This window comes from Curtobacterium sp. MCBD17_021 (assembly GCF_003234525.1).
Taxonomy (GTDB): Bacteria; Actinomycetota; Actinomycetes; order Actinomycetales; family Microbacteriaceae; genus Curtobacterium.
Genome location: NZ_QKTS01000009.1, coordinates 1 through 56543, shown reverse-complemented (window position 1 = coordinate 56543; position 56543 = coordinate 1). Strand labels below are relative to the sequence as shown.

Below are 56543 nucleotides of genomic sequence, written 5' to 3'. Positions count from 1 at the left end.
CGCCCGGTAGACGAAGAGCAGGGCGGCCGCGACGAGCGCGAGCACGATGACGCCGTTCGAGTAGATGAGCCGGTCGCCGCGGGTGGACAGCGCCTTCGGGGCGTAGGAGTCGCGCGCCAGGATCGAGCCGAGCAGCGGGAACCCGTTGAACGCCGTGTTCGCCGCGAGGAGCAGCACCGCCGCCGTGGTCGCCTGGATGACGAAGAACAGGACCGAGTTGTTGCCGAACGTGGCCGCCGCGATCTGGGCGATGAGGGAGCGCTGCGGTGTCGCGGCGCAGTCCGCGAAGCCCTGCAGGTCGCACGCGTTCTCGGCGTAGTGCACGCGGGAGACGAGGGCGAGCGTGATGAGGCCGACGAACAGCACGATCGCGATCCCGCCCATGAGCACGAGGGTCTGCTGCGCGTTCTTGATCTTCGGGCGGCGGAAGGCCGGGATGCCGTTCGCGATGGCCTCGACACCGGTGAGCGCCGAACAGCCGGACGCGAAGGCCCGGAGGAGCAGCAGGATGAAGGCCGCCTGCGTCGTGTGCTCGATGTTCTCGACGGTGTAGCCGGCGGACTCGGCCACGGGCGCGTCCCCGGCGGCGATCCGGACGAGGCCGGTCACGACCATCAGGAAGACGCTCGCCACGAACAGGTAGGTCGGGACGGCGAAGGCCTTGCTCGACTCGCGCACACCGCGGAGGTTCGCGGCCGCCAGCAGCACGACGAACAGGATCGCCAACTCCACGCGGAACGGGTTGAGCATCGGCAGCGCCGAGATGATGTTGTCGACGCCGGAGGCCACCGACACGGCCACCGTCATCACGTAGTCGACGAGCAGGGCGCTCGCGACGACGAGCCCGGCCTTCTCGCCGAGGTTCCGGTGCGCCACCTCGTAGTCGCCGCCGCCGGACGGGTACGCCTTGATGAGCTGTCGGTACGACGCGACGACCACGACGAGCAGCAGCACGACGAGGGCGGCCACCCAGGGTGCGAACGTCAGGAACGCCATCCCGCCGAGCAGCAGGATCATGAGCAGCTCCTGCGGCGCGTACGCCACGGAGGAGAGCGGGTCGCTGGCGAAGATGGGGAGCGCCAGGTGCTTCGGCAGGAGCTGCCCCTCGAGTTTCTCGGAGGGGAGCGGGTCGCCGATCAGTCGGGCTTTCAACGACCGGGTCTCGTTGGTCACGAGCGACGAACTTACTCAATCGGGGGGCGAACGCAACACCGGGAGGCCGAACGGTATTCCGCCGTGACCGAACGGATGGCGGCGACCCTTCCCGATCCGCTTGTCCGTGCGGATCGGGAGGGGTTGTCCGCCGGTTCCTGAAGGAACGGACAGGGTGGCGGATCAAGCCGGCCGGCGCGACGGGAGGCCCGGATCGCGTCCACCCCGTCGGCGCCGGCCATGCGGTCTCCCGCAGTCCTCAGAGGGACTTGCGCAGGGCCTCCAGACCGTCGCGGAGTCGCTGGACCGACGCGTCGTCGAGCGTCCCGCGGGCTGCGCGGCGCCGGAGGTCGGCGCGGAGCTGCTGCCGGAACACGGCGACGGCCATCTCGGCGTCGCGGAGTGTCCGGCCACCGGAACCCGGGACGGACGTCGGTTCGGCTCCCGCTGCGCCGGCGGGCCCGGCCGGGCCGCTGTGCTGCGCGGCGGCGAGGTCGGCGCGGAGTGACTCCATCGCGGCGCCCACCGAGGCGCGCACCCCGTCGGCCAGGGACTTCACGCTGTCCGCGACGCCGTCCTCGAGCTGGGCGACCTCGTCCGCACGGGCGTCGAGCTCGGCGCGACCGGCGTCGGTGATGGCGTAGACGGTCTTGCGGCCGTCCGAGGTCTTCGTGACCAGGCCGTCCTCCTCGAGCTTCGCGAGCCGGGGGTAGACGGTGCCGGCGCTCGGGACGTACGTGCCGCCGAAGCGGTCACCGAGTGCGGTGATGACCTCGTAGCCGTGCATCGGGTGGTCGGCGAGCAGGACGAGCAGGTAGAGGCGCAGGTGTCCGTGCGCGAAGACCGGGCTCATGCGGCGCCGCCCTGCTCGGCGGAGCGCTGCGCGGCGGAGTCGGAGCCGGGGTCCGTGCCCGGGGCCCCGCCCGTCGTCGCCGGCGGTCCGTGCACGATCGCGACGTCGCCGGAGACCGAGTTCACCCGGATGTCGACGTACGAGCCGGAGAGTTCCCCGTCGGTCCGCGTGTACGTCCCGCGGGTGCCGCGGATCTCGGCGTCGTCGAACAGCAGGCGGCCGGTGGCGGTGGCGATCGTGCTGGAGTAGGGCGTGCCGTGCTCGAGCCGGACGTCCACCGAGCCGGACACCGTGTTGACCTTCACGTGGTCGGGCGAGCCGTGCAGGTCGACCACGACGGCCGACGAGACGGCGTCCGCCGAGAAGCGACGGATCTCGCCGGTCGCGACGACGTCGCCCGAGACGGTGCGGAGCGTCACGGTGCCGACCTGGTCGCGGATGGTCGTGGTGCCGGACACCGCGTGCACGGCGACGTCGCCGATCACACCGTCGACGACGACGTCACCGGAGACGCTGTTGAGGACCGCGCCGCGCTCGGTGCCGGAGAGCAGGACGCCGGCGGAGACGACCCCGAGGTTCACCGTCACGTCGCGCGGGACGAGGATGCTGACGTCGGCTCGGGCGCCGCCGCCACGGAACGACTTCAGGAACCCGAGCGGGTCGTCCCAGCGCATCTGGGGGTGGTCGACCGTGAGGGTGTCGCCCTCGATCTCGACCTTGATCGGCTTGCCGGAGACCTGGTGGATCTCCACGCGGGCGGTCGGCTCGTCGTGGGTGACGACGTCCACCTGCCCGCCGACCAGGCCGACGCGCAGTGCGCGGACGATCCCGGTGTCGATGACCTTCGGCTCGTCGACGAGCCACTTCTCCTGTGCCATGCCGTCTCCTCGGTACGCGGGACGAGACACGATGTATCGCGTCTCGGAGCTCACGCTACATCGCGTTCCGTGGGTCCGCCAGGGTCAGGCGGAGACGTCCGGCGCTCCCTCAGCAGCCGGCGAGGCGGGAGCGGGAGCGGGAGCGGCCTGGGTGGCGGGACCGGCCGGGGCGGCAGGGCTCCAGGGGAACCGGCGGAAGAGCGGCATGAGCGGTTGGACCAGCGGCCCGATCGCGAACGCGGCGACCACCGTGCCGACACCGACGTCCCCGCCGAGCAGCCAGCCCGCGGCCACGACCGTGACCTCGACGACCGTCCGCGCCGCCCACACCGGCCAGCCGAACCGCTCGTGCAACCCGACCATGAGACCGTCCCGCGCACCCGTGCCGAGACCGGCACCGATGTAGCACGCCGTGGCGACTGCGAGCAGGGCGAGGCTCGCGACGAAGAGCAGGACCCGACCGACCAGGTCACCCGGCTCGGGCACCAGCCACAGGACCAGGTCGGAAGCCGGACCGATCGCCAGCGCGTTGAGGAGCGTCCCGATCCCGGGGCGCTGTCGCAGCGGGACCCAGAACAGCAGGATCACCAGGCTCGACACGACCGTGATGACGCCGAACGACCACGGCAGCACGTGCTCCAGACCCTGGGTGAGGACCGTCCACGACGAGACACCGACGACGGCCCGGACCTGGAGTGCGACGGAGGCTCCGTAGAGGAAGAGGCCGACGAGCAGTTGCACGAACCGGAGGGGGACGGCTGTGGAGCGGGGCATGTCTCGATGCTCGCCTCGATTGGCCTGCTGGTCGAGAGCCAATCCGACTACCGTGGACCCATGACGCCCGTCCTGCTCAGCGCCCGCTCCGCCGCCGTGCTCCTGACGCACTGGCGCGCCGGGTCCGCCGCCCCCGCCTACGAGGCCCTCGCCGACGCCGTCCGGGTCCTCGTCATCGACGGGCGCATCCCGCACGGCTCACGCCTGCCGGCCGAGCGCGGGCTCGCGAGCGCGCTCGGCGTCTCCCGCACCACCGTGGCGAACGCGTACGCACGGCTCCGGGACGACGGCTACCTCACCTCCCTGCGCGGCTCCGGCAGCGTCGTCCGCCTGCCGCTCGAGGGACGACCGGACCCGGAACAGCTCGGCGGCGTCGTGCCGGCGGACGTGCTCGACCTGCGGAAGGCCGCCCTCCGGAGCGCCCCCGTCGTGGCGGAGGCCGTCGAACGCGCGATGCGGCACCTGCCGGCGGCGCTCGCCGGGATCGGGTTCGACACCGTCGGCGACCCGGGTCTCCGTGCGGCGATCGCGGAGCGGTACACGGCGCGGGGGCTGGCGACCTCGCCGGCCGAGGTGATCGTCACCGTCGGTGCCCAACACGCGATCGCGCTGCTGGCGCGGGTGCTCGTCGGCCGCGGCGACCCGGTGCTCGTCGAGTCGCCGACCTACCCGCACGCGCACGAGGCCCTCCGCGCTGCCGGTGGCCGGCTGGTGTCGGTCCCCGTCGACCCGAGGGGCGGGTGGGACGAGGGCGTGCTCGACGCTGCGATCCGCCGGTCGGCACCGACGATGGCGTACGTCATGCCCGAGCTGCACAACCCGACCGGGGCGACCATGCCCGCGTCCACCCGGACCGTCCTGCTCGAGGCCGCCGCAGCCGTCGGCACCGTGGTCGTCGCCGACGAGACGATGGGGGAGCTCCGCATCGACGGCCCGTCCGCACCGCCGCTCGCCGCCGGGGCACCTGGCGAGGTCGTGATGGTCGGTTCGGCGGACAAGGTGTTCTGGGGCGGCCTGCGGATCGGCTGGATCCGGGCCGCGCCGGAGCTGCTGCACCGTCTGCTGCTCGCCCGACCGACCGGGGACCTCGGCACGCCGACCCTCGACCAACTCGTCGCGCGCGAACTGGTGCCGCAGACGGCGGCCGTCCTGGAGGCCCGGCGTCCGGCCCTGCGCGAGGGTCGCGACGGGCTCGTGGCCGCGCTGCGCACGCGGCTGCCGGAGTGGGACGTCCCCTCACCGGCCGGCGGTTTGACGACGTGGGTGGGGCTCGGACGACCGGTGTCGACCGCGCTGGTCCTCGCCGCGCGGTCGGAGGGCGTCGTCCTGGCGTCCGGGGGCGTCTTCGGGCCGGACGGCGGGTTCGAACGGTCCCTGCGCGTGCCGTTCACCGTCACCGGAGCGGAACGGGAACGGGTGGTGGAGGCACTCGCGCGGTCCTGGGCGCGGGTGGGCGGCGCGACCGTGGGCGCACGAGGGTCGTCCGCGGCGGTGGTGTGACGGCGGACGTGTCACTCCTCCGGTGGATGCCGATGCCCCTCCCGGGGGATGCGGTGACGGTCCCGCGCGCGCCAGCATCGAGACCATGAACAGCACCCTGTCCTCCGCCGGCGTGACCCGGAGCGCGTCGGCGACCCCCGACCACCTGTCCGCCAGCACGGTGCCGCCGCTGGCCCGGGTCACGATGGCGCTGACCGCGGCCGTGCTGGCCGGGGTCGCGACGAGCTTCGGGCAGGCGGTGCCCGGGCTCGCGTCGATGTCGAACGCGGCCGGTCCGTGGTTCGTCGTCGCCGTGCTGCTCGTGCTCGCAGCAGGGGTCGCCCGCGGCGGTGACCGGCCCCGGGTACGGACCGCGTCCGCGATGGTGCTCGGCGTCGTCCTGCTCGAACTCATGCACATCGGGTACTGGGCGGCGACGAACCTGCGCGGGTTCGTCGACACGCTGTCGATCACGAACTTCTGGGTCGTGATGGGCGTGCCCGCGGGGCTGCTCGCCGGCGCCGTCGTCGTGGCGCTCCGGTCGACGGATGGCCGCTGGCGTGGTGCGGCCGCCGGTGTGACCGCCGCCGTCCTCATCGGTGAGGGGAGCCGCGCACTGCTGCAGGTCGCAGCCACCACCGGGACGACCACCTGGGTCGTGCAGATCGTGGTCGGGGTGGCCGTCCTGGTGGCGGGCATCGCGTTCGCCCGGTCGCCGATCGGCCGCGCGGTCGCGCTCGGGACCGGCGTCGTCGGCTCGGTCGGCGTCTTCGTCGTGTACTCCGCGTTCGGCGCCGCCTGACCCGAGCCCCCCGAGCGGGTCCGCGCAACTGCACGTTCATCCACAGGATGCATGTCCGGTGGAAGTACGGACGACGCGGCTGCGAGGATCAGCTCGTGCACCTCCTCTCCGTCTTCAGTCTCCGGAACCGCGCCCTCATCGCCCTCGTGACGATCGTGGTCGCCGTCTTCGGTGGCGTCGCCCTGTCGAGCCTGAAGCAGGAACTCATCCCGAGTGTCGAGTTCCCGCAGGTCGCCATCGTCAGCGCCTACCCCGGCGCCACGCCGGAAGTCGTGTCCAACGACGTCTCGACGAAGATCGAGCAGGCGATCCAGGTCGTGCCCGACCTCGAGTCGACGAGCGCGACCTCGTCCACCGGGCAGAGCGTCGTCTCCGCCTCGTTCGACTACGGCTCGAACCTGGCCAGCGCCGAGGACAAGATCCAGACGGCGGTCAACGCCCTGTCGCTGCCGGACTCCGTGCAGACGCAGATCGTCACCGGGTCCTTCGACGACCTGCCGGTGCTCCAGGTCGCGATCTCGGCCTCCGGCAACCAGGAGGAGCTGGTCGACCGGCTGCAGGCCACGGCGATCCCCGACCTCGAGAAGCTCGACGGCGTCCGACAGGCCGACGTCTTCGGCAACCCCGGTCGTCGCGTCGTCATCACGCCGAACGAGGACGAGCTCGCGGCACGCGGCCTCAGCCAGACGGCGATCTCCGACGCACTCGACGACAACGGCACGCTCATCCCCGGTGGCACGATCACCGAGGACGGTTCGACCCTGTCGGTGCAGACCGGTGAGCGCATCGCATCGCTCGACGACATCCGCGACCTGCCGCTGACCAGCTCGTCGGGGTCCGGCGGTTCGGGTTCGGGCGACAGCGTCTCGGGCGGCGCGGCGACCGACGGCTCGGCTGCGGGTGCACCCGCTGCCGGCGCACCCGCTGCCGGCGGAACGACGACCGGTGGGGCGACCACGGGCGGGACGACGACCGGTGACACGACCGGCGCTGCACCGACCGACGGCGCGGCGACGCCCGCCGCGACCCCGACTGACACCACGCTCGGCGACGTCGCGACCGTGGCGATCGAGGAGTCCCCGCGCACGTCGATCAGCCGCGTCGACGGCGAGCAGGCCCTGACGATCTCGATCACGAAGACGCAGGAGGCCAACACCGTCGACGTGTCGACCACCGTGCGTGACGCGCTGCCGGAGATCGAACAGAAGATCGAGGGCGACCCGCGGTTCACCGTGGTGTTCGACCAGGCGCCGTACATCCAGCAGTCGATCGACTCCCTCGCCGAAGAAGGCCTGCTCGGCCTCGCCTTCGCCGTCATCGTGATCCTGGTGTTCCTGCTCTCGGTGCGGTCCACCCTCGTCACGGCGGTGTCGATCCCGACGTCGGTGCTCCTCGCGGCGATCGGCATGCAGGCGGCGGGCTACTCGCTCAACATCATCACGCTCGCCGCGTTGACGATCGCGATCGGCCGCGTGGTCGACGACTCGATCGTCGTCATCGAGAACATCAAGCGGCACATGCGCCCGGGCGTCGACCGTGGGCAGGCGGTCCTCGACGCCGTGCGCGAGGTCGCCGGCGCCGTCACTGCCTCCACGCTCACGACGGTCGCGGTGTTCCTGCCGGTGGCCTTCGTGGCGGAACTCGTCGGCGAACTCTTCCGACCGTTCGCCGTGACCGTCACCCTGGCGCTCGTGGCCTCGCTGCTCGTGTCGCTCACGATCGTCCCGGTGCTGGCGTACTGGTGGCTCCGCCCGCGGAAGCCGAAGCGGACCGAGGCCGCGGAGGGCGGAACCGCCGCCGACACCGCGCAGCCCGCCCACGCCGCGCAGGCCGCCGACACCCCGCCGAGCGCCCACGCCGGTCGTCGTGTCGAGGAACCGGCCGCCGTCGGCGCGACCCCCGAACGGTCACTCGCGTCCGCGGCGGACCTCCACGACGCCGACACCTCGGACCGTCTGCGGCGGGTGTACCTGCCGGTGCTGCGATGGGCCGTCCGGGCCCCGGTCGTCGTCGTCCTGTTGGCCGTCGTCGTCCTCGGCGGCACGGTCGCCGCGCTGCCGCTCGTCACGACGAACTACCTCGGCGACTCCGGGCAGAACACCTTCACGGTGACGCAGGACCTGGAGGCCGGGTCGAGCCTCGAGGTCCAGTCCGAGTCCGCGCGACAGGTCGAGCGCGAGCTGCAGGACGTCCCCGGCGTCGAGACCGTGCAGACCACCATCGGCACGAGCGGCCAGTCCATCCAGGCGGCCTTCGGCGGTGGTGGCTCCGCATCGGTGCAGTACGCGGTGACGACCGACGCCGAGGCCGACCAGCCGACCATCCAGGCCGATGCCCGCGAGCGTCTCGGGGCGATCGACGGCGTCGGGGAGATCACCATCGCCTCGTCCGGGGGCGGGTTCGGTGGCAGCAGCGACATCGAGGTGGACGTCACCGCCCCGACGCAGGCGCAGCTCGAGACCGCCTCGCGCCAGGTGCTCGAGACCATGCGCTCGGTCGAGGGCACCGCCGGGGCGACGAGCAACCTGTCGGCGGCGGAGCCGTTCCTCGCCGTCCGCGTCGACCGGGCGAAGGCCGCCGACCTCGGGCTCACCGAGACCCAGGTGGGCGGGCTCGTGGCCGCCGCGGTCTCGCCGCGCGACACCGGCAGCATCGAGATCGACGACGCGACACTCGACGTCTACATCGCGGCCGCGGAACCGCCGACCACGGTCGCTGCCCTGCGCGCCCTGGAGGTGCCGACGAGCACCGGGACGGTCCCGCTGACGGACGTCGCGACGGTGGAGCAGTCCGAGGGTCCGACCACCGTCACGACGACGAACGCCGCCCGCACGGCCACGATCACCGTGACGCCGGACGCGACGAACCTCGGTGCCGCCGTGCAGTCCGTCACGACGGCGGTCGACGAGTTGGACCTTCCGCGGGGTGCGAGCGCGTCCATCGGGGGTGTCGCCGCGAGCCAGTCGTCCGCGTTCTCCCAACTCGGACTCGCCGTCCTCGTCGCCGTCCTGATCGTCTACGTGATCATGGTCGCCACGTTCCGGAGCCTGCTCCAGCCGCTGATGCTCCTGGTCTCGGTGCCGTTCGCCGCGACCGGTGCGATCCTGCTGCAGATCGTCTCCGGCGTCCCGATCGGTGTCGCGTCGCTCATCGGTCTGCTCATGCTCGTCGGCATCGTGGTGACGAACGCGATCGTCCTCATCGACCTGGTGAACCAGTACCGGCGACGAGGCCTGCCGGTGCGGGAGGCACTGCTCGAAGGCGCCACCCGTCGTCTCCGGCCGATCCTCATGACGGCGATGGCGACGATCTTCGCGCTGCTGCCCATGGCGATCGGGCTCACCGGCAAGTCGGGCTTCATCTCGCAGCCGTTGGCGCTCGTCGTGATCGGCGGCCTGGTGTCGTCGACGCTGTTGACGCTCATCGTGCTGCCCGCGCTGTACGCCCTGGTCGAGGGGGCGCGCGAGCGGCGGGCGGAGCGGAAGGCGGCGGGCTTGCCGCCGGAGAGACGGTTCCGGTCGATGATCCGTCGAGTGTTCCGACGCAACCGGTCGCGGGCGCAGTCCTAGCGGCCGCGCGGGGGCTCAGCAGTCGCTGGGCTCCCCGTCCGCCGTGCGGAACCACGACACGAGCGCGCACGTCAGGGTGACCAGGAAGACGACGGCCCCGACCTGCGCCACGACCGACATCTGCCCGGTCGCGGCCCCGTACCCGGCGGACGACACCGTCACCAGGAACGACAGCCCGAGCAACAGTTCCACGGCTGTCCGGACACCCGTCAACGGAGCGGCGGGGGCGTACAGGGTGCGAGTCGACGGCGTCTGGGTCACCACGGAAGTCTGACGACGGGCTCGTCCGGACGGCAGTCCCGCTCCGGGTGGCACCCGCGCGGGGTACGGCGTCGCGACCGCACCACCGCGTCAGGCCGGGTCGGGACGGGTCAGGACGCGTCAGGCCCGGTCAGGACGGGTCGACGCAGGCTGCCGGGGCACGCGTCAGCGCAGGCCGTCGCGCAGGAACGCCGTCACACGTCGGCTCATCGCCCGGTCGAGCTGGGCGATCGAGTGCGCCGATCCCTGCACCGCCACGAACGTCACCGGCACACCGTGTGAGCGCAGGGTCGACGTGAAGCGCTGCGACTCCCAGAGCGGGATGAACTCGTCGGTCGAGTGCCCGATGAAGAACGGGGCCGTCTCCTGCGTCACCTGGTACTCCGGCGATGCCCGCTCGGCGGCTGGGCACGATCGGTACGAGGTGCATCCGAGGTAGAGCAGCTGCTTCCGCTGGAACGAAGCCGAGACCCCGTCGGCGCCGGTCGACCGGGCGGTCAGGTCGGTCGGGCCGCTGAGGTCGACGACGGCCCGGATGCGGAAGCCGTCGGCGTAGGCGCTCGACTCGTGGTCCTCGACGGCCAGCAGCGCGGCGAGGTTGCCGCCGGCGCTGCCGCCGAACACACCGACCCGGTCCGGGTCGACGTCGTACGTCTGCAGGGTCGTCGGTCGGAAGACGAAGTCGAGCGCACGCCGGACGTCGTCGAACCCGGCGGGGAACGGGTCCGTCGGGGCGAGCCGGTAGTCGACGTTGAACGTCACGAATCCCTCGGACGCCAGGAACTGGCACACCGATCGGTACGCCGCCGTGGCCTTGTCACCGTGCGACCAGCTGCCGCCGTGGACCATCATCACGGCCGGGCGCGAGCCGACCTCGACGCGGTCCGGTGCGGCGGAGGCCGGCGCCGTCGGCACCGTGGTCGGCGTCGCGGTGCTCTCGGCCGGACTGTCGGCGGGCAGGCACACGTCGAGTTGCTGCAGGGGGTCCTGCCCGTACGGCACGTCCTGGACGACGTCGATGCCGTGGTACTCCAGCGACAGCGGGTAGATGACCGGGTCGGCGGTGACGGTGGTGTTCCGGTCACCGGTCCCGTCGACGCTGCACGACGCCGCCACGCCGACGACCGCGACCGCGGCGACGAGCGCGAGCAGGGTGCGGCGGCCGGACTTCATCGCCAGCCACGGTACATGGGCAGCCGGGGGTGCCAGGATGGGCGCGAGACCCGCAGGAGGACCCGTGAGCCGTCAGAAGTCCTGGAACGCCGATCCCGAACCGCTCCTCCGAGTCGGTCCCGGGTTCCGGCTCGACACGGTCGACCCCGACTCGACACCGGGGTTCCCCGGTCGCAAGATCGACGGGCTCGAGGCGCTCGCCGCCGGTGCCTCCCGCCTGGCTGCGCTGCAGGAACGGCTCTGGGCAGCGGCGACGGCGGGGGACCAGCGCCGCGTGCTGCTCGTCCTGCAGGCGATGGACACCGCGGGCAAGGGCGGCATCGTCTCGCACGTGGTCGGCGCGGTCGACCCGAACGGCGTCCGCTACGCGGGCTTCAAGGCGCCCACCGCCGAGGAGCGCGAGCACGACTTCCTCTGGCGCGTCGAACGGCAGCTGCCGGACGCGGGCCAACTCGGTGTCTTCGACCGGTCCCACTACGAGGACGTCCTGGTCCAGCGCGTGCGCGGGTTCGCCGAGCCGTCCGAGATCGAGCGGCGGTACGGGGCGATCGTCGACTTCGAGCACCGCCTCGCCGAGCAGGGCACGACGGTCGTCAAGGTGATGCTGCACATCTCGAAGGACGAGCAGCGTGAACGGCTCGGCGAGCGTCTCGACCGGCCGGACAAGCACTGGAAGTTCAACCCGGGCGACATCGACGACCGCCTGCTGTGGGACGACTACCAGGACGCGTACCAGATCGTCTTCGACCGCACCTCGACGCCGCGGGCCCCGTGGTACGTCGTGCCGGCGAACCGCAAGTGGTACGCCCGTCTCGCCGTGCAGCAGCTCCTGCTGCGCGCCCTCGAGGACATGCACCTCTCCTGGCCCGCCGCGGACTTCGACGTGGCCGAACAGCGGCAGCGGCTCGCCGCGTCCTGACCGAGCCGCCGGCCGCCGGGAGGGCCGCCCGCCTCCGCCTCCGACCCCGCCAGGCCACAGGGCTGGTCTCATCGCGCCCGGTCGCGTATGCTCGATCGGTCGGCCTTCGACACCGCGGCCGCGAGCCGCGGACGTGTTTGGGTGTTGTGTAGTTCGAGGGCTGGAATCGCGTCGATCGACGTTGCGATGAACCCCCTCTCCACGAACCGCCCCCGCCGATGTCGCTGCCGGGCTGCGTGGTACGTCTGCACCCCGGAAAGAACACATGGCCCCGTACGACAAGGGCGCGAACTCCCGCGCCGACCGCTCCGACCGCACGCGCCACCCGAACGGCACCCCTGCCGCTCGCAGCGCCAAGCACCGCGGCTTCCGTGCCGCCGACCCGTCCGCTCCGCGCCAGAAGCAGCGCTGGGACGCCGACGAACGTCGCTCCCGTCCGTCCTCGGGCGAGCGCCCGAACTGGGAGCCGCGCGACAGCCGCGGCAGCCGTCCCGCGTGGGAGCCGCGCGGTGCGGGCCGTCCGGCCCGCGGTTCGGACCGCGACGAGCGTGCGCCGCGTCGTGACGCCGACGAGCGCGCGCCGCGTCGCTTCGACCGCGACGACCGAGCCCCGCGTCGAGACAGCGACGAGCGTGCCCCGCGTCGCTTCGATCGTGATGACCGTGCTCCGCGTCGCTTCGATCGTGATGACCGTGCTCCGCGTCGCTTCGATCGTGATGACCGCGCTCCGCGTCGTGACAGCGACGAGCGTGGGCCGCGTCGCTTCGATCGTGATGACCGCGCTCCGCGTCGTGACAGCGACGAGCGTGGGCCGCGTCGCTTCGACCGTGATGACCGTGCCCCGCGCTCGTTCAACCGCGATGACCGCGGGCCGCGTCGTGACGGCGATGACCGTGCCCCGCGTCGCTTCGACCGTGATGACCGTGCCCCGCGCTCGTTCAACCGTGACGATCGTGCTCCGCGTCGTGACGCCGACGAGCGTGGGCCGCGTCGCTTCGACCGTGATGACCGTGCCCCGCGCAAGTCCGATCGCAACGACCGGGCACCCCGCTCGTTCGACCGCGACGAGCGTGCCCCGCGTCGCGACGACGCTCCCCGCGGACACTTCGTCCCGGCGGACGACGTCAAGCTCGAGAAGCTCCAGGCTGAGTCCACCGTCGCGGCCGACGTCGAGGGCGTGACCTTCGGCGACCTCGGCATCGGTGGCAACATCTCCCGTGCCCTGGCCGAGCTCGGCGCGAGCAGCCCGTTCCCGATCCAGGCCGCGACGATCCCCGACGTGCTCGCCGGCAAGGACGTCCTCGGCCGTGGCCGCACGGGCTCCGGCAAGACGATCGCGTTCGGCGCCCCGCTCGTCGAGAAGCTCATGGAGCACGGCGGCGGCACGAAGCGCAAGATGGGCCGCGCCCCGCGTGCGCTCATCCTCGCCCCGACCCGCGAGCTCGCCCTGCAGATCGACCGCACGGTGCAGCCGATCGCCCGGTCGGTGGGCCTCTTCACGACCCAGATCTACGGCGGTGTGCCCTACGGCCGCCAGGAGGGTGCCCTCCAGCGGGGCGTCGACATCATCGTCGGCACCCCCGGTCGCGTGCAGGACCTCATGAACAAGGGGACGCTCGACCTCAGCGAGGTCGTCATCTCCGTCCTCGACGAGGCCGACCACATGTGCGACCTCGGGTTCCTCGAGCCGGTGCAGGAGATCCTCTCCGCGACGGCCGACGTCACCCCGCAGGGCAACCGGGCGCAGAAGCTCCTGTTCAGCGCGACGCTCGACACCCAGGTGGCGGCGCTCGTCGACGAGTTCCTGCACGAGCCGAGCGTGCACGAGGTCGCGGGTGAGGACCAGGCGTCCTCGACCATCGACCACCGCGTGCTCGTGGTCGAGCAGCGCGACAAGGACCGCGTCCTCGAGGAGCTCGTCGCCGGCGAGGGCAAGACCATCGTCTTCGCCCGCACGCGTGCCTACGCCGAGCGTCTGGCCGACCAGTTCGAGGACGCCGGCATCCGTGCGACCTCGCTGCACGGTGACCTGAACCAGTCGCGACGGACCCGCAACCTGCAGCTGCTCACGAGCGGCCGGGTGAACGTGCTCGTCGCCACCGACGTCGCTGCGCGTGGCATCCACGTCGACGACGTCTCGCTCGTCGTGCAGGCCGATGCGCCCGACGACTACAAGGCGTACATGCACCGCTCCGGCCGCACGGGTCGTGCCGGCAAGGAGGGCACCGTCGTCACGATCGTCCCGCGTGGCCGTCGCCGCAAGATCGAGGGCATCCTCGAGCACGCCGAGATCGAGGCGGACCTCGTCGAGAGCGGTCCCGGCGACCGCATCATCGCTGAGCTCGCCGCGCGCTGACCTCGGCATCTGACCGACATCGAAGGCTCGGTCCGCGCTGGCGCGTCGCTCTGAGCGGCGCGCGTACGGGAGGCCCGGTACCAGACGGTACCGGGCCTCCCGGCACCGCCGCCACACCGCTGGCGCGTCGTGTGCGGCCCGGCTGGTGGGGTCCAGCTCCCGTCCGTCGTCCACCCGCGGGACGAACAGGTGCGCGCACGCGCGACGCGATGCCGTTGCGCCCGTCGCCGGGGTTGCGTGTCGCGGAGGTGTCAGCGGTTGAAGAACAGCACCCCGCGCGCGTAGCCGGCCTGGCCGGCATGCTGGACGCAGTCGTCGAGGATGCTGACGAGGCGCACGCCGACGGTGACCGGCGGGTCGTAGTCCTCGTCGATGACGGTCTCGAGGTCCTCGGCCGACAGCGTCCCGAGGTACGACACGGTGCGTTCGTGCACGGCGGCGAGGTACCCGGTCAGGAGGTCGGCCGACGCGCGGACCCGGCCGACGTCGTCACGCGACATGCCGTAGCCGAGCGCCTCGGCGGGGAACGGCAGACCGAAGCGTCCGACCCAGCCGTCCGCGGTCCACACCTGTTCCGTGCCGGCGAGGGCGGCGATCTGGGAGTCCTGGCCGCGCGCGATGTGCCAGGCGAGCCATGCGAGGGTGTTCGCCCCGGCGGCCGGTCGGGATGCGAGCTGGTCCTCGGACAGGCCGTCGACGGCACGTCCGACCGTCTCGGGCACGCGGGAGAACGCTTCGACGAGGAGTTCGGCGGGAGTGGTCATGCGACCGACGGTACGCCGCTGTCCTCCACCGTCGTCCGGTGGCAGCCGGGCCTCCACGGGTCCCGCGTGGGCGCCCGGGATGTCCGCGGCGGCCGTTACCGTGGCTCGCATGCGGATCCTGCACACCGGCGACTGGCACCTCGGGCGCACCCTCCTGGGCGCGGACCTGCTCGAGCACCAGGCGGCGTTCCTCGACCACCTCGTGCAGGTCGTCCGTGACAGGTCGGTCGACCTCGTGGTCGTCGCGGGGGACGTCTACGACCGGGCGATCCCACCGGTCGAGGCGGTCCGCATGCTCTCGCACGTGCTCGAACGCCTGGCCGAGACGGCGACGGTCGTCGTGACTCCCGGCAACCACGACTCGGCGGTCCGACTCGGGTTCGGCGCCGGCGTGATGAGCGACCGCGTGCGGATCCTCGCCGAACCGTCGCGGCTGTCGGAACCGGTGCTGGTCCACACGTCCGACGGTGGCGGCCCGGTCGCGGTGTACGGGGTGCCGTACCTGCAGCCCGACATGGTGCGGTACGCCCTCGCGTCGGTGCCCGACGAACCGCTCGCACGCTCCCACCAGGCCGTCGTCGGTGCGGCGATGGACCGCGTGCGGAGCGACCTCGCCACCCGTACCGGGACCCGCTCGGTGGTCGTGGCGCACGCCTTCGTCGGTGGTGCGCTGCCGAGCGACAGCGAGCAGGACATCCGCGTCGGGGGTGTCGACCGGGTGGCCGAGTCCACCTTCGACGGCGTCGACTACGTCGCGCTCGGCCACCTGCACGGGCCGCAGCGCGTCGGAGCGGGGGAGCGCATCCGCTACGCCGGGTCACCGCTGGCCTTCTCGTTCGGCGAGCGGAACCACACGAAGTCGGTGACCCTGGTCGACCTCGGCATCGACGGGGCCGTGTCCGTCGAACTCCTCCCGACACCCGTGCCCCGGCGGCTCGTGGACGTGCGCGGCAGCATCGAGCAGATCGAGTCCGGGGCGTTCGCCGAGCACACCGACGCCTGGGTACGGGTCGCCGTGACGGACACCGTGCACCCCGAGCGCCTGTACGCCCGCGTGAAGGACCGGTTCCCGCACGCCCTCGCGATCACGCACGAGCCCGCCGACGCCCCCGACCGGTCGCCAGCGCGTGCCGTCAGCGCCACGTCCGACCCGGTGGAGGTCGCAGCGGACTTCGTCACCTACGCCACCGGTGGCGGCCCGGACGACGTGGAGCTCGCGATCCTCCGCGACGCCTACGAGTCCGCTGCCGCCGCGCTCGCCGAGCAGGGAGCACGCTGATGTACCTGCACCGCCTGGAGCTGCGTGCCGTCGGCCCGTACCCGGAACTCGTGTCGATCGACTTCGCGTCCCTCGCCGCGTCCGGGGTGTTCCTGCTCGAAGGGCCGACCGGGTCCGGCAAGTCCACGATCATCGACGCGGTCGTCTACGCGCTCTACGGCGGGCTCGCCGGCAGCGACGCCAGCACGGACCGACTGCACAGCCAGCACGCTGACCCGGGCGTGGAGCCCTTCGTCGACCTCGTCTTCGAGACGAGCGCCGGCGTGTACCGGGTCCGCCGCACCCCGCCGTACGACCGACCGAAGCAGCGGGGGAGCGGCACGATCCGTCAGCAGGCCTCGGCGCAGCTCTGGCGCCTCGCCGATCCGGCGGACCTGGTGGGCGAGCCGCTGTCCCACCGCGCGCCGGAGATCGGTGCCGAGGTCGCCCGGGGCGTCGGACTCAACCGCGACCAGTTCCTGCAGACCGTCGTCCTGCCCCAGGGCGAGTTCGCCCGCTTCCTCCGGTCCCCGGGGGAAGACCGGCGCAGGCTCCTGCAGTCCTTGTTCGGCACGGCGGTCTACGACCGGACCGCCGACGAGCTCGCGGCACGTCGCCGGACCGCCCTCGCGGACGTCGAGGCAGCGGACGCCCGGGTGCGGGACGCACTCGGCAGGTTCCGTCAGGCGTCCGGGGACGACGACGCCGACGAGTCGACCGCGCCCGACGTGGTGGTCGCGCTCCAGCGGGATGCCGCCGGACGGGAGCGTGCTCGTGCCGAGGCCGCGGTCGCTGCCGAGCAGGCCGTCTCCCACCTGCACGACGTGACTGCGCGCTCGGCAGCCGTCGACCGGCGCCGCGACCTGCTCCGCCGTCGGGACGCCGCTGCCGACGGAGCGCAGGTCGTCGCCGAGCACCGCACCGCCCTCGCACTGGCGGAGCACGCCGCCGTGGTCGTCGCGGTCGCCGACGGTGCGGCGTCGGCCGAGGACCGCCTGACGGCACTGGTCGGAGAGCGCTCGACGGTCCGCGACCGACACGACCTCACCGACCCGGCACCCCGTGCGACCCACGACCGACTCGTCGGGGTCCTCGCCGACGTGCGGCACCTCGTCGAGCTCGAGCGGACCCTCGCCGAGCGGGCGACCGCTGTCGAGACCGCCACCGCCGACCTCGAACGGACGCAGGCGCGGCTGACCGAGGCGGTCGCCGCACTCGCCGACCGACCGGACGAGCGCGCGGAGATCGTCGCCACCGCCGCCCGCGCGGCCGAGACCGCGGCCGACGCCGGAGCCGCCGAACGAGCGGTCGAGACGGCACAGGAGCTCGCTCGGCTGCTCGCCGCTCGTGACGCCGCCGCCGACCGCGCCGCGGCCGCCGCCACCGCCGTCGCGGAGTCGGCGACCGCCGCTTCCGCTGCCCTCGCAGCCGAGAACGACCTCCGTGCCCGTCGGATCGCCGGGCTCGCGGGCGAACTCGGCGCGGCGCTCACGCCCGGCGACCCCTGCCCGGTCTGCGGCGCGGTCGAGCACCCGGCGGTGGCCCAGCCGCAGGACGACCACCCGAGTGCCGAGCAGATCGATCGGGCTGCGGCGGCTCGTGCCGATGCCGAACGCGGTCTCGCCGCCGCGACGGCGGACCACGCCGTCGCGCGGGCGGAACTCGCCCGTCTGACCGAGGCCGTCGGTGACCACGACGACGAGTCCGTCGCACGGCAGCGCGATGATGCCGACGCCCGACTCACCGCGGCCCGTGTGGCGGCCACCGCCGTCGCCGAGCACGAGCGCCGACTGCAGGCCCACGACCGCGCGACCCGGGCGCTCGAGGTGGACCACAACGACCTCGTCACCCGGAGTCGGGTCCTCGCCGACCGGATCGAGAGGGACCGTGTCCGTCTCGACGAGGACGGCCAGCGCGTGCGTTCCGCCCGACACGTCGTGCTGGCGGCCGCGGGCGACGCAGCGGCCGGCGGGGCGGGGGCGGAAGCGCGGCGGGCAGCCGGTGCTGACGGTGACGGGGACGGGGACGGGGACGACAGCCTGGCCGCAGTGGTCGAGCGGGTGGACGCCGTGACGACGGTCCTCCGTGCCCTGGCCGACCTCGACGACCGGGTCACCGCGACCGAGCGCGACGTCGCCGACCGCAAGGCCGAGGTCGACGCCGCCGTGCAGGCGCAGGGGTTCACCGACGTCACGTCCGCACGGGCCGCCGCGCTCAGCCCAGCCGATGCGGGACGACTCCGTGCACTCGTCGTGGCGGCGGACCGGGAGCACGCCGTGGTGGAGGCCGGACTGGCCGACCCTGCCGTGGTCGCTGCCGCCGAGGACCTCGCAGCACTCGACGCCGCTGCGCCTGGCGTCGCCGTGCTCGACCTCGACGCTGCCCGGACCACTCGGGACGCCGCCGCCGACGCCCTCGACGACGCCACCCGGGCCGCGGCCGCCGGGTCCGAACGTGCCGCCGCTGCTGAGCGGTGCGCCGCAGACCTGGAGCGGGCCGTCCGGGCGCGGGACACGACGAGCGCCGAGAGCCGGGCGGTGGTCCGTCTCGCCGACATCGCCTCCGCCGCGCCGAACGCCAACCCGACGGGCATCACCCTCGGCACCTACGTGCTCATGCGCCGGTTCGAGGACGTCGTGGCCGCCGCGAACGACCGACTGCGGGCGATGCTCGCGGGACGGTTCACCCTCGAGACCTCCGACGAGCGGGAGTCCGGCACCCGAGCACGTCGGACCGGACTCGCACTGGCGGTCCGCGACCACCTCACCGACAGCACTCGGGACCCACGGAGCCTGTCCGGCGGCGAGACCTTCACGTTCTCGCTCTGCCTGGCGCTCGGGCTCGCCGACGTCGTGCAGGCCGAGGCCGGCGGGGTGTCACTCGGGACGCTGTTCGTCGACGAGGGCTTCGGCACCCTCGACCCCGAGACCCTCGACGACGTCATCGGGCAGCTGTCACGGCTGACGGCGGGCGGGCGCCAGGTCGGCATCGTCAGTCACGTCGAGGAACTCAAGCAACGGATCCCGGAGCGCATCGCGGTACGACGCACGCCCGAGGGCGGTTCGCGCGTCACCACCACCGTCTGACCGGGACGCGCCAGCGCCCGAGCAGCCGACGCTCAGGCCGTGCTCGCCCGGACCGGTGCATGCCCGGACCGGTGCGCGTCCGGCCCGGTGCATGCCCGGACCCGTGCGCGCCCGGTCCGGTGACATGAGCATCAGCGCACGTCGGGCCCGTGTCCGGCTGCGGTCAGGGCGAGTGCGGAGCGTCGACGGTGCCGTCGGGCGGCGGCAGGATGTCGGCGGCGATCCACGGGAACACCCACGTGAACAGCGCGAAGACGACGGCGGCCAGGAGCACGAGCAGCTCGAGCACCTTGAGGGCGGTGGGTCCGGGCAGGAGGCGCCAGACGAGGGGGAAGATCACTTGGCCGTCTCCGAGAGTTCCTTCGGCGTACCGTCCGACGCCTGCATCCAGTAGTCCATCTTCGCGTGCACGATGTACCGCTCGGCAGCCGACCACATGGGGTGGCAGGCGGTGAGCGTCAGCCAGCGGTCGTCGGCCGTCGGCTCGACCCCGGGCTGGTTCGGGACGGGGGCGATGGTCTCGATCTTGTCCGGCGTGACGATCTGGCTGTCGGTCACCTTGTAGACGTACCAGACGTCGAAGTCCTGCTCCGCGTCGGTCACGCGCACGACGATGGAGTCGCCGTCCTGCATCTCGGCGATCTGGTTCAGCGGCTTGCCGTAGGTCACGCGGTGGCCGGCGACGGCGAAGTTGCCCTCTGCTCCGGGCATCGCGGTGTCCTGGTAGTGCCCGAGCCCGATCGTGTTGAGGACCTGTTCACGATCAGTGCCCTCACCGATCGGTCGGGTGTAGTCCGCGCCGAAGCGGGGGATCTGCATCGTGCCGAACACGGTCGACATCCCCGGCGGCTCGGAGAGCACGGGGGCTTCGTCGCGGTGCTCGGTGCCGACGGCCTGCTTCGTCTCGGGCTGTTCGAGCGTCTTGACCAACTCGTTCTGCTCGTTCACGGCGACGACGTCGGTCCACCATGCGGTCCACACCACGTAGAGCCCGGTGCCCGCTCCGGCGATGATGAGGAGCTCCGCGAGGAGGGCCACGAGAGCCCCGAAGACGGTCTGGCGGGGACGCCGCCGCCGAGGCCGCTCGGCCTCGGTCGCGTCGCGGGCGTCGCGCCGCGACGGCAGCGTGTCGTGAGAGGTCACTGGGGCTCCGGTTCGTGTGGACGGCGCAGTAGGTCTATCAGACCACGGCGACGGCTGCCTGCGGGCATCATCCACAGGTCGTCCAGGCGTTACCGTGGGCCGGATGGAGTACGTCATCCGCCCGTTCCGTCCCGCCGACACCGACGCGGTCGTCGCGCTCTGGGAGTCCTGCGGGCTCGTCCGACCGTGGAACGACCCCCGCCGCGACATCGCCCGGAAGCTGACCGTGCAGCCGGAACTGTTCCTGGTGGCGACCGACCGGGAGGCCGTGGTCGCCGCCGGCATGGCCGGGTTCGACGGGCACCGTGGCTGGGTCAACTACCTCGCGGTGCGCCCGGAGGAGCAGGGCGGCGGGCTCGGTCGAGCGATGATGAGCGAGTTCGAGCGGCTGCTCACGGCGATGGGCTGTCCGAAGCTCAACCTGCAGGTGCGCGCCGGCAACGAGCAGGTCATGGCGTTCTACGAGTCGCTCGGGTACGCCCCGGACCACGCGGTCTCGCTCGGCAAGCGCCTGATCCCGGACGACGGCGGTCCTGCCCGTGACGCGAGTGTCGACGACACCGTCACCGTCAATGATCGCTGAGCGATCCTCGCTGGATCTTCAGGACAGTGCGAGTCCGACGGACGCTCCGAACGCGAGCACGATGCCCGTCGTCTGCAGTGCCGTGAGCCGTTCCCGGAGCACGACCCCGGCGAGCACGACCGTCCCGATCGGGTAGAGCGCGTTGAGGACGCTCATCACCGGCAGCGTCGACGGGTCGTCGCTCGAGTGCAGGCCCGCCTGGATGAAGACGTTCGCCAGGGCGTCGAGGACCCCGCACCCCACCACCGCCAGCACGAGCGCTCGGCCCGGCCGCGACCGCACGGCACCGACCGGGGCCCCGCCACCGGCCGCACCCACGGAACCGACCCCGCCACCGGCCGTGCCCACGGAACCGACCGCGCCACCACCGGCCGCTCCTGCGTCGTGTGCGGCGCCTCCCGGCCGGAGCCGTGCGACCACGACCGCCGCCGTGCCGAGCAGCACCACCTGCACGACCCGCGCCACCACGAGGGTCGCGACGCCGGCGTCGGGCGGCGACGCGTCGTACGCCAGGACGATCCCACCCAGGCCGCAACCCGCGGCGGCGGCCGTCACCACACCACGGGCGGTGAGGCGGGCACCGCCGCGGTCCGGCACCGCCGCGACGAGCACGACGGCCACCACCGCCACGACGAGCGCGACGATGCCGAGCGCGGACAGCACGGTGCCGCGGAGCAGTGCGACCGCGACCGGCACCACCGCGGTGAAGACCGCGGTGAGCGGCGAGAGGACGCTCATCGGCCCGGTCGCGAGCGCCGCGTAGAGGAGGAGCACCCCGGCCCCGCCCGACACCCCCGCGACCGCGCCCCACAGGGCCGCCTCGGAGCCGAATCGGCCGCCGAGCAGGGCGAGTCCGACCAGGAGCGGGGCGACGCCGACGGCCGCGGCGACGGCGGTCACGGACACCGGCCGTGCCCGGCGGGACGCGAGCCCGCCGAGGAAGTCGGCGGCGCCGTAGACGACGGCGCCGGCGAGGCCGAGCAGCACGGTGATCACGGGTCCCATCCTGCCCGGACCGGTACCCTGCACGGCGTGAGTGTTCCCTACCACCGGTTGCCCCGTGTCGACGCGAACTGGCGGTGGTGGCGCCCGCTCGTGGCGCTGGCGGTGTTCCTCGGCTTCTACATGCTGTCGCAGATCGTCATCGGGATCGCCTACCTCGTGCCGATCGCGACGCAGCGCGGCCCGGAGGGGCTGGACGACCTGCTGACGAAGCTGTCCGAGGGGGCGCTCGACCCGACGGACCCGCTCGTGTTGTCGATGTCGCTCGTGTCCCTCGTGGTGCTCCTGCCGGCGATCATGCTGTCGACGAGGATCGCGCGGCTCGGTCCGTACGGGTTGCTGTCCTCGATCCGGCTGCGGGTCCGGTGGGGCTGGCTCGGCTGGTGCCTGCTGCCGCTGCTGGTGCTCGGGATCGTCATGTTCCTGCTCCAGTCGTGGGGCATGTTCGCGTTCGACGGCGGTCTGCACTGGAACACCGCCGCGATCGGTCAGTCCACCGTGTCGGTGCAGACGCTGACCGTGACGATCCTGCTGGTCGTCCTGCTCGTGCCGTTCCAGGCAGCGGCCGAGGAGTACGTCTTCCGCGGGTTCCTCATGCAGACCATCGGCTCGTGGATCCCGGTGCGGGTGGTCAGCACGGTCGTGGCGGTCGGGGTGTCGACCGTGCTGTTCGCCGTCCTGCACGTGCCGAACGGCTACAACATCTGGGGCATCCTCGACGTCGGCTCGTTCGGGCTCGTCGCGGCGGTCATCGTGCTCCGGACCGGCGGGCTCGAGGCGACGGTGCTCCAGCACGCGCTCAACAACATCATGATCTTCGTGCTGCAGGCACCGGGATGGTCGGAGATCGACCTGACCGGAGAGGGCTCGCAGGGGACCCCTGCCGGGTTCCTCGTCACCCTCGCGACCTCGCTCGGCTACTGGGGACTCATCGAGCTGATGGCGCACTGGCGCCGCCTGGACCGTCGGTTCCCGGGGCAGGAAGCCCCGCGGTTCCACGGACCGGCACCGCGCTGGGCCGGCGGGCGGCAGTGGCTCCGGCCGGGAGGCCCTGGCTGGTCGGGTGCGCCGGCGCTCGGCGACGGGTCGGTCACCTCCGGCGACCCGGCGCTGGTCGGTGTCGGTGTCGGTGTCGGTGCCGGTGCCGGTGTCGGTTCCGGCGCCGGTACGGGCGCCGGTGCTCGGTCGTCCGTGTCCGCGCCCGCACCCGCCTCCGGTTCTGAGGAGGGGGCCGGGGCTGGAGCTGAGGCTGTCCCTGTGGAGAAGTCCGGTGGTGTCGGACCGCGGCCGTAGGCTCGTCGCATGAGCACCACCGCGCCCGCGCCCGAGTCGGCGGGCACCCGTTCCGCCGCCCTCGACGTGCTGCACCGGGTGTGGGGGTACGACGCCTTCCGTGGTGAACAGGCCGCCATCATCGAGCGCGTCGTCGCCGGCGGGGACGCGCTCGTGCTCATGCCGACCGGCGGCGGCAAGTCGCTCTGCTACCAGGTGCCCTCGCTCGTCCGCGACGGCATCGGGGTGGTCGTCTCGCCGCTCATCGCCCTCATGCAGGACCAGGTCGACGCGCTGGCCGCGAACGGTGTCCGGGCCGCGTTCCTCAACTCGACGCAGGGGCCGGACGAGCGTGCGCGGGTGGAGCGGGACGTCGTCACCGGGCAGGTCGACATGCTCTACCTGGCACCCGAGCGGCTGAAGATCGAGTCGACCCGCGCGTTGCTCGACCGGGCCCGGATCGCGCTCTTCGCCATCGACGAAGCGCACTGCGTGGCGCAGTGGGGGCACGACTTCCGACCGGACTACCTCGAGCTGAGCGTCCTGCACGAGCGCTGGCCGACCGTGCCCCGGATCGCGCTGACCGCCACCGCGACGCCGCAGACCCACCGCGAGATCTCCGCCCGCCTCGGACTCGACGACGCCGCGCACTTCGTCGCGGACTTCGACCGGCCGAACATCCAGTACCGGATCGAACCGAAGACCGGCGCCCTGCAGCAGCTCCTCACGTTCATCCGGACCGAGCACAGCGGGGACGCCGGCATCGTGTACTGCCTGTCACGCAACTCGGTCGAGCGCACCGCAGCGGCCCTGGTCGAGCAGGGCATCGCCGCCCTGCCGTACCACGCTGGTCTCGATGCCCGGGTGCGGGAGCGCAACCAGGCGCAGTTCCTCCGCGAGGACGGCATCGTCATGGTGGCCACGATCGCGTTCGGCATGGGCATCGACAAGCCCGACGTCCGCTTCGTCGCGCACCTCGACCTGCCGAAGTCGGTCGAGGGCTACTACCAGGAGACCGGTCGTGCCGGGCGCGACGGTCTGCCCTCGACCGCCTGGCTGGCGTACGGCCTCAACGACGTCGTGCAGCAGCGCCGCATGATCGACCAGTCCGAAGGCGATGCGGCGCACCGACGGCAGCTCAGCGCCCACCTCGACGCCATGCTCGCCCTCTGCGAGACGGTCGAGTGCCGCCGCGTCCGCCTGCTCGCGTACTTCGGGCAGGAGTCCACCGCCTGCGGCAACTGCGACACGTGCCTGGCCCCGCCGGAGTCGTGGGACGGGACCGTCCCGGCGCAGAAGCTGCTGTCGACGATCGTGCGGCTCGACCGCGAACGCGGGCAGCGGTACGGCGTGGCACACCTCGTCGACATCCTGACGGGCAAGCAGTCGCCGCGGGTGCAGGAGCTCCGGCACGACACCCTCGCCACGTTCGGCATCGGGCAGGAACTGTCCGACGCCGACTGGAAGACGGTCGCCCGGCAACTCCTCGCTCAGGGGTACGTGGCGGTGTCGGGCGACGGGTACGGCACCCTCGTCCTCAGCCCGACGAGCGCCGACGTCCTCGCCGGCCGGGTCGACGTCCGGATGCGTCGCGACCCGGTGAAGGCCCCGCGCGCCGGTCGGTCCCGACGCAGCGCCGTCGTGTCCGACATGCCGCAGGAAGCCATGCCGCTCTTCGAGTCGTTGCGGCAGTGGCGAGCCGGTCAGGCGCGTGAGCAAGGAGTCCCCGCCTACGTGGTGTTCAACGACGCCACCCTGCGGGGGATCGCTGCCGTCAGACCGTCCGATCTCGACGAACTGTCCGAGATCTCCGGCGTCGGGGCGGCGAAGCTCGAGTCCTACGGGCGGGCCGTCCTCGACGTCGTGGCTGCCGCCGTCTGATCCATGCCGCTCGGGGCATGCTGCTCCGGAACCCGTCACTACACTCGGTACCTCCCGTCTGACAGGAGGCCGTGTGACCGGTTCGTCGAAGTCCGCCACCGTGCTCGGTCGTGCCGTGGTGGCGCCGCTCGCACGACTGCTCTGGCGGCCACAGGTCGTCGGCCGGAAGAACGTCCCGAAGCGCGGCGCGGTCATCCTCGCGAGCAACCACCGCTCCTTCATCGACTCCCCGACGATCACGCTGCTCGCACCCCGCAAGGTGTCGTTCCTCGCGAAGCAGGAGTACTTCACCGGCACGGGCGTCCGCGGTGCCATGTCCCGCGCGTTCTTCTCCGGTATCGGCGCGATCGGCGTCGAGCGCGGTGCGGGTGCTGCGGCTCAGCACGCCCTCGACCTCGGCCTCGCGCGGCTCGAGGCGGGGGAGGCCTTCGCGATCTACCCCGAGGGCACCCGGTCCCTCGACGGCCGCCTGTACAAGGGGAGGACCGGCGTCGCCTGGTTGGCGTTGACGAGCGGGGCCCCCGTGGTGCCCGTCGCCCTGACCGGCACCGAGGACGTCCAGCCCGTCGGCTCGCGGATGCCGCGGCTGGCCCGGGTCCGCATCGAGTTCGGGGAGCCACTCGACCTGTCGTCGTTCGGCGCCGCGAGTTCGGGACGGGCTCGACGGCAGGCGACCGATGCGGTGACGGCGGCGATCCAGGCGCTGAGCGGACAGGCACTGGCAGGTGCCTACAACGAACCGCCGGCGACGATCGTCGAGCGGGTCAAGCGCATGCTCCACCACGATGACCGCGGTGGCGAGGTCGAGCCGGACTGAAGCCGGGCCTCCCGTGCCGAAGTGGGTCGGCCGGCACATGGGCGAGCGGATCGGCGCCGTCGGCAGCACCCAGGGCACCCGGTGCTGCATCGCCGCCCCGGTGAGCCGGGTACCGTCGACCCCGTCGTGGCGCGGACGTCACGCGGTGAGGAGACCACGGTGCGGGTGTCGGTGTTGGGGACCGGAGCGATGGGGGCGGGTGTCGCGCAGTCGTTGCTCCGCGCGGGGCACGACGTCACGGTGTGGAACCGCACGGTGGGGCGTGCCCGACCGCTCGGGGAACACGGCGCGACCGTCGTCGACGACGTCGCCGACGCTGTCTCCGACGCCCAGGTCGTCCTGTTGACCCTGTTCGACACCGATGCCGTGGTCGACGTCCTCGAGCAGGCGGCCGGTGACGCCCCGCAGGACGCCGTGTGGGTGCAGGCGTCCACGATCGGCGTCGCCGGTACCGAGACCGTGGTGCAGCTCGCCGGGAAGTACGGGATCACCCTGGTGGAGGCCATGATGCTCGGCACGAAGGCCCCCGCGGAGCAGGGGAAGCTGACGATGCTCGTGGCCGGAGCCGATGCGCCGGTGTCCGTCGTCGAGCCCGTGCTCGACGCGGTGAGCGCGAAGGTCGTCCGCGCGGGAGACCGCGTCGGCGAAGGGACGGCGCTCAAGCTCGCTGCGAACGCGTGGATCGCGTCCATCACCGCCGCCACGGGACAGTCGCTGGCGATCGCCGCGGCGCTCGGGCTCGACCCGCAGCTCTTCCTCCAGGCGATCGAGGGCTCGGCGAGCGACTCCGCCTACGCCCACACGAAGGGGGCGGCCATGATCGCCCGTGACTTCCCGGCGCAGTTCGCGCTCGACGGGCTGCGGAAGGACATCGGCCTCATCACGGACGCGGCCCGAGGTGCGGGCGTCGACACGACCCTGCTCGACGCCCTCGGTCGGGTGTACGCCGAGGCGAGCGCTGCCGGGCACGGCGGCGACGACATCGCGGCGGTCGGCACAGCGTTCTGACGGCGCTCAGGGCCGACGGAACAACGCCCGGAGTCGGCGACCGAGACGCCCGACGGACTCGTCGTTCAGCGTGTTCGCGAGCATGAAGGCCTCACGCGCCGGATCAGCTCCGTCGCGGATCCGTCGCAGCGCCGCGTCGGCCCTGGCGCGGGCGTCGAGCTCGGCCGCGGGCATGTCGTCCTCGGGCTCGCGCATCTGCTCAGCGTACGCCGGGGTCGGTGTCGGCCCGGACGTCAGTCCTCGTCGTCGATCGCCGCGTTGTCGTCGACCGCGCCGGCCATCTCGCGCAGGAACGCGACGACGACAGCCATGTCCTCGGGCGGCAGGTGCTGCGCGACCTCGACGGCCCGGGAGTCCAGGTCACCGATGACGGCGAGGGCGCGACGCATCGACCGGCCCGTCGCGGTGAGGATGACCCCCCGGCGGTCGGCCGGGTCGGCGTGACGTTCGACGTGCCCGGAGCGGACCAGGCGGTCGACCAGCGCAGAGGTGGACGCAGCGGTGATCCCGAGTCGCTCGGCGAGCTCCTTCGAGTTGACGGTGCGGCCCGAGGTCTCGGCGTCGACGAGCACCCGCAGGGCCATCAACGCGTTCTCACCGATCCCGAGTTCCTCACGCACGCGACGCTGGGCGGAACTCTCGGCAGTGCGGTACCGACGCAGGGCGTTCAAGACGTCCACCGCGTCGACCCGGGAGTCCTCGCCGTACCAGAACCCCGGGGCTGTCGTCGTCACCTCGGAAGTCATGCTCTCAATGCTAGACGGTCTAGTTAGTTTGTCTAGCGAAGGGCGGCACATGCACGCCGGGCGTCCAGGGAACGAAGTCGGGACGTGCCTGCAACACCGGGGACCCCGATCGGAAACACCCCGGCAACGCGTGATCAGTAGGTTCGCCGCATGCAGGAGTCGACGTGCTGAACCGACTCGCGCGGAGCGTCCACAGCGTCGGGGGCGCTGTCGAGCGGACGGACGTCGTGGCGCGCCTGCTCGACGTACACCTCGCTCGGCGGGACCCGGCGGTCGAGAGCAGTGCGCTCGGTCGGAGCCTGCGCGGAGTCGTCGGCGCCGCGGTGCCGGAGGAGGACGTCGACCTCAGCCCGGCTGCGACGCTCGAGGCCCTGGCGTTGGACCGTCACGAACCGGCGTCCATCGCGGCTGCCGTGGCCGTGGCGCGCGACGATGCCCGGCGGGCACGGGACGTCGTCTCGACCGAGCTCTGGGACTGCCTCAACACGACCCGCTCCCGGCTCCCGCGCAAGATCGCCGGCGAACGGGCGCACGAGTTCCTCGGCTGGGTGCGGGAGCGGAGCGCCCTCGCGGTCGGGGTCGTCGACGGGGACGCCAGTCGCGACGAGGTGTGGGAGTTCTTCACCCTCGGCCGGTCGCTCACCCGGCTCACGGTCACGGCGCGGATGCTCGCCTCAGACCTGCTCGACCCGGGGTCGGCGGCGTCGTGGGCGACCGCCCTCCGTGCCTGCGGAGCGGGGGAGGCGTTCCACCGCGAGCACCGGCACGGCACCACCTCGGCGGAGGCCGCCGCGTTCCTCCTGCTCGACGCGCACAGCCCGCGGTCGCTGCTGTTCCTCGCGCGCCGGAGCGAGGAGTGCCTCGAGGACCTGGTGGGCGTGCACCTCGCTGCCGAGGTCCGTGCCTTCGGGGACGCCCGCGTCGAGCTCGAGACGGTGACGCCGGACACTGCGGTCGACGCGACCCGGTCGGCCGGGGCCCGTCTGGCGCTCGCGGCGGAGACGGTCACGGCCGCGCTCGACGCCCGCGTCTTCGCGGCCCCCGAGCCGGCAGGCTGACGGGGCCGGCACGCTGACGGAGCCGGCGCGGCAGGCGGCGGCAGACGAACGTCAGACGGCGCTGGACCGGTCGGCCACGACCTCGTCGTGCTCGAGGTCCCGGCGCACCGCAGCCCGTCCCGCCCGTGACCCGACCACGGGTAGCGACCGCGTCACGGCGAGGTGCAGACGGGTGTCGGCGTCGTAGCGGAGCCGGACGTGCTGGAACCGGACGAGCCACACGAGCGCGATCGCGAGCGCGACGAAGCCGGAGGCCGCCCCGACGCCGATCGCCCACCGCGGCCCCCAGGCGTCCGCGACCGCGCCGACGATCGGAGCACCGACGGGGGTCCCGCCGACGAAGATCGCCATGTAGAGCGCCATCACCCGGCCTCTCATGGCGGGTGTCGTGGTGGTCTGCACGAGGGCGTTCGCCGTGGTCATGAAGGTCAGGGACGCCAGGCCGACGAACGCGAGCAGGACCGCGAAGGTCCAGTACGTCGGGGCGAAGGCCGCCGCGGTGCAGGCGAGTCCGAACCCGCCCGCGGCGAGGGTGAGCGTGCGCATGCGCGGAGCGTCGCGCCGGGCGGAGAGCAGGGCGCCGAGCACCGAGCCGACCGCCATCACGGAGTTGAGGAGCCCGAACTCCCCGGCACCCCGGTCGAACTCGACCCGCGCCATGGTCGAGGTGAAGATCGGGAAGTTCACGCCGAACGTCCCGACGACGAAGACCATGCCGAGCACGACCACGATGTCGGGCCTGGTCCGCACGTACCGGAAGCCGGCGACGAGCTGCCCCTTGCCCCGCGCAGCCCGCGGTCGTTCGGCGAGCTGCTGCGGGTCGACGAAGCGCAGGGCGACGAGGACCGCCAGGAACGACCCCGCGTTGATGACGAAGACCCAGCCGGAGCCGATCGCGGCGATGAGGACCCCGGCCACTGCGGGACCGACGAGTCGGGCGGCGTTGAACGACGCGGAGTTCAGCGCGACGGCGTTCGACACGTTCTCGCCCGTCACCACGTCCGACACGAACGCCTGGCGGACCGGGGTGTCGAACGCGGCGACGACGCCGAGCGCGAGCGCGAAGCCGTACAGCGACCAGAGCGTCGCCGTGTCGGTGAGCACCATGACGGCGAGCCCGAGGCCGAGCAGCCCCATCGACCCCTGCGTGAGCATGAGCATCCGGCGCCGGTCGAAGCGGTCGGCGACCAACCCGGTCCACGGGAGCAGGAGCAGCTGCGGCCCGAACTGGAGTGCCATCGTCACGCCCACCGCGACGGCGTCGTCGTCGGTCAGCTGGGTGAGGACGATCCAGTCCTGCGCCGTGCGCTGCATCCAGGTGCCGATGTTCGACACCAGGGCACCGGCGAACCAGATGCGGTAGTTGCGTCCCGAGAGGGACCGGAACATGGCACTCACTGGGCGGCGAGCCTCCGCATGATGTCGTTGGCGGCGGCGAGCGTCCTCCGCTCGGCGGGCGTCAGGGCGGCGAGGCGTGGGGTGAGCCAGCCGTCGCGGCGCTGCCGGGTCTCGGCGACCAGGTCCTCGCCTGCCGTGGTGGGGCACAGGAGCACCTTGCGGCGGTCGTCACCGTGCCCGTCCTTCGTGATCAGGCCCCGCTCGATGAGCGCCGTGACGGTCTTCGTCATCGACGGCGGGGTGACACCTTCGTGCCGGCTGAGCTCGGCGAGGGTCATGGCGCCCTCACGGAGCAGCAGGGCGAGGGCGGAGAACTGGGCGTCGCTGACGGTCGTGTCGGACTTCTGCGCGCGGAGCGTCCGGGACAGCCGGTTGACGGCGATGCGGACGTCGGTCGCGAGCGGAGCACCGGCAGCGGAACGGCGACGCGCGGGAGTGCGCAGCGGGTCGGTGACGGTCACGGTTCGTCAGCCTAGCTCATTAGTTCAGCGAACGAATCAGTTGCTGCCTCGCTGCGTCGGACGGGCGTAGCATGGACGACATGGACAACACGTGTTGCCCATTGGACACGGGCCGGAAGGCGCGGGAGGAGCAGGACGCATGAACGGGTTCGCGGGCAAGGTCGCCATCGTCACCGGTGGCGGCAGCGGCATCGGCGAGTCGATCGCGAAGGAGCTCGCGGCAGCGGGCGCCTCGGTCGTCGTCACGGACATCAAGCAGGAGGCCGCCGAGCGCGTCGCCGCCGAGATCGAGCAGGCCGGCGGCACCGCAGCCGCCGTCTCCGCGAACTCGTCGATCGCCGCGGAGAACGAGCGGGCCGTCCGGTTCGCCGTCGACACCTACGGCGCACTGCACCTCGCCGTCAACAACGCCGGCATCGGCGCCGCCCCGCAGCCCATCGGCGAGTACGACGTCGAGGCGTGGGACCGCGTCCGTGCCGTCGACCTGGACGGCGTCTTCTACGGCCTCCGCTACGAGATCCCCGCGATCCTCGAGGCCGGTGGTGGCGCGATCGTCAACATGTCGTCGGTCCTCGGTTCGGTCGGCATCGCCAACAACGCCGCCTACGTGGCGTCGAAGCACGCCCTCGTGGGTCTGACCAAGGTCGCCGCGCTCGAGTACACCGCCAAGGGCGTCCGCACGAACGCCGTCGGCCCGGGCTTCATCGACACCCCGCTCGTCCGCTCGTCGCTGAGCAGCGACGAGCTCGCCGGCCTCGAGGCGCAGCACGCCGCCGGGCGCCTCGGCACCGACGCCGAGGTGGCCGCGCTCGTCCTCTTCCTGCTCAGCGACCAGGCGTCGTTCATCAGCGGCAGCTACCACCTGGTCGACGGCGGCTACTCCGCGCACTGACCTGCGGTCCGCGGGACGAGCCCGGACGGGAGGCCCGGCGGACGTGAGCAGATGCGCTCACGTCCGCCGGGCCTCCCGTCCGTCAGCCCGGCGCCCGCGTCACCCGGCGCCCGCGTCAGTGGGCCGACCGCGTCAGCCCGGCCATCGCGTCACCCGGCGACCGCGTCAGTGGGCCGACCGCGTGAGGATCGCGTCGTGCGGGAGCAGTGCGTGCACGCCCCAGGTGCGGTTGGCGACCTGGGTGACGCGCATGCTGACGGCGACGCTCGCCATGCCGAGCGCCTCGGCGCGTGTGATGTCGTGGGAGCCGGCGATCCAGTCGACCATCCGGTCGAGCGCGGTCGCGGTCGCGGCGTTCAGGTCCGCGTCGAACCCGAACGTGATGCGGCCCGCCGGGGTGTCGGCGTGGATGCCCTCGACCGGTGCCTCGTCGAGCAGGGTCAGGGTCATCGTGGTCGTCATGCCGCACTCGACCGCGGTGCCGGAGACCTCGCCGTCGCCCTGGGCCGCGTGGCCGTCGCCGACCGACAGCAGCGCCTCCGGGACCGTCACCGGCAGGTACAGCGTGGCGCCGACGACGAGTTCGCGACAGTCGATGTTGCCGCCGCCGAGGGGTCGCGGTGGGATCGTCGAGTGCTCGCCGGTCGCCTCCGGCGGGAGTCCGACGACGCCGAGGAACGGGGCGGTCCGCACGCCGAGCCCGAGCTGGTTGTGCGCGGTGCCCGCTGCCGGGTCGACGTCCCAGAGGAGCGGCCCGCGTGTGGACGGGTCGGCCAGGCCGAGGGCACGGTTCAACGGGGTGTCGACGCCGCCGGAGCCGGTGTAGCCCCAGCCGTCCGGTACCAGCTCGTCGAAGCGGACCGCGAGGACCTGGCCGGGACGGGCCCCGGCCACGGCGATCGGACCGAGCAGGCAGTGGCCCCGGCGGGAGGCGATGAGCGTCGACATCTCGACCCCCGGGGCCGGCAGGCGTTCGGTGTAACCGGCGGCGCTGAGGGTCTGGACCGTGACGGTGTCGCCCGGAGCGACGGTCAACACCGGTGGGCGCTCGGCGGTGAGGACGTCGACGGCGGTGTCGGGGGTGGTCTCGATGCGGTGGTGGGTCACCGGGTGATCATCCCAGGCGCGGCTCCGGGGACGTCGACACGAGACGCCGGTGTCGCGGCACGACGCCGGCGTCAGTGGAACTGCGGGATCGTCAGCCAGATGCCGTACAGGACGGCGGCGACGCACAGTGCGAAGCAGACGCCGGCGCCCAAGGAGGCGATCCTCGGCGTGGAACCGGAGCGTGGCGTCTCCTCGGCGTACTGGGTGCGCTCGCCGCCGGCGTCGGTTGGCTGCCCGGTCCCGAGCAGACGGAGACCGAGCGTGTAGAGCAGCACGACGGTCACGGCGGCGACGAAGCCCACTCCCGCGACGGTCGCGATGGCACCGAAGTCGATGTCCATGGGGTCCTCCCTCAGTTCCCGGCGGACACGGGCTCGCGCTCCGTGCTGCCCTCGCGGACGTCGTCCGCACCGATCGGCCTGCGGCGGGCCAGGACGAAGAAGGTCAGGCCGCCGACGAGGGCGAGCACCGCCACGACCACCAGCCCGATCGTCGAGGTCGACGCGAGCCACGTCGCCAGGCCACCGACGATCGCCGCGGACGGCAGCGTGATGACCCAGGCGACGACGATCCGGCCCACGACGCCCCAGTGCACGTCGGCGAGCTTCTTGCCGAGACCCGACCCGATGACCGAGCCGCTCGTGACGTGGGTGGTGGAGAGGGCGAAGCCCAGGTGTGAGGAGACCAGGATCGTCGCGGCCGAACTCGTCTCCGCCGCGAAACCCTGCGGGGACTGCACGTCGGAGATCTTCTTGCCGACGGTCTTCATGATCCGCCACCCGCCCATGTACGTGCCGAGGGCGATCGCGAGCCCGCAGGCCAGGACCACCCAGAGTTCGGGACCGGTGCCGGAGCCCTGGTACCCCGCGGCGATGAGGGTCAGGGTGATGACGCCCATCGTCTTCTGCGCGTCGTTCGTGCCGTGCGCGAGCGACACCAGCGACGCCGAGACAGTCTGACCGTGTCGGAAGCCGGTGGCGGCGCCGTGCGTGGTCGCGTTCTTCGTGATCGTGTACGCCAGGTAGGTCGCGACGAGGGCGATCACCCCGGCGATGACCGGCGACAGCAGTGCCGGCAGCACGACCTTCGAGACGACCGTGGCCCAGTCGACCGAGTCCAGGCCGGCGCCGATGACCGACGCGCCGATGAGCCCGCCGAACAGCGCGTGCGTGGACGACGACGGCAGCCCGAAGTACCACGTGGCCAGGTTCCAGAGCACGGCGCCGACGAGTCCCGCGAAGATCATCGTCGGCGTGATGTGGATGCCGTCCTGCCCCTCGCGGATGAGGCCCTGCGACACGGTCTTCGCCACCTCGGTGGAGAGGAACGCGCCGACCAGGTTGAGCACTGCGGAGATGAGGACGGCGGTGCGGGGCTTGAGGGCACCCGTGGCCACCGAGGTGGCCATGGCGTTCGCGGTGTCGTGGAACCCGTTCGTGAAGTCGAACACGAGGGCCACCACGATCACCAACACGACGGTGACGAGGACGTCCATGCGCGAGACGCTAGGCCCGTGCCGAGCGGTGCGCGTGAACGACGGATGAACAGGTGCGGCGTCTGCCAGGATGACGCCGTGCCCACCTTCTCCGCCGCACGAGGCGACTCCTCGTTCACCGACGCCCACGGTGTCGAGATCGTCTACTCGACCTGGCGTGCGGGTACGCCGAAGGGCATCGTGCAGATCGCGCACGGTGTCGGGGAGCACGGGCTCCGGTACGAGCCGCTCGCGCAGGACCTCGTGCGCGCGGGCTGGACCGTGCACGCGAACGACCACCGCGGCCACGGCCGGACGGGCCTGGCGCAGTGGGACGGCGACCACGGTCGGCTCGGCCGACTGGGACCCGGCGGGCTCCGGGCTGCCATCGCGGCCGTCGAGCAGATGACCGCCGTCGCGAAGGCCGACGACCCGGGGTTGCCCGTCGTGCTGCTCGGTCACTCGTGGGGCTCGCTGATGGCCCAGCGGATCGTGAACACCTCGTCGGAGCGGTACGCGGGAGTCGTCCTGTCGGCGAGCGCGCTGCGGGTGCCCGGTTTCATGAACGGCGGCGACCTGAACCGACGGCACGCGGCCTCCGGCCCGACGAAGCACGAGTGGCTCACGCGTGACCGTGCCGTCATCGACGCGGTCGGGATCGACCCGCTGGCGGTGGAGGCCGACGTCCTCGGTCTGTTCGGGCTGCCGGACACCCTCCGACTGCTCGGGTTGCCGCGGCGCAGGATCCCGCACGACCTGCCGATGCTCCTGCAGGTCGGGTCCGAGGACTCGCTGGGCGGGCCCCGGTCCGTCGAGCTCCTCGCCCGCGCGTACCGGCGCTGGGGACGCCTCTCCGACGTCACGGTCCGCGTGTACGCGGAGGCCCGACACGAGGTCTACAACGAGACCAACCGCGACGAGGTGGTCGCGGACCTCGTCGCGTGGCTCGACCGGGCGGTCGCGCTCCGCTGATCGGTCGGCCGGCTGGCCGGCCGCGGTGGACCGTCAGGACGCCGCTTCGGCCGGCCCGTTCGCCGCCGCCGGCGTCGCCGCGTCCGCCGCCGCCGCCGGCGTCGCCGCGGCCTGCGACGCCTCGTGCCGTCCGGGAGCAGCGGCGTCCGGCCGAGGCGCCGCCCCATGCAGGAACCGGCGCACCGAACCGTGGAACAGGACCGGGTCCCGGTTGAGCTCCGAGCCGTGCGGGCAGGGTGCGACCTCCACCAGGGTGGCCGCCGAGCCGGCTGCCGCGGCGAAGCGCCGGGAGGCGTCGACCGGCACGTCACGGTCGCCGACGCTGTGGACGAGGAGCAGTGGCACCCCCGCTGGTGGCGACGGGCGCATCCGTCGGAGCGGGATGGGCGCCCGCATGCCGGCGAGCCGGCAGAGTCCGGGGACCGTGAGCGCGACGGCTCCGAGCGCGCCGAGGAACCCGGGGAAACCCGCCTTCACGGCACCCCACCGGAGCGCGGTGAACCAGTCGAGGGCCGGGCACACCAGGACCATCGCGTCCACGCGGTCCCGCAGCGCCGAGTCGCGCGCCGCGTGCATCGCGATCGTCGCTCCCATGGACCACCCGACCAGGACGAGTCGTCCAGCGCCGTGGTCGACGGCGTACCGCATCGCGGCGTCGAGGTCGTGCCACTCCGTCGAGCCGAAGGTCGCCGGCAGCCCACGGTCGTCCTCGGCGTCACCGCGGTACCCGATCACGAGCGAGCTCATGCCGGCGGCGAGGGTGTCGGGGACACCGCGGAGGACGGCGCTCCGGCTGGAGTGGATGCCGTGCACGTGGATCGCCCACGTGGTCGATCCGGGCACCGGGAAGAACCAGGCGGCATGCTCCGAGCCGTCCGCCGTGATCGTGACCTCGGCGGCATCGGGTGACACGGCTGCCGGGTCGTCGATGAGGTACCCGGTCCAGAGCAACTCGTCGCCCTGCTCCGGCAGCACCGCCGGGGCGTCCAGCACGGCGCGACCGACCCGGTCGCCGTCGTCGGTGAGCACGTCGCCGAGCAGGATGCTGTGCTCGTCATCGCCGAAGTAGACCCGGTACACGCCGGGACACCGGGTCTGCTCGTCAGCCGGCACCGTGACGGTCGTCGGGGTCACCTGGAGCACGGGCACGGTCCGCTTCGGCCGCGGGTGCACGGCCTTGCGGGCGACGACCACACCCGCCGTCGTCGACGCTGCGAGGCCCACGACCCCTGCGGCCGCCACGAGACGCGCCGCGACGCCGATCAGGCCCACGCGCAGCCCCCGCCGGTGCATCGTCCGTCCGGTCTGCCGCTGTCCGGTCTGCCGCTGTCCGGTCTGCCGCTGCCCTGTCCGCCCACGCGACGAGCCTATTCGCAAACGGCGGGCGAGCCGGGGGCCTGTGGGGAACCGGTCGGTGAACGAGAGGACCCCGGCCTGTTGGGGGGAACAGACCGGGGCCGGGCCACTCGACCCATTGGGGGGAACGGATCGAGCGGCGACGCCCGAGGGTCGAGGGGGGTCTCACCCCAGGCGTGCCACTGACGGTACGCCCGCGCACCTGCGGCGGCAACTCGGTTCGTTTTCAGGTGTTCCGCCGAGGTGCCGGTGGCGCCCGCCGACGGACGGGAGGCCCGGTGCGGGGCCGCCACGGGCCTCCCGGAATAGGGTGGCCGCATGCACGGTGAGTACAAGGTCCCCGGAGGCAAGCTCGTCGTCGTCGACCTGGAGGTCGTCGACGGCAAGATCGACCAGTTCCGGCTGGCCGGTGACTTCTTCCTCGAGCCGGACGACGCGCTCCCGCTCATCGACCAGGCGGTGGACGGCCTGCGTGCCGACACCGACGCCGCCGGCATCGCCGCCGCCGTCCGGCACGCGCTGCCCGAGGACGCCGTCCTGCTCGGTTTCACCCCCGAGTCCGTCGGGGTCGCGGTGCGTCGGGCGCTCTCGCGGGCGTCGTCGTGGCGGGACTACGAGTGGCAGGTCGTCCACGAGGGGCCGGTCAGCCCGAACGAGCACCTCGCGCTCGACCAGGTCCTGACCGAGGAGGTCGGGGCCGGACGCCGCGGACCCACCCTGCGCATCTGGGAGTGGGACCAGCCGGCCGTCGTCATCGGGTCGTTCCAGTCGTTGAAGAACGAGGTCGACCCCGCCGGTGCCGAGAAGTACGGCGTACAGGTCGTCCGGCGGATCTCCGGCGGCGGAGCGATGTTCATGGACGCCGGCGCGATCATCTCGTACTCGCTGTACGTGCCGACCGATCTGGTGCAGGGCATGACGTTCGCCGACTCGTACGCCTACCTGGACGAGTGGGTGATCGAGGCGCTCAAGTCCCTCGGCATCGAGGCGTACTACCAGCCGCTCAACGACATCACCTCGACCAAGGGCAAGATCGGTGGCGCCGCGCAGAAGCGTCTCGGCACCGGGTCGCTCCTGCACCACGCCACCATGAGCTACGACATGGACGGCGAGAAGATGGTCGAGGTCCTCCGCATCGGCCGCGAGAAGATGAGCGACAAGGGGACGACGAGCGCCGCGAAGCGTGTCGATCCACTGCGCTCGCAGACCGGCCTGACGCGTGCCGAGATCATCGACCGGCTCATCGGTACCTTCACGAAGCTGTACGGGGCGACGGAGGGGCACGTCACCGAAGCCGAGCGACAGCGGGCGCAGGAGCTCGTCGACACGAAGTTCTCGACGCGGGAGTGGCTCGAGCGCGTGCCCTGAGCGGGCCGCGGCGGACGCGCCGAGACCCGGCCTGGCGGACAGGACTCGGTGTCCGGCCGGGGCGGAGTGTCCGTGGGGGCGAGGTGCGGCGATCGCGGTCGGTGCGGATCGCGAGGATCAGCCGCGCGGCGGATGTCCTCCGTCGATCGGCCACGTAGCGTCGCTGCCGTGGACTGGTTGATCTTCCTGGGGGCGGTGGCCGCTGCGGTCGTCGTGATGTGGATCGCCGACCGCGTGGGCTGGATCGACCTGTCGAACAAGTCCACGCGCGGGGGCGGGTCCGGTGGTGCGGTCGGGATGCTGGACGAGGTGTTCGCCCCGACCCGGCACGAGACGCAGACCGAGTTCGAGCGACAGGCGCGGCTGCCGCGGGAGGCGCCGACGCCGGCCCGCCACGACCACGACCTGCTCAGCGGGACCGTGCTCATCCGGGTGCCGTCGGTCGGCGCGCACTCGACGGCCGCGCACCGGGCCGGCACGCACGACCGCCAGTACTGACGGCCGCTGCCGCGGAGCGGTCCTGCCGCGGAGCGGTCCTGCCGCGGAGCGGGTCCCGCCGCGGAAGTCGGGCGGAACGCCGCTCGACGCCCCGGGGACCCGCGGTCCGCGCCGGGAGGTCGGGGGCGCGCCCGTCAGCGGGCGGTGAGCTCCTGGTAGTCCGGGTGTCGCTCGACCCAGGCTGCGACGTAGCTGCACTGCGGCACGACACGACGGTCCGAGTTCGCACGGACGTCGTCGAGCGCCTGCTGCACGAGCATCGACGCGTGTCCGCCACCGCGGTGCTCGGGGTCGACCTCGGTGTGCACGAAGCGGATCTCGTCGCCGTCGACCTCGTAGGCGGCGAGGCCGATGACGGTGCCGTCCTCGACGAGGGAGTACTGGTTCAGGTCGGTGTCGTTGCGGACTTCGAGACTCATGGTCCGGACGGTACCCCGGCCGCCCCGGAGCCGTCGGAGAGACGGCGCCGACCCGGGAACGCCGCCGGCACGGTGCGTGTTGCGGGGCTACTCGGCGCTGTGGTGACCGTGCTGGTGGTCGTCGTGCCCGGCGGGCGGGGCCGGGGTCGAGCCGGCAGCGTGGGCGCCGTGCTGCGTGCGGATCGCTCCGGTCACCGTCGGAGGCTCGTCCACCGGGCTCGACGCCGCGTGCGCGCCGTGCGTGGTCGCCTCCAGCCGGGACGCCCTGGTGCCGTCCGCGGGGCGTGCGGTGGCCGACTCGTCGGAGGCGGTCGGGCCTCCCGTCCGCTGCCGGGGCAGGACCGGGACATCCGCACCGCTGGCCGCCCGCGCCGAGCGCGGCTGCGCGGCGACGTCGGGCGAGGTCGGCACGACCGCCGTCGACCCGGTGTCCGGGGAGACGAGCGACCCGGTCCCCGCTGCGGCCTGCTGGGCGTCGACCGTCAGACGGTCGGCGTCCGCGCTCTTCCGGGCGGCGTCGGCCTGCTCCTGCAGCGCCGACGTCTTGCGGAGCGGCGGCACCTTGAAGAACCAGGTGAGGACGAAGGCCAGCAGGATGACCGCGAGGCCGACCCAGTACACCGTGACCGCGGAGTCGCTGAACCCGACCAGGAACGGACGGCTCAGGCGCTCGTCGGCTCCGTTGAGGAAGGACGTGTCGTTGGTGGACGACGTGCTCGCCGAGGTGCCGCCCGTGCCGTCGCGCAACTGGTCGACGAGCTTCGGCGCCACCGTGTCGACGATGTCCCGTCGCTGCGCGGCGTTCGAGTAGTCGACCTGCAGGGTGCCGTCGACGACCTCGGCGCCCGCCTTGGCCGCGGCGGTCTGCAGCGCCTTCTGCTCGGCGTCGCCCTTCGCGTCGGCGACCTGCTGGGCGATGAGCGTGTCGGCCGCCGCTGCGGAGATCGTGCCCGCGTCGACCTGCTGCTGCACGGCCGCGGTGACCTGCTTCGTCACGGCCTGGTCGGCTGCCTGCTTCGCCCGCACAGCGCCCCGGTCGAGACCGTCCTGGACGTTCTCCTTGACCGGGGTGACGATCGGGTCCCAGATCTGGTCCATCACGCCCTTGTTCGCCTCGGCGTTCGCCACCGCGGGGTCCAGGGCTGCGTTCAGGGCGCTCTTCAGGTCGGTCTCGTTCTGCAGGGCGCCGGTGATGTTCGTCGGCATCAGGCTGAACAGCACGGACAGCAGCACCGCGGTGCCCATCGTGCCGCCGATCTGGCGGAAGAACGTGGCGGCACTCGTGGCGACGCCGATGTCCCGCGGGGAGACCGAGTTCTGCGCCGCGAGGGTCAGGGTCTGCATGAGCTGCCCGAGCCCGAGGCCGATGAGGAACATGCCCGTCATCAGGAACCAGAGCGGCCGGTCCGCGGTGAGGAACGTCAGGACGGTGTAGCCGACGGCGGTGAAGGCGGTACCGGTGACCGGGAAGATCCGGTACTTGCCGGTGCGGGACACGATCTGCCCCGACGCGATCGACGAGATCATCAGGCCGAGGACCATCGGCAGCATCGCGAAGCCGGACTCGGTCGGGGTGACGCCCTTGACGATCTGCAGGTACAGCGGGATGGTCAGCATCGCGCCGAACATGCCGAAGCCGATGAGCACGGAGAGCACGGCCGCCATCGAGAACACGTGCGAGCCGAACAGCTTGAGCGGCAGGATCGCGTCGTCGCCCATCGCCCGCTCGACGATGACGAACGCGATCAGACCGAGCACGCCGATGCCGTAGCACGCGAAGGCGCCGGGGGAGTCCCAGCCCCACTCGCGGCCCTGCTCGGCGATGAGCAGCAGCGGTACGAGGGTCACGATGACGAGGGTCGCGCCCCACCAGTCGATGCGCGGCTTCCGGCGCTCACCGAACTTCGGCAGGTGCAGGAACGTCAGCACCATGAACAGCGCGATGATGCCGATCGGGACGTTGATCAGGAAGACCCAGCGCCACCCGGTGATGAAGAGCAGGTCGTCCGCTCCCGCGAAGACCCCGCCCACCAGGGGACCGATGACCGAGGAGATGCCGAAGACGGCGAGGAAGTACCCCTGGTACTTGGCGCGTTCACGCGGGGCGAGCATGTCGCCCATGATCGCGAGCGGCAGCGACATCAGACCGCCCGCGCCGAGGCCCTGCAGCGCGCGGAACCCGGCGAGCATGAGCATCGACGTCGAGAACGACGCGGCGAGCGAGCCGATGATGAAGATGCCGATGGCGGTGATGAACAGCGGTCGCCGGCCGAACAGGTCGGAGAGCTTGCCGTAGATCGGCGTCGTGATCGTCGAGGCGATGAGGTACCCGGTCGTCACCCACGCCTGCTGGTCGAGTCCGTGCAGGTCGTCGCCGATGGTGCGGATGGCGGTGCCGACGATCGTCTGGTCGAGGGCACCGAGGAACATGCCGGCCATCAGGCCGTAGATCACGAGCAGGATCTGACGGTGGTTCATCACGACGTCGGACGACGTCGAGGGGGCCGCGGGTGCGGTCGCGGTCTGTGTCATGTGCGGGACTCCCGAGGACTTTGCGCTGCGTGCAAAGTTACAACCGCCGCAGCAGCGCCGCGGCCCGGGAACGCGTTCCTGTGGACATCGGCAGCCGTCCACAGGGCGACGCGCGGCGGACCTGCGCTCAGGCGACCGCCTGCTCGAGGGCCTCCTGGAAGCGCTCGTCGACCTCGATGCGGAGCTCGCCGGTGTCCTGGTCGTAGGCCGAGACGGGGGAGACGTGACCGTGGCGGGAGAACAGCAGGTCGGGGCAGAGCACTCCGCCGGGGAGGCCGGCCTCGCGGTCGCCGAGGACCCGCACCAGGAGCCCGGCGAGCGTCTGGATCGCCTGCACGCTGTCGACGTCGCGGAGCGGGACGGCGAGCAGCAGGTGGCGGTGCGGGACCGCGAACACGGTGCCGAACGGCGCTGCACCGAACAACGCCGGCAGGTTCACGGCCTTCGACGCGGTGAACAGCGACTCGCCCTCGACGATGTGCACGCCGGGTGCGATCTCGGCGTTCGCGTCGACCGGCTCGGCGTCGGTGTTGAACCGGCCCATCGCCCACAGCTCGTCACTGCCGAGCGCGAGCTTCGGCAGGGTGGCGGTGGAGAGCGTGCTGACCATCGTCGGGTAGTCGACGCAGAGGCCGAGCACGAGTCCGGGCGCGAACGGCCGCGCGTAGGTGAGGTCGGTCGGGTCCGCGCCGTCCTCGGCCATGAGTCGCAGCCGGATCCGGTCGCGGAGCTCGTCGGCACCGAGTTCCTCGGGCGGCGGCTCGCGGTGCGCCTGCAGCATCCGGTCGAAGTGCGCCGCGACGAGTGCCGCGCGGCGGACCTCGTTCTCACCGCGCACCTGCACGGCGAGGTTCGCGAGCAGGTACACCTGGCCGTCGGCGCCGAGGAGCCGTGCGCGACCCGGGTCGTCCGCGGGACCGTCGACGGTCGTCTCGACGCCCCGCTCGGCCAGGGTCCGCTGCGCGAGCACGACGAGCGACGGTGCGTCACCCGCCGGCTTCCTGCGTCCGAACCACGGCATGTGGCCCAGCCTGGCACGGAACGTCCGGGGTGTCAGGCCCCCAGTGCGGCGTCGACGATCTCCTTGGCCTCGCGCTGCACCTGCTCGAGGTGCTCCTGCCCGACGAAGCTCTCGGCGTAGATCTTGTAGACGTCCTCGGTGCCGGACGGTCGGGCGGCGAACCAGGCCCGGTCGGTGACGACCTTGACGCCGCCGACGGCCGCCTCGTTGCCCGGGGCCTTCGACAGCTTCGCGGTGATCGGGTCGCCGGCCAGGGTCTCGGCGGTGATGGCGTCGCCGTCGAGCTTCGACAGGCGGGCCTTCTGCTCCTTGCTCGCTGCTGCGTCGACGCGCTGGTAGACCGGGGCACCGAAGCGCTCGGTCAGTTCGGCGTACAGCTGCGAGGGGGTCTTGCCCGTGACAGCGATGATCTCGGACGCCAGGAGCGCCAGGATGATGCCGTCCTTGTCGGTCGTCCACGCCGTGCCGTCCTTGCGGAGGAACGAGGCGCCCGCGGACTCCTCGCCACCGAAGGCCACCGAGCCGTCGATCAGGCCGGGGACGAACCACTTGAAGCCGACCGGGACCTCCCACAGGCGGCGGCCGAGGGACTCCGCGACGCGGTCGATGATGCTCGACGACACCAGGGTCTTGCCGATCGCCGCGTCCTCGCGCCACTGCGGACGGTGCGCGTACAGGTACTCGATCGCGACGGCGAGGTAGTGGTTCGGGTTCATCAGGCCGCCGTCGGGCGTGACGATGCCGTGCCGGTCGGAGTCGGCGTCGTTGCCGGTCAGGACGTGGAAGTCGTCCTTGCGGGCGACGACCGAGGCCATCGCGGACGGGCTCGACGGGTCCATCCGGATCTTGCCGTCCCAGTCGAGCGTCATGAACGACCAGGTCGGGTCGACGTCGGGGTTCACCACGGTGAGGTCGAGGCCGTAGTGGTCTCGGATGAGGTTCCAGTAGGGCAGCGACGCGCCGCCGAGCGGGTCGGCGCCGATCTTCACCCCGGCGCGCTTGATCGCGTCGATGTCGATGATGTTCTCGAGGTCGGCGACGTAGTTGTGCAGGAAGTCGTAGCCGTCGTGCGTGGCGTGCTCGGCGCGCTGCACCTCGGCGTTGCCACCGGCGATGATCGCGTTCGCCCGGCCGGCGATCCACGTTGTCGCGTCGCTGTCGGCGGGGCCACCGTGCGGCGGGTTGTACTTGAAGCCGCCGTCGCGGGGCGGGTTGTGGCTCGGCGTGATGACGATGCCGTCTGCGGTGTCGTCGTGCCCGGCGGTGTTGTAGGCGATGATCGCGTGGCTCAGGGCCGGCGTCGGGACGTAGCCGTTGTCGGCGTCGGCGAGGACGTGCACGCCGTTGGCCGCCAGGACCTCGAGTGCGGTGCGCTCGGCGGGGCCGGAGAGGGCGTGGGTGTCGCGGCCGATGAACAGCGGGCCGTCGGTGCCCTGCGCGGTGCGGTACTCGACGATCGCCTGCGTGATGGCGGCGATGTGCGTGTCGTTGAACGCGGTGTCGAGCGAGGACCCCCGGTGGCCGGAGGTGCCGAAGACGACCTTCTGCTCGGGGTTCGTCACGTCGGGGACCCGGTCGTAGTACGCGGCGACGAGGGCGTCGAGGTCGACGAGGTCGTCTGCGGTCGCTGGGGTGCCGGCACGGTCGTTCATGGACCCATCCTGGCATCCGGCGGGTGGATGCGTTCAGGGTCGTCGGTGGACGAGTCGAACGGTCGCCTGCCGGACGAGGAGCGAGCGGCCGCCATCCCGGACGAAGGGGGGCGTCAGGGAGTGCGACCGCTCGCGGTCTGGGGGGAGGGGTCAGGCGGTGCGGAAGGACCCGGTCGCCGTGCGGACCGAGCCGGTGACCGTCCGGGTGCTCGCCGTGGCGGTGCGGGGGTGACGGAACTGCGTGTCGACGAAGCGACCGATGCGGTCCGCGCGGACACCCGTGTAGGTCCCGATCGCGTCGGAGCCGTCCGTGGTGGAGGTGTACGTGCCGTGCTCGTCGCGCTGCCGGAGCCCGCTCACGAAGATCCCGCCGAGGGGGAAGGTGCTCATGGTGCTCTCCTCGCTGTCGTGCCGAGGTGTCGCGACCGTCGAGCCGACGGGTCCGCGACACCATCGACTGCTGGGCACCAGTCTACGTCCTTCTCTTGCATCATGCAAAAGAAGGATGGCTCAGGTGACGAGCTCGCAGAAGTGCCGTCCGCTGTCCGTCCAGCTCTGGCGCACGGTCAGCCCCGCGGCGGCCGCGTGCGCACGGAGTGCCCGCAGGCCGACCTCGGCCCAGGGGAACGCCGAGCTCGCGTGTCCGTCGGCGTCCGTCACCGTGGCGACGTAGGTGCGGTCGGCGTCGGCGTCGCGGTTGGTCTCGACGACCACACGGCCGCCCACCCGGACGATCTCGGCCGCACGGGCGAGCAGGGCCACCGGATCGCCACCGATGCCGATGTTGCCGTCGATGACGAGCGCGGTGTCCCAGTGCCCCTCGTCCGGCACCGGGTCGAATACCGAGCCCTGGACGGCCCGGCCGCCGGAGCGTCGGGCGATCTCGACGGCCTCGGCCGAGACGTCCACACCGAGGGCCGGCAGACCCATCCGCAGCGCGGCGACGAGCATCCGACCGGGCCCGCAGCCGAGGTCGATCACCGGACCGTCGGCCCCCTCGAGCAACGACACGTCGACCCGGTCCGCGGCGGCGCTCCACCGGCCGACGTCCATCGTGACGACCTCGTCCGGACGGTCGGGGTCGGTGAGACGGAGGCGGCCGTCGGACCGCAGCGCTCGGGCGTACGGCTCGTCGCCGCCGGCTCCGAAGGCCTGCGTGGTGCTGGTCGTGTCGGTCATCGGACACCTCCGGAGGTGGTGGCGGACTCGGCGGCCAGGGCCGCGGCGAACCGCGTGGTGGGTGCGAGGGCCGCGACGCGCTCCGCATCGGGCACCGTGTCGACGTCGAGCAGCTCGGCCAGGAGGCCCGTGTCGAGTCCCGCGGACCGCAACCGTGCCAGCTGCACGGCCCCGGTGTCGTCCTGCGACATCGGCACCCCGCGCAGCAGGTCACCGGTCGGCTCGCGCAGGTACAGCGACCAGAAGCCGCCGTCCTCGGCCGGTCCGAACCAGGCGTCCCGCTCGGGCCCGTCGAACACCGGGGCGAGCGAGGCGGCGGAGACCTGCGGGGTGTCCATGCCGACCAGGAGGAGCGGACCGTCCACGGTGTCGAACAGGAACCCGAGGCGCTCGTCGAGTCCGCCGCCGGGCTGGTGCAGGACGTCGAAGCCCTCGGCGCCGTCGGGCAGGACGTCGCCGTCGAAGAACAGGACCCGGCGGGCGGCCGGCAGCGCGTGCACGGTGGCGAGCGTGTCGGCCAGGCTCGCTGCGGCGACCCGGGCGGCACCCTCGGGGGTGAGCGCCGGGGTGAGACGGGTCTTCACCTTGCCGGGCAGGCACTCCTTCGCGACGACGGCGACGGTGATGCCGGTCGTGGGCGCATCGGTGCCGTGCTCGGCGGTCATGAGCGCACCTCGGCAGCGACCTGCTCGGCGGAGGTCTGCTCGGCGGTCTGTGCTCTGGCGACCCGCTGGCGGACGGACACGGGCGCGGCGGGGCGGTTCCGGGCCTCCCGGCGGTACTCGCGGAGCAGACGCGACATGTCCTTGACGGCGTTGACCGTGCCGCGGAGCGTGCCGGTGACCTTGCTGTCGCCGATGCGCTGCGCGTAGCCGATGTCCGACTCGTCGACGCGCCAGCCGGCGGCGTGCGCGGCGAGGACCATCTCGAGCGGGTAGCCGCTGCGGCGGTCGCGGAGGTCGAGCGCGACGAGGTCCTCTCGGTGCATGACCCGCATCGGGCCGAGGTCGTGGAGGCGGTACCCGGTCGCGCGGCGCATGAGGACGGCGAGCACGCGGTTCGCGAAGCGGGCGTGCGGCGCCCAGGCGCCACGGCTGGTCGGCACGCGGCGGCCGAGGGCCAGGTCGACCCGGCCGTCGGCGACGCGCTGGACGAGGGCGGGGAGCTCGGCGGGGTCCATCGACGCGTCGGCGTCGCAGAAGGCGACGTAGTCGGCCGTCGCTGCGGCGACACCGGCCGCACAGGCGGACCCGAACCCGCGGACCGGCTCCGTCACGACGAGGGCGCCGTGCGCGCGGGCGACGTCGGCGGACCCGTCGGTCGATCCGTTGTCGACGACGATGGCCCGGTAGCCCTCGGGCAGACGGCCGATGACGGACGGCAGTGCGTCCGCCTCGTCGAGGCAGGGGAGGATCACGTCGACGCTCATGGAGACCATTCGGTGCCCTCCGTCGGATCGACTGGTCGCGCTGTCGTCCTGGGGGTGCGGACCGGCGTCGGGGTCGGCGGCGGGCTGTTGCGTCATGCACTCGAGCAAACACGATCCCGGCTGTCGGGGGACGGGGAGCGCGTCCCCCGACGGCCGTCCTGCGCACGGCGTGCGGCGTGGCGGCGTGGCGGCGCTAGCGCACGGCCGCCCGGAGCGGCGCGGTCGCGAACTCCCGCATCCCGCGCGTGAAGTCCACCTGCGCACGCCAGCCCAGCTCGTCGGCGATGCGCGCCGAGGACGCCGTGACGTGGCGGACGTCGCCGAGACGGTACTCACCCGTCACCACCGGCTGCGGACCGTCCGGCCCCGCGATCGCCGCGGCCATCTCACCGATCGTGTGCACCGTGCCGGACCCGACGTTGAACGCCCGGAACGACTCGGCCGGAGCGGTCCCGGTCGCGTCGATCGCCGCCAGGTTCGCACCGGCGACGTCGTCGACGTGTACGAAGTCGCGGCGCTGTGCCCCGTCCTCGAAGACCCGCGGCGCTTCGCCCCGCGCCAACGCCGAGCGGAACAGGGACGCGACTCCGGCGTACGGCGTGTTCGCGGGCATGCCGGGGCCGTACACGTTGTGGTAGCGGAGCGCGACGGACCGGCCGCCGGTGGCACGCGACCACGACGAGGCGAGCTGCTCCTGTGCCACCTTCGTCTGCGCGTAGACATTCCGCGGGTCGAGGGCGGCGGACTCGTCGATGAGCCCCGGCAGGAGCGGACGGCCGTCGGGGCCGATCGGGTCGAAGCGGCCGGCGTCGAGGTCCTCGCGGCGGCGGGCCGGCGGGCGCATCGGCTCACCGTCGGCGGTGCTGTACGCACCCTCACCGTAGACGACCATCGAACTCGCGACCACGAGTCGGCCGATGTCCATCCGGTCCATCGCGGCGAGCACGTGCGCGGTGCCGGCGTCGTTGCTCGAGACGTAGTCGGGGGCGTCCTGGAAGTCGACGCCGAGGCCGACCTTCGCGGCCTGGTGGCACACCACGTCGACGTCGTGCAGCGCGGCGTCGAGGGCGACCCGGTCGCGGACGTCGCCGTGCACGAGCTCGATGCCCGCGGTGCGGTGTGCGGTCACGACGGCGTCGGGGTCCCCGTGCACGTCGGTGCGCAGGGAGTCGAGGACGCGCACCTCGTGCCCGGCGGCCAGGGCCTGGCGGACGATCGTCGAGCCGATGAAGCCCGCGCCGCCGGTGACGAGCAGCCGGGTCACGGCCGGAGCTCCATCACGCGGGCGGAGGCACTCGCCGGGACGAGTTCACGCGGGGTGTAGTCGTCGGGGACGGCGGCGACGATCGAGCCGATGGCGCGGACGATGACCTCGTTGGCTCGGGCCAGACGGTCCATGACGGCCTGGTGGGTGACCGGGGCCTCGGAGCTCGTGTCGTCGGCGACCGGGGCCAGGCCGGCATCGGCGTCGGTCACGAAGGACAGGTTCACCGTGCCGATGCCGAGCTCCGCGGCGAGCGGGACCTCGGGGGTCATCGTCATGTTGATCGTGTGGCCACCGGCCTCACGCATCCACACCGACTCGGCGCGGCTCGAGAACCGGGGCCCCTGGATGACGACGCACGTGCCGGTCGGACGGAAGGGCACGTCGAGCGCCGCGACGGCGTCGATCGCCGCACGGCGGAGCACCGGGTCGAACGGGTCGGCGAAGGAGAGGTGCTGCACCTCGTCCTCGAAGTAGGTGTCGGCGCGGCCCCAGGTCCGGTCGATGAGCTGGTCCGTCACCACGAAGGTGCCGGGGGCGTAGTCCGGGTGCAGGCCACCGACGGCACTCGACGAGACGACGGCGCGGACGCCCAGGGAGCGCAGCGCCCAGAGGTTCGCGCGGTGCTCGATGCGGTGGGGCGCGACCGAGTGTGCCCGGCCGTGGCGGGTGAGGAAGGCGACACGACGGCCGGACATCGTGCCGATGCTGATCGGGCTCGAGGTCGGTCCGAACGGCGTCGGCACGTCCACCTCGTCCGCGGTGCCGGGTTCGAACAGTTCGTACAGGCCCGAGCCGCCGATCACACCGATCGTCGTCGTCTTCTCGTTGTCCACAGGTCCTCCGGTCGTCCTCGGCGCTGGTCGGCGCCGTCGTTACGCTACAGATGCGGGCCAGGAACGGCCCGCGCGCGGTGCCGTCGTCCCCGTCGGCGCCACGTCAGGATCATTCGGAGGCGCGCGTGCGAACGATCGGTCGGCACCGGGACGCGGTCCGGGCGCTCGTGGGGCCGGCCCTGCCGACCGCGGTGTCGCCGGGGACGGTCGAGTCGTCATCGGTCGTCGCGCTGGCCGCCGGGTCCGCAGCCGGCCACGGGTACCGCGTCCTCGCCACCACCGTGCTCCCGCCGACGCCCCTGCCGGCCTTCGACAACAGCCAGATGGACGGGTTCGCCGTGCGCGCTGCCGACGCCGGGGCGACCGTCCGCGTGACCGCACCGATCCCGGCCGGCGTCGTGCCCCGGCCGCTCGAGCCGGGCACCGCGGCCCCGATCATGACCGGAGCGCGGATCCCGGTGGGGGCGGACGCCGTCTTCCCGGTCGAGTCCACGCCAGCCGGGTCCTTCCCCGCCGCACTCGGGTCCGACCACGTGCCGGTACCGATCGACCTCGTGCCGGGGTCCTTCGTGCGTGTCGCCGGCTCCGACCTGGCCGCAGGAGCTCCGATCGCCCGGGCCGGACAACCCCTCACGCCGGCCGTGCTCGGGGCGCTCGCCGGTGCCGGGGTCACGACCGTCGACGTCCTCCGGCGCCCGCGGGTGCTCGTCGTGTCGACCGGCAGCGAGCTGCTCGATCCCGGCTCGACGGCCGACGCCGACCTCAGCGCCGGTGCCGCCATCGGCGATGCGAACGGGGTGGCGCTGTCCGCCGCGCTCGCCGAGGTCGGTGTCGACACGCGGCGGGTCCGGGTCCCCGATGACCCCGACGAGTTCCTCGGCGCCCTCGACGACGCCGTGGGGGACTGGGCGGATCTCGTGCTCACCACCGGGGGGATCAGCGCGGGGGCGTACGAGGTCGTCCGGCAGGCCCTCGAACCCCGCGGACTCGTCGTGACCTCGGTCGCGATGCAGCCGGGCGGGCCGCAGGCGCTCGGCACCGTGCCGGTCGCGGGACGATCGGTGCCGGTGGTCGCCTTCCCCGGCAACCCGGTCTCGGCGCTCGTCTCGTTCGAGGTGTTCCTCCGCCCGGTCCTCGCCCCTGCCGTCGGGCTGCCGGAGCACCGCCCGACCGTGGACCTGCCGGCCGCGGAGTCCGCGTCGTCGCCGGCGGCGAAGCACCAGGTCCGTCGCGGGACCGTCGTCGACGGCCGCGTCCACTTCGTCGGTGGGCCGGGTTCGCACCTGCTCTGGCACTACGCCGAAGCCACCCACCTCGTCCACGTCCCCGTCGGCACCACCAGCGTCGAGCCGGGCGACCCCCTGACCGTCTGGAGCATCCGATGACCGACCTGTCCCACGTCCGCGCCGACGGCAGCGCGCACATGGTCGACGTCTCCGACAAGGACGTCACCGCGCGGTCCGCGACCGCCACCGCCACGCTCGTCACCCGCCCCGACGTCGTCGAACGCATCCTCGACGGCTCGCTGCCCAAGGGCGAGGTCATCGGCACTGCCCGCATCGCCGCGATCATGGCAGTCAAGAAGACCTCCGACCTCATCCCGCTCTGCCACCCGCTGCCGATCGCCGGGGTCGAGGTCGACATCTCCGGCGCGGACGACCGCGTCGTCATCGAGGTCTCCGTGCGCACCACCTCCCGCACCGGCGTCGAGATGGAAGCCCTCACCGGCGCGAGCGTCGCCGCGCTCACCGTCTACGACATGGTGAAGGCGGTCGACAAGACGGCGTCGATCACCGACGTCCGCGTGCTCGAGAAGCACGGCGGACGTTCCGGCGACTGGAGCGCACGATGAGCGGCTCCGGCGTCCCGGACCGGGGGCGCGCCTCCGTCGTCGTGGTCTCGACCTCGGCCGCAGCGGACCCTGCCCTCGACCGCACCGGGCCCGTCATCGCCGACTGGCTGCGTGAGCGGGCGTTCGACGTCGGTGAACCGGTCATCGTCGCCGACCGTGGTCCCGTCGCCGACACGCTCGCCGCGGCCGTCACGGGCGGCGCACGCGTCGTCATCACCACGGGCGGCACCGGCGTCACACCGACCGATCGCACGCCCGAGGCCGTCGCACCCCTGCTCGACCTCGAACTCCCCGGCATCGTCGAGGAGATCCGCCGACGGGGACTGTCCGGAGCCGGACCGACCGCGCTGCTCAGTCGGGGCGTCGCCGGCATCATCGGCGGCGGCACGTTCGTCGTCACGCTGCCCGGATCACGCGGCGGAGTCGCGGACGGCCTGGCCGTGCTCGACGGGCTGCTCGACCACCTGCTCGCCCAACTGCACGGCGACGGCCACGCTCCCCGGAGCGCATCGTGAGCGCCGGAGCCGCGGACCGCGTCGTCGTCGCGGACGTCGTCGACCGGGCCATCGCCGTGGACGAGGTCTCCCGCGTCGTCGCCTCCGACCACGAGGGCGCGGTCGTCACCTTCGCCGGGGTCGTCCGCGACCACGACGGTGGGAAGGGCGTCACCGCGCTCGACTACGAACGGCACCCGAGCGCCGGGGAGGTCATGGCGGAGGTCGCCCGGACGATCGCCGAGCAGCACCCGGAGGTCCGCATCGCCGTGCTGCACCGCGTCGGTGCGCTCGGCATCGGGGACGTGGCGCTCGCGGCGGCGGTGGCGTCCGGGCACCGCGCCGAGGCGTTCGCTGCGTGTGGGGCCCTCGTCGACCTCGTCAAGGAGCGGGTGCCGATCTGGAAGCACCAGCGGTTCACCGACGGGTCGGACGAGTGGGTGGCGGCGCTCTGACGCCGGTGCGTCGCATGGTGTTCGATCAGAACCGATGAGCATCGATCAGGATCTGGTGGCACGCCGGTGGGCGGCGGCCGACGCGGACGCGGAGCGGGTGCTCGCACACGAGCAGAGACTCCTGCGGGTGACGCCGTGGACGAGGTGGAGCCTCGGTCTCGGTCTGGTCGCGCTCCTGATCGCGGTCGTCGGGCTCTTCCTGCTGCCACGTGGGGAGGACGACGGCGCACACTTCACCATCGCGATGGTCCTCGCCACAGCGGCGATCGCTTCCGTCATCGTCCGCGCAGTCGTCACCACGCGCAGTCGACGTGACGTCGGCACCGCGTTCCCGACGGTGACGACGGCCCTGTCCGCGCGGGAGCGGCACGCCATCGCCCGTGCGGTGCGCGGGCGAGTCCGCGCACCGCAGGACCGACTCCGGATCGTCCGGGCCGTCGCCGTGCTCCGTGCGGCTCCCGACCAGGTCGAACGCCTGATCTGGTACTCGGCGTTCTGGTTCGCCCTCGCACTCGGGAGCTCGACCGCGGCCCCGCTCGGCGGCGCGCTGTACTGCGTCGCGGCCGTCTTCTCGGCAGGAGCTGCCGTGTACGCGTGGTTCGACGTCGCCCGGGTCCGACGTGCCCTCCGGACGTCACCCGCTCCATGGGACGTATCGGTGCCCGCCGCGTCCGCCTGACGAGACGGTGGCGGTACCAGACGCGGCGGCGACGGAGCCGCTGTGTCGGTGCTCACCACGCGCCACCGACCCACGAACACGGGCGTAGCGCCACCACCTCGCGACTCCCTAGTATCCGGACCATGGGAATCCTGCTGTCCGGCGTGAGCGTCGTCCTGCTCGTGTTCGCCCTGATCGACATCATCACGCGCCCCGACAGCGAGGTCCGAGGCCTGCCGAAGGTCGCCTGGATCATCCTCGTGATCCTGTTGCCGTTCGTCGGCAGCATCGTGTGGTTCGCGATCGGACACGACTGGAGCGCAGGGTCTCGGAACCACGGCCGCTACCTCGAGCCGAAGCGGCACGAGGACGGGTACGCCACGCTCGGCGCCGCGAAGGCCGCACACGGGGACAAGCGGGTCTCGAGCACGGAGCAGGAACTCGCCGAGCTCGAGCGTGAGATCGAGTACTGGGAAGCGCAGGCGCGCCTGAAGCGGGCGAAGGAAGCCGCTGGCGAGGGTGACCCGACCCCCGCGAGCTGAACCGGGCCTCCCGGCGCGCGCTGCCAGACTGATCGCATGCCCGACTCCCGCCCCTGGTCCGACGTGCCGGTCATCGACCCGCTGGACCGGCACTGGGACCTCATCGATGCCCGGACACGGGGACTGCCCACCCAGGTCGCCGCGCAGCGACGCGCTCGTCGCAAGCGTTTCGCCATCGTCGCGATGACGACGGTGCTCGCGCTCGTTGTCGGTCTGGTCATCGGGACGACCCGATCTGAGGAGACGTCCTGGCTGGACTCGTCGCGCGACCGACGATCCGACGCCGCGACCGTCTTCGGCGTCCTGATGTCACTGACAGGCGTCGCTCTGTGGGTCGTCGGTGTCGTGCAAGTGCTGCGGAAGGGCCGCTTCGCCGAGCTGTGGTCAGATCCTCTGTCCGGCATCCCGTGGCGAGATCGTCGTTCGATCGAACGGAAACTCAGGAGTGCGGCTCCGCCAGAGCCTGGACGAGCACCGGTCCTCCGGCGGCTGGCTGCGCTGCGCCTGAGGCAGACGGAATGGACGATCTGGTTCCTCGCGGGCTGGGTCCCCTTCGCTGGTGGCCAGGCGATCGCGTCACCGTTCGAGTTCTTCCGTTGGGTGCAGACCGGCGGTGTGCTGCTGTTCCTGGTGGTGTTCATGCTGTCTGTCCGTCAGCGGGCGCGATGGCGAGCATTGATCGAGGTGACCGAGCCCGACTGACCCGGCTCGGTGCGGGTGCGCCAGGGGAGCCGGGCAGCAGGAGCCGCAGTCGCCTTGCGGGGACCGAGGTGGCCGCACGGTTGGTTCGCGCGCGGTCGTGAGTCGCCTCCGCTCCGCCCTGGCGCAGAGCGCCCCCGCGCCCGCCTACCCTGGTCAGGTGGCTCATCTCCTCGGCGCCGAGAACGTGCATCTCGAGTTCCCCACCCGTGTCGTCTTCGACAGCGTGACCATCGGCCTCGACGAGGGCGACCGGATCGGCGTCGTCGGGCGCAACGGCGACGGCAAGTCGACGCTGCTCGCCCTCCTGGCGCAGCGACTCGAGCCGGACTCCGGCCGGGTAACGCACCGCCGCGGGGTGACCATCGGGTACCTCGACCAGCGTGACGTCCTGCCCGAGGGCATGACCGTCGGGCAGGTCGTCGTCGGCGACCTCGCCGAGCACGAGTGGGCGGGCGACCCGAAGATCCGCGACGTCATCGGTGGCCTCGTGTCGGACATCCCGTGGGACGAGACGGTCGACGAACTGTCCGGTGGTCAGCGTCGGCGGGTGGCGTTGGCGCGTCTGTTGGTCGGCGACTGGGACGTGCTGTTCCTCGACGAGCCGACGAACCACCTGGACGTCGAGGGCATCCAGTGGCTCGCCGAGCACATCAACCGCCGCTGGTCGTCGAACCAGGGCGGCATGGTCGTCGTCACCCACGACCGGTGGTTCCTCGACGCGGTGTCGACCGACACGTGGGAGGTGCACGACGGCGTCGTCGAGCCCTTCGAGGGCGGCTACGCGGCGTACATCCTGCAGCGCGTCGAACGTGACCGGCAGGCAGCGTCGAGCGAGCAGCGCCGGCAGAACCTGGCCCGCAAGGAGCTCGCGTGGCTCCGGCGGGGTGCACCGGCGCGGACGAGCAAGCCGAAGTTCCGCATCGACGCGGCCAACGCGCTCATCGACGACGTGCCGCCGATCCGCGACACGGTCGCGCTGTCCCAGATGGCGACGGCACGCCTGGGCAAGGACGTCGTCGACCTCATCGACGCGGGCGTGTCCTTCGACGGCACGATGATCATCGAGGGCGTCGAGTGGCGCATCGCCCCGGGGGAGCGGACCGGCATCCTGGGCCCGAACGGCGCCGGCAAGTCGACACTGCTCAACCTGGTCTCCGGCAAGCTCCAGCCGACCACGGGCCGGGTGAAGACGGGCAAGACCGTGCAGATCGCGGTCCTCGACCAGCAGCTCGCCGACCTCCAGCAGTTCGCCGAGGACCGCGTCCGCGAGGTCGTCGCCCGCAAGAAGACGAGCTACGTCGCCGACGGCAAGGAGATGACGCCGTCGCAGCTGCTCGAGCGGCTCGGCTTCACCTCGGAGCAGCTGTCGACCCCGGTCAAGGACCTGTCCGGTGGGCAGAAGCGCCGCCTGCAACTCATGCTCATCCTGCTCGACGAGCCGAACGTCCTCATCCTCGACGAGCCGACGAACGACCTCGACACCGACATGCTCGCCGCCATGGAGGACCTGCTCGACACCTGGCCCGGCACGCTCCTCGTCGTGAGCCACGACCGGTACCTGCTCGAGCGCGTCACCGACCAGCAGTACGCCGTCCTCGGCGGGCACCTGCGCCACCTGCCCGGCGGCGTCGACGAGTACATGCGCCTACGTGCCTCCGGCAGCGGTGGCACGACGGCGTCGGCGGCTGCCGCCGCATCGGCCGGGAGGCCCGACACCGCCGGTGCGTCCGCGGTCGCCGCCGCCTCGGGGTTGCGTCCGGCAGCGGGATCCGGTTCGGCTCCGGCCGCTGCGCCGACCCTGTCCGGCTCCGAGCGCCGCACGGTCGAGAAGGAGATGTCCGCCCTCGACCGCCGGATCGCCAAGCTCGGGGACGACCGGAAGAAACTGCTCGACTCGTTCGCGACGCACGACCAGTCCGACTACGAGGGGCTCGGAGCGCTGCAGGGGCGGCTCGCCGACCTCGACGCCGAGGTGGAGCAGCTCGAGGAGCGGTGGCTCGAGGTGGCGGAGCAGCTCGGGGTGTAGCCCGGGTGCGAACGGCACTGGCGGTCGGCGTCAGTCGCCGAGGCCGAGGATGAGGCGCCGCAGCAGTGCCGCCAGCTGGCCCCGCTCGTCGTCCGACACCCCAGCGAGGATCGCGCGCTCGGCCTGCAGCAGGTCCGCGATGGCCGCGTCCACCGCGCTCCGACCCGTCGGCGTCAACGACACGAGAACGCCCCGGCCGTCACGCGGATCCGTCCGGCGAGCGACGAGCCCGCGCGCAGCGAGGCGGTCCACCCGGTTCGTCATCGTGCCGCTCGTCACAAGGGTCTGCTGGAGCAGCACCTTCGGGCTCAGCTCGTACGGCTCGCCCGCCCGCCGGAGTGCCGACAGGACGTCGAACTCCCACGGCTCCATCCCGCCCGCCTCGAACGCCTGACGTCGGGCGCGGTCGAGATGCCGGGCGAGCCGGTCGACCCGTGACAGCACGTCGAGCGGCGCGAAGTCCAGATCAGGGCGCTCCCGTCCCCACGCCGCGACGATCCGGTCGACCTCGTCCTCTGGCGGCATCCGTCCATCATGGCGTGGATCGGCAGCGCACGACCAGTGCCGGGCACATGGGAGGATGGTCGGGCTCCTCCGGGAGCGTTCCGCCTTGGTGTAATGGCAGCACGACGGCCTTTGGTGCCGTTAGGTCCGGGTTCGAATCCTGGAGGCGGAGCGATGGACCGATCGGTCTATCGGCGGAATCGGTTCGGTGTAACGCCTACGGATGTAGCTGACCTCCAGGCTCTTCCTATCGCCGTACTCGCGCAGATCGGCAACCTGGAGGGGGCGCCCTACTGGGCCCGTGGTGTTGCGAACCGCCGCGTACTGGACGCCCGACTGGAAGCTGCCGAACGGATGGAAAGCCCCGATCTGCCGGCTTTGCGGGACATCAACGCGTCCGTCCACGACCAGAGCCACCTCGGCAAGCGGACGCTGATCGCCCTGACAGCTGATTCTCCGCCGCTCGCCGCCATCTCCATCGGCGACCTGGACACCGCAACGAACGTCAGGGACTGCTGCAGGTTTGGTTGACTCCTGACGGGTAGGAGCGTTGGCTCCTGCTGGAAGGATGTGCGCCATGGTGAAGGCGTATCCGGAAGAGTTCCGCCGTGACGTGAT

Annotated in this window: 55 protein-coding genes and 1 tRNA gene (1 of these 56 running past the window's edge); 27 read left to right on the top strand and 29 right to left on the bottom strand. The window is 72.4% G+C overall.

The annotated features are described in order from the left end of the window. The 4 genes from DEI83_RS09675 to DEI83_RS09660 form a co-directional block, all read right to left on the bottom strand. Positions 1-1173, bottom strand: the 5' portion of a protein-coding gene (locus DEI83_RS09675; protein WP_258371155.1) for an APC family permease. Its footprint begins 1071 nt before the window's first position; the window shows 1173 of its 2244 coding nt (coding positions 1-1173); the start codon lies at positions 1171-1173; the stop codon falls past the left edge of the window. 238 nt (positions 1174-1411) lie between these two features. Continuing rightward, complete coding sequence (locus DEI83_RS09670; protein ID WP_111081752.1) at positions 1412-2005, bottom strand: PadR family transcriptional regulator; 594 nt, start codon at positions 2003-2005, stop codon at positions 1412-1414. After that, entirely contained in the window at positions 2002-2883 is an 882-nt protein-coding gene (locus tag DEI83_RS09665) for a DUF4097 family beta strand repeat-containing protein (protein WP_181431153.1), read from the bottom strand. Before DEI83_RS09665 ends, DEI83_RS09670 begins: the two co-directional genes overlap by 4 nt. An 84-nt stretch (positions 2884-2967) precedes the next feature. After that, a complete protein-coding gene (locus DEI83_RS09660) occupies positions 2968-3657 on the bottom strand; it encodes a YitT family protein (RefSeq protein WP_181431152.1) in 690 nt (229 codons plus the stop codon). A 60-nt stretch (positions 3658-3717) separates the two neighbouring features. Between DEI83_RS09660 and DEI83_RS09655 the strand changes: the two genes are divergently transcribed. The 3 genes from DEI83_RS09655 to DEI83_RS09645 all read left to right on the top strand — a co-directional run bounded on the left by DEI83_RS09655 (position 3718) and on the right by DEI83_RS09645 (position 9507). Next, complete coding sequence (locus DEI83_RS09655) at positions 3718-5157, top strand: PLP-dependent aminotransferase family protein (RefSeq protein ID WP_111081751.1); 1440 nt, start codon at positions 3718-3720, stop codon at positions 5155-5157. A gap of 85 nt (positions 5158-5242) precedes the next feature. After that, a complete protein-coding gene (locus DEI83_RS09650) occupies positions 5243-5938 on the top strand; it encodes a DUF6518 family protein (protein WP_111081750.1) in 696 nt (231 codons plus the stop codon). A 95-nt stretch (positions 5939-6033) separates the two neighbouring features. After that, complete coding sequence (locus DEI83_RS09645) at positions 6034-9507, top strand: efflux RND transporter permease subunit (RefSeq protein ID WP_111081822.1); 3474 nt, start codon at positions 6034-6036, stop codon at positions 9505-9507. Between the two features lie 15 nt (positions 9508-9522). On the opposite strand, the gene DEI83_RS15710 is transcribed toward DEI83_RS09645, so the two are convergent. Next, entirely contained in the window at positions 9523-9768 is a 246-nt protein-coding gene (locus tag DEI83_RS15710; RefSeq protein WP_146243287.1) for a hypothetical protein, read from the bottom strand. Between the two features lie 165 nt (positions 9769-9933). After that, positions 9934-10941 carry an alpha/beta hydrolase gene (locus DEI83_RS09640; protein ID WP_111081749.1) on the bottom strand — a complete coding sequence of 336 codons (1008 nt, stop codon included), beginning with the start codon at positions 10939-10941 and terminating at the stop codon, positions 9934-9936. 64 nt (positions 10942-11005) lie between these two features. Here DEI83_RS09640 and DEI83_RS09635 point away from each other — a divergent pair, with 64 nt between their 5' ends. Further along, positions 11006-11860: a PPK2 family polyphosphate kinase gene (locus DEI83_RS09635; protein ID WP_258371154.1), complete on the top strand. Its 855-nt coding sequence runs from the start codon at positions 11006-11008 to the stop codon at positions 11858-11860. 265 nt (positions 11861-12125) lie between these two features. Continuing rightward, positions 12126-14216, top strand: a complete 2091-nt coding sequence (locus DEI83_RS09630) for a DEAD/DEAH box helicase (RefSeq protein ID WP_111081747.1) — start codon at positions 12126-12128, stop codon at positions 14214-14216. Between the two features lie 251 nt (positions 14217-14467). On the opposite strand, the gene DEI83_RS09625 is transcribed toward DEI83_RS09630, so the two are convergent. Further along, positions 14468-14980: a DinB family protein gene (locus DEI83_RS09625; RefSeq protein WP_111081746.1), complete on the bottom strand. Its 513-nt coding sequence runs from the start codon at positions 14978-14980 to the stop codon at positions 14468-14470. Positions 14981-15089: 109 nt separating this feature from the next. On the opposite strand from DEI83_RS09625, the gene DEI83_RS09620 reads away from it, so the two are divergent. After that, positions 15090-16259 (top strand): exonuclease SbcCD subunit D, encoded by a 1170-nt coding sequence (locus DEI83_RS09620; protein ID WP_111081745.1) that lies wholly within the window; start codon positions 15090-15092, stop codon positions 16257-16259. Continuing rightward, positions 16259-19324: an AAA family ATPase gene (locus DEI83_RS09615; protein WP_111081744.1), complete on the top strand. Its 3066-nt coding sequence runs from the start codon at positions 16259-16261 to the stop codon at positions 19322-19324. Before DEI83_RS09620 ends, DEI83_RS09615 begins: the two co-directional genes overlap by 1 nt. Before the next feature lie 163 nt (positions 19325-19487). Here the strand turns inward: DEI83_RS09615 and DEI83_RS15915 are convergent, their stop codons facing one another. Together DEI83_RS15915 and DEI83_RS09610 are read right to left on the bottom strand one after the other, a co-directional pair. Beyond that, entirely contained in the window at positions 19488-19664 is a 177-nt protein-coding gene (locus DEI83_RS15915) for a hypothetical protein (protein ID WP_181431164.1), read from the bottom strand. Beyond that, positions 19661-20467, bottom strand: a complete 807-nt coding sequence (locus tag DEI83_RS09610; RefSeq protein ID WP_258371153.1) for a class E sortase — start codon at positions 20465-20467, stop codon at positions 19661-19663. Before DEI83_RS09610 ends, DEI83_RS15915 begins: the two co-directional genes overlap by 4 nt. A 103-nt stretch (positions 20468-20570) precedes the next feature. Here DEI83_RS09610 and DEI83_RS09605 point away from each other — a divergent pair, with 103 nt between their 5' ends. Continuing rightward, positions 20571-21050, top strand: a complete 480-nt coding sequence (locus DEI83_RS09605) for a GNAT family acetyltransferase (RefSeq protein ID WP_111081743.1) — start codon at positions 20571-20573, stop codon at positions 21048-21050. Between the two features lie 18 nt (positions 21051-21068). Here the strand turns inward: DEI83_RS09605 and DEI83_RS09600 are convergent, their stop codons facing one another. Continuing rightward, a complete protein-coding gene (locus DEI83_RS09600) occupies positions 21069-22046 on the bottom strand; it encodes an EamA family transporter (protein ID WP_111081742.1) in 978 nt (325 codons plus the stop codon). A 36-nt stretch (positions 22047-22082) separates the two neighbouring features. Here DEI83_RS09600 and DEI83_RS09595 point away from each other — a divergent pair, with 36 nt between their 5' ends. The 4 genes from DEI83_RS09595 (at position 22083) to DEI83_RS09580 (ending at position 27030) form a co-directional block, all read left to right on the top strand. Next, on the top strand, positions 22083-23345 hold the full coding sequence (locus DEI83_RS09595; protein WP_146243286.1) for a CPBP family intramembrane glutamic endopeptidase: 1263 nt from the start codon (positions 22083-22085) through the stop codon (positions 23343-23345). Positions 23346-23354: 9 nt separating this feature from the next. Next, positions 23355-25205 carry a DNA helicase RecQ gene (gene recQ / locus DEI83_RS09590; protein WP_111081740.1) on the top strand — a complete coding sequence of 617 codons (1851 nt, stop codon included), beginning with the start codon at positions 23355-23357 and terminating at the stop codon, positions 25203-25205. A gap of 73 nt (positions 25206-25278) precedes the next feature. Then, the gene (locus tag DEI83_RS09585) at positions 25279-26022 is read left to right on the top strand and encodes a 1-acyl-sn-glycerol-3-phosphate acyltransferase (RefSeq protein ID WP_111081739.1); all 744 of its coding nucleotides are present in this window, start codon (positions 25279-25281) and stop codon (positions 26020-26022) included. Positions 26023-26148: 126 nt separating this feature from the next. Next, positions 26149-27030, top strand: coding sequence for an NAD(P)-dependent oxidoreductase (locus DEI83_RS09580; protein ID WP_258371151.1), 882 nt, complete (start codon positions 26149-26151; stop codon positions 27028-27030). Between the two features lie 6 nt (positions 27031-27036). Here the strand turns inward: DEI83_RS09580 and DEI83_RS09575 are convergent, their stop codons facing one another. Together DEI83_RS09575 and DEI83_RS09570 are read right to left on the bottom strand one after the other, a co-directional pair. Continuing rightward, positions 27037-27225: a hypothetical protein gene (locus DEI83_RS09575; RefSeq protein WP_111081738.1), complete on the bottom strand. Its 189-nt coding sequence runs from the start codon at positions 27223-27225 to the stop codon at positions 27037-27039. A 38-nt stretch (positions 27226-27263) separates the two neighbouring features. Further along, positions 27264-27776 carry a MarR family winged helix-turn-helix transcriptional regulator gene (locus DEI83_RS09570; protein WP_111081737.1) on the bottom strand — a complete coding sequence of 171 codons (513 nt, stop codon included), beginning with the start codon at positions 27774-27776 and terminating at the stop codon, positions 27264-27266. Positions 27777-27940: 164 nt separating this feature from the next. Here DEI83_RS09570 and DEI83_RS09565 point away from each other — a divergent pair, with 164 nt between their 5' ends. Beyond that, on the top strand, positions 27941-28834 hold the full coding sequence (locus DEI83_RS09565) for an alpha-E domain-containing protein (protein ID WP_111081736.1): 894 nt from the start codon (positions 27941-27943) through the stop codon (positions 28832-28834). Positions 28835-28885: 51 nt separating this feature from the next. Here the strand turns inward: DEI83_RS09565 and DEI83_RS09560 are convergent, their stop codons facing one another. Next, positions 28886-30223, bottom strand: coding sequence for an MFS transporter (locus DEI83_RS09560; RefSeq protein WP_258371150.1), 1338 nt, complete (start codon positions 30221-30223; stop codon positions 28886-28888). Between the two features lie 5 nt (positions 30224-30228). Next, entirely contained in the window at positions 30229-30693 is a 465-nt protein-coding gene (locus DEI83_RS09555) for a MarR family winged helix-turn-helix transcriptional regulator (RefSeq protein WP_258371149.1), read from the bottom strand. A gap of 139 nt (positions 30694-30832) precedes the next feature. On the opposite strand from DEI83_RS09555, the gene DEI83_RS09550 reads away from it, so the two are divergent. Next, positions 30833-31585 (top strand): SDR family NAD(P)-dependent oxidoreductase, encoded by a 753-nt coding sequence (locus tag DEI83_RS09550; protein ID WP_111081734.1) that lies wholly within the window; start codon positions 30833-30835, stop codon positions 31583-31585. Between the two features lie 165 nt (positions 31586-31750). Here DEI83_RS09550 and DEI83_RS09545 read toward each other — a convergent pair whose 3' ends face one another. From DEI83_RS09545 to DEI83_RS09535, 3 genes are all read right to left on the bottom strand, one after another. Further along, complete coding sequence (locus tag DEI83_RS09545) at positions 31751-32692, bottom strand: acetamidase/formamidase family protein (RefSeq protein WP_111081733.1); 942 nt, start codon at positions 32690-32692, stop codon at positions 31751-31753. Positions 32693-32763: 71 nt separating this feature from the next. Continuing rightward, positions 32764-33033, bottom strand: a complete 270-nt coding sequence (locus tag DEI83_RS09540; RefSeq protein WP_111081732.1) for a hypothetical protein — start codon at positions 33031-33033, stop codon at positions 32764-32766. A gap of 11 nt (positions 33034-33044) precedes the next feature. Next, entirely contained in the window at positions 33045-34187 is a 1143-nt protein-coding gene (locus DEI83_RS09535; protein ID WP_111081731.1) for an inorganic phosphate transporter, read from the bottom strand. 78 nt (positions 34188-34265) lie between these two features. Between DEI83_RS09535 and DEI83_RS09530 the strand changes: the two genes are divergently transcribed. Next, the gene (locus DEI83_RS09530) at positions 34266-35138 is read left to right on the top strand and encodes an alpha/beta hydrolase (RefSeq protein WP_258371148.1); all 873 of its coding nucleotides are present in this window, start codon (positions 34266-34268) and stop codon (positions 35136-35138) included. Positions 35139-35171: 33 nt separating this feature from the next. Here DEI83_RS09530 and DEI83_RS09525 read toward each other — a convergent pair whose 3' ends face one another. Next, positions 35172-36410, bottom strand: coding sequence for a S9 family peptidase (locus tag DEI83_RS09525; protein ID WP_181431151.1), 1239 nt, complete (start codon positions 36408-36410; stop codon positions 35172-35174). A gap of 402 nt (positions 36411-36812) precedes the next feature. On the opposite strand from DEI83_RS09525, the gene DEI83_RS09520 reads away from it, so the two are divergent. Together DEI83_RS09520 and DEI83_RS09515 are read left to right on the top strand one after the other, a co-directional pair. After that, positions 36813-37862, top strand: a complete 1050-nt coding sequence (locus tag DEI83_RS09520; RefSeq protein ID WP_111081728.1) for a biotin/lipoate A/B protein ligase family protein — start codon at positions 36813-36815, stop codon at positions 37860-37862. Positions 37863-38030: 168 nt separating this feature from the next. Then, the gene (locus DEI83_RS09515; protein WP_111081727.1) at positions 38031-38360 is read left to right on the top strand and encodes a hypothetical protein; all 330 of its coding nucleotides are present in this window, start codon (positions 38031-38033) and stop codon (positions 38358-38360) included. Between the two features lie 134 nt (positions 38361-38494). Here the strand turns inward: DEI83_RS09515 and DEI83_RS09510 are convergent, their stop codons facing one another. The 10 genes from DEI83_RS09510 to DEI83_RS09465 form a co-directional block, all read right to left on the bottom strand. Further along, positions 38495-38779 carry a GNAT family N-acetyltransferase gene (locus tag DEI83_RS09510; RefSeq protein ID WP_111081726.1) on the bottom strand — a complete coding sequence of 95 codons (285 nt, stop codon included), beginning with the start codon at positions 38777-38779 and terminating at the stop codon, positions 38495-38497. A gap of 87 nt (positions 38780-38866) precedes the next feature. Next, positions 38867-41311: an MDR family MFS transporter gene (locus DEI83_RS09505; protein ID WP_111081725.1), complete on the bottom strand. Its 2445-nt coding sequence runs from the start codon at positions 41309-41311 to the stop codon at positions 38867-38869. Positions 41312-41438: 127 nt separating this feature from the next. After that, positions 41439-42332 carry a hypothetical protein gene (locus tag DEI83_RS09500; RefSeq protein ID WP_111081724.1) on the bottom strand — a complete coding sequence of 298 codons (894 nt, stop codon included), beginning with the start codon at positions 42330-42332 and terminating at the stop codon, positions 41439-41441. A gap of 32 nt (positions 42333-42364) precedes the next feature. Then, entirely contained in the window at positions 42365-43984 is a 1620-nt protein-coding gene (pgm, locus tag DEI83_RS09495; RefSeq protein ID WP_111081723.1) for a phosphoglucomutase (alpha-D-glucose-1,6-bisphosphate-dependent), read from the bottom strand. A gap of 150 nt (positions 43985-44134) precedes the next feature. Continuing rightward, positions 44135-44374, bottom strand: a complete 240-nt coding sequence (locus DEI83_RS09490; RefSeq protein ID WP_111081722.1) for a hypothetical protein — start codon at positions 44372-44374, stop codon at positions 44135-44137. A gap of 120 nt (positions 44375-44494) precedes the next feature. After that, positions 44495-45163 carry a class I SAM-dependent methyltransferase gene (locus tag DEI83_RS09485; RefSeq protein ID WP_111081721.1) on the bottom strand — a complete coding sequence of 223 codons (669 nt, stop codon included), beginning with the start codon at positions 45161-45163 and terminating at the stop codon, positions 44495-44497. Further along, complete coding sequence (locus DEI83_RS09480) at positions 45160-45828, bottom strand: DUF2064 domain-containing protein (RefSeq protein ID WP_111081720.1); 669 nt, start codon at positions 45826-45828, stop codon at positions 45160-45162. The genes DEI83_RS09485 and DEI83_RS09480 overlap by 4 nt, the downstream gene beginning before the upstream one ends. After that, entirely contained in the window at positions 45825-46592 is a 768-nt protein-coding gene (locus DEI83_RS09475) for a glycosyltransferase family 2 protein (protein ID WP_309146587.1), read from the bottom strand. The genes DEI83_RS09480 and DEI83_RS09475 overlap by 4 nt, the downstream gene beginning before the upstream one ends. A gap of 193 nt (positions 46593-46785) precedes the next feature. Beyond that, a complete protein-coding gene (locus DEI83_RS09470; RefSeq protein ID WP_111081719.1) occupies positions 46786-47856 on the bottom strand; it encodes an NAD(P)-dependent oxidoreductase in 1071 nt (356 codons plus the stop codon). Then, a complete protein-coding gene (locus DEI83_RS09465) occupies positions 47853-48692 on the bottom strand; it encodes an MTAP family purine nucleoside phosphorylase (protein ID WP_111081718.1) in 840 nt (279 codons plus the stop codon). The genes DEI83_RS09470 and DEI83_RS09465 overlap by 4 nt, the downstream gene beginning before the upstream one ends. 125 nt (positions 48693-48817) lie before the next feature. On the opposite strand from DEI83_RS09465, the gene glp reads away from it, so the two are divergent. The 8 genes from glp to DEI83_RS09425 all read left to right on the top strand — a co-directional run bounded on the left by glp (position 48818) and on the right by DEI83_RS09425 (position 55421). Then, positions 48818-50077, top strand: coding sequence for a gephyrin-like molybdotransferase Glp (glp, locus tag DEI83_RS09460; protein WP_258371146.1), 1260 nt, complete (start codon positions 48818-48820; stop codon positions 50075-50077). Further along, positions 50074-50544 carry a cyclic pyranopterin monophosphate synthase MoaC gene (moaC, locus tag DEI83_RS09455; protein WP_111081716.1) on the top strand — a complete coding sequence of 157 codons (471 nt, stop codon included), beginning with the start codon at positions 50074-50076 and terminating at the stop codon, positions 50542-50544. The genes glp and moaC overlap by 4 nt, the downstream gene beginning before the upstream one ends. Further along, positions 50541-51059 (top strand): molybdenum cofactor biosynthesis protein B, encoded by a 519-nt coding sequence (locus DEI83_RS09450; RefSeq protein WP_111081715.1) that lies wholly within the window; start codon positions 50541-50543, stop codon positions 51057-51059. Before moaC ends, DEI83_RS09450 begins: the two co-directional genes overlap by 4 nt. After that, on the top strand, positions 51056-51493 hold the full coding sequence (locus DEI83_RS09445; RefSeq protein ID WP_111081714.1) for a molybdenum cofactor biosynthesis protein MoaE: 438 nt from the start codon (positions 51056-51058) through the stop codon (positions 51491-51493). The genes DEI83_RS09450 and DEI83_RS09445 overlap by 4 nt, the downstream gene beginning before the upstream one ends. A gap of 34 nt (positions 51494-51527) precedes the next feature. Next, a complete protein-coding gene (locus tag DEI83_RS09440; RefSeq protein WP_111081713.1) occupies positions 51528-52172 on the top strand; it encodes a hypothetical protein in 645 nt (214 codons plus the stop codon). Positions 52173-52294: 122 nt separating this feature from the next. Beyond that, on the top strand, positions 52295-52693 hold the full coding sequence (locus DEI83_RS09435; protein WP_181431150.1) for a PLD nuclease N-terminal domain-containing protein: 399 nt from the start codon (positions 52295-52297) through the stop codon (positions 52691-52693). 63 nt (positions 52694-52756) lie between these two features. Then, positions 52757-53395, top strand: a complete 639-nt coding sequence (locus tag DEI83_RS09430) for a hypothetical protein (RefSeq protein ID WP_146243285.1) — start codon at positions 52757-52759, stop codon at positions 53393-53395. Positions 53396-53552: 157 nt separating this feature from the next. Then, positions 53553-55421, top strand: a complete 1869-nt coding sequence (locus DEI83_RS09425; RefSeq protein WP_111081710.1) for an ABC-F family ATP-binding cassette domain-containing protein — start codon at positions 53553-53555, stop codon at positions 55419-55421. 30 nt (positions 55422-55451) lie between these two features. Here the strand turns inward: DEI83_RS09425 and DEI83_RS09420 are convergent, their stop codons facing one another. Continuing rightward, entirely contained in the window at positions 55452-55946 is a 495-nt protein-coding gene (locus tag DEI83_RS09420; RefSeq protein ID WP_111081709.1) for a MarR family winged helix-turn-helix transcriptional regulator, read from the bottom strand. A gap of 79 nt (positions 55947-56025) precedes the next feature. Here DEI83_RS09420 and DEI83_RS09415 point away from each other — a divergent pair. Together DEI83_RS09415 and DEI83_RS15705 are read left to right on the top strand one after the other, a co-directional pair. Beyond that, positions 56026-56097, top strand: a tRNA-Gln gene (locus tag DEI83_RS09415). A 2-nt stretch (positions 56098-56099) separates the two neighbouring features. Next, a complete protein-coding gene (locus DEI83_RS15705) occupies positions 56100-56456 on the top strand; it encodes a hypothetical protein (protein WP_146243284.1) in 357 nt (118 codons plus the stop codon). Positions 56457-56543 lie beyond the last annotated feature (87 nt).

What these genes read in the sequence shown, in the direction of transcription:
- DEI83_RS09670 (WP_111081752.1), bottom strand. Translation starts at nt 2,005, where the DNA reads ATGAGCCCGGTCTTCGCGCACGGACACCTGCGCCTCTACCTGCTCGTC.
- DEI83_RS09665 (WP_181431153.1), bottom strand. Translation starts at nt 2,883, where the DNA reads ATGGCACAGGAGAAGTGGCTCGTCGACGAGCCGAAGGTCATCGACACC.
- DEI83_RS09660 (WP_181431152.1), bottom strand. Translation starts at nt 3,657, where the DNA reads ATGCCCCGCTCCACAGCCGTCCCCCTCCGGTTCGTGCAACTGCTCGTC.
- DEI83_RS09655 (WP_111081751.1), top strand. Translation starts at nt 3,718, where the DNA reads ATGACGCCCGTCCTGCTCAGCGCCCGCTCCGCCGCCGTGCTCCTGACG.
- DEI83_RS09650 (WP_111081750.1), top strand. Translation starts at nt 5,243, where the DNA reads ATGAACAGCACCCTGTCCTCCGCCGGCGTGACCCGGAGCGCGTCGGCG.
- DEI83_RS09640 (WP_111081749.1), bottom strand. Translation starts at nt 10,941, where the DNA reads ATGAAGTCCGGCCGCCGCACCCTGCTCGCGCTCGTCGCCGCGGTCGCG.
- DEI83_RS09630 (WP_111081747.1), top strand. Translation starts at nt 12,126, where the DNA reads ATGGCCCCGTACGACAAGGGCGCGAACTCCCGCGCCGACCGCTCCGAC.
- DEI83_RS09625 (WP_111081746.1), bottom strand. Translation starts at nt 14,980, where the DNA reads ATGACCACTCCCGCCGAACTCCTCGTCGAAGCGTTCTCCCGCGTGCCC.
- DEI83_RS09620 (WP_111081745.1), top strand. Translation starts at nt 15,090, where the DNA reads ATGCGGATCCTGCACACCGGCGACTGGCACCTCGGGCGCACCCTCCTG.
- DEI83_RS09615 (WP_111081744.1), top strand. Translation starts at nt 16,259, where the DNA reads ATGTACCTGCACCGCCTGGAGCTGCGTGCCGTCGGCCCGTACCCGGAA.
- DEI83_RS09605 (WP_111081743.1), top strand. Translation starts at nt 20,571, where the DNA reads ATGGAGTACGTCATCCGCCCGTTCCGTCCCGCCGACACCGACGCGGTC.
- recQ (WP_111081740.1), top strand. Translation starts at nt 23,355, where the DNA reads ATGAGCACCACCGCGCCCGCGCCCGAGTCGGCGGGCACCCGTTCCGCC.
- DEI83_RS09575 (WP_111081738.1), bottom strand. Translation starts at nt 27,225, where the DNA reads ATGCGCGAGCCCGAGGACGACATGCCCGCGGCCGAGCTCGACGCCCGC.
- DEI83_RS09570 (WP_111081737.1), bottom strand. Translation starts at nt 27,776, where the DNA reads ATGACTTCCGAGGTGACGACGACAGCCCCGGGGTTCTGGTACGGCGAG.
- DEI83_RS09560 (WP_258371150.1), bottom strand. Translation starts at nt 30,223, where the DNA reads ATGTTCCGGTCCCTCTCGGGACGCAACTACCGCATCTGGTTCGCCGGT.
- DEI83_RS09550 (WP_111081734.1), top strand. Translation starts at nt 30,833, where the DNA reads ATGAACGGGTTCGCGGGCAAGGTCGCCATCGTCACCGGTGGCGGCAGC.
- DEI83_RS09540 (WP_111081732.1), bottom strand. Translation starts at nt 33,033, where the DNA reads ATGGACATCGACTTCGGTGCCATCGCGACCGTCGCGGGAGTGGGCTTC.
- DEI83_RS09535 (WP_111081731.1), bottom strand. Translation starts at nt 34,187, where the DNA reads ATGGACGTCCTCGTCACCGTCGTGTTGGTGATCGTGGTGGCCCTCGTG.
- DEI83_RS09520 (WP_111081728.1), top strand. Translation starts at nt 36,813, where the DNA reads ATGCACGGTGAGTACAAGGTCCCCGGAGGCAAGCTCGTCGTCGTCGAC.
- DEI83_RS09510 (WP_111081726.1), bottom strand. Translation starts at nt 38,779, where the DNA reads ATGAGTCTCGAAGTCCGCAACGACACCGACCTGAACCAGTACTCCCTC.
- DEI83_RS09505 (WP_111081725.1), bottom strand. Translation starts at nt 41,311, where the DNA reads ATGACACAGACCGCGACCGCACCCGCGGCCCCCTCGACGTCGTCCGAC.
- DEI83_RS09500 (WP_111081724.1), bottom strand. Translation starts at nt 42,332, where the DNA reads ATGCCGTGGTTCGGACGCAGGAAGCCGGCGGGTGACGCACCGTCGCTC.
- pgm (WP_111081723.1), bottom strand. Translation starts at nt 43,984, where the DNA reads ATGAACGACCGTGCCGGCACCCCAGCGACCGCAGACGACCTCGTCGAC.
- DEI83_RS09490 (WP_111081722.1), bottom strand. Translation starts at nt 44,374, where the DNA reads ATGAGCACCTTCCCCCTCGGCGGGATCTTCGTGAGCGGGCTCCGGCAG.
- DEI83_RS09485 (WP_111081721.1), bottom strand. Translation starts at nt 45,163, where the DNA reads ATGACCGACACGACCAGCACCACGCAGGCCTTCGGAGCCGGCGGCGAC.
- DEI83_RS09480 (WP_111081720.1), bottom strand. Translation starts at nt 45,828, where the DNA reads ATGACCGCCGAGCACGGCACCGATGCGCCCACGACCGGCATCACCGTC.
- DEI83_RS09475 (WP_309146587.1), bottom strand. Translation starts at nt 46,592, where the DNA reads ATGAGCGTCGACGTGATCCTCCCCTGCCTCGACGAGGCGGACGCACTG.
- moaC (WP_111081716.1), top strand. Translation starts at nt 50,074, where the DNA reads ATGACCGACCTGTCCCACGTCCGCGCCGACGGCAGCGCGCACATGGTC.
- DEI83_RS09450 (WP_111081715.1), top strand. Translation starts at nt 50,541, where the DNA reads ATGAGCGGCTCCGGCGTCCCGGACCGGGGGCGCGCCTCCGTCGTCGTG.
- DEI83_RS09440 (WP_111081713.1), top strand. Translation starts at nt 51,528, where the DNA reads ATGAGCATCGATCAGGATCTGGTGGCACGCCGGTGGGCGGCGGCCGAC.
- DEI83_RS09435 (WP_181431150.1), top strand. Translation starts at nt 52,295, where the DNA reads ATGGGAATCCTGCTGTCCGGCGTGAGCGTCGTCCTGCTCGTGTTCGCC.
- DEI83_RS09420 (WP_111081709.1), bottom strand. Translation starts at nt 55,946, where the DNA reads ATGCCGCCAGAGGACGAGGTCGACCGGATCGTCGCGGCGTGGGGACGG.
- DEI83_RS15705 (WP_146243284.1), top strand. Translation starts at nt 56,100, where the DNA reads ATGGACCGATCGGTCTATCGGCGGAATCGGTTCGGTGTAACGCCTACG.